44 protein-coding genes, 2 pseudogenes and 1 riboswitch (1 of these 47 cut by a window edge) are annotated in these 57671 nt (G+C 44.8%); of the genes and pseudogenes, 30 read left to right on the forward strand and 16 right to left on the reverse strand.

The window, feature by feature from the left end; all coding sequences use genetic code 11:
• Positions 1-440, reverse strand: a pseudogene (locus tag H509_RS28020) (hypothetical protein); the annotation flags it as partial.
• Positions 441-680: 240 nt separating this feature from the next.
• Here H509_RS28020 and H509_RS0116870 point away from each other — a divergent pair.
• The 3 genes from H509_RS0116870 to H509_RS0116880 are packed head-to-tail and all read left to right on the forward strand — an operon-like array spanning position 681 to position 3912.
• On the forward strand, positions 681-1652 hold the full coding sequence (locus H509_RS0116870; protein ID WP_028546117.1) for a sugar phosphate nucleotidyltransferase: 972 nt from the start codon (positions 681-683) through the stop codon (positions 1650-1652).
• A gap of 2 nt (positions 1653-1654) precedes the next feature.
• The gene (locus H509_RS0116875) at positions 1655-2947 is read left to right on the forward strand and encodes a UDP-glucose dehydrogenase family protein (RefSeq protein ID WP_028546118.1); all 1293 of its coding nucleotides are present in this window, start codon (positions 1655-1657) and stop codon (positions 2945-2947) included.
• 5 nt (positions 2948-2952) lie between these two features.
• Complete coding sequence (locus H509_RS0116880) at positions 2953-3912, forward strand: NAD-dependent epimerase/dehydratase family protein (protein ID WP_036697668.1); 960 nt, start codon at positions 2953-2955, stop codon at positions 3910-3912.
• Positions 3913-4031: 119 nt separating this feature from the next.
• On the opposite strand, the gene H509_RS0116885 is transcribed toward H509_RS0116880, so the two are convergent.
• The 3 genes from H509_RS0116885 to H509_RS0116895 form a co-directional block, all read right to left on the reverse strand.
• Complete coding sequence (locus tag H509_RS0116885; protein ID WP_028546120.1) at positions 4032-5168, reverse strand: glycosyltransferase family 4 protein; 1137 nt, start codon at positions 5166-5168, stop codon at positions 4032-4034.
• 21 nt (positions 5169-5189) lie between these two features.
• The gene (locus H509_RS27280; RefSeq protein WP_028546121.1) at positions 5190-6938 is read right to left on the reverse strand and encodes a CotS family spore coat protein; all 1749 of its coding nucleotides are present in this window, start codon (positions 6936-6938) and stop codon (positions 5190-5192) included.
• A gap of 587 nt (positions 6939-7525) precedes the next feature.
• Positions 7526-8974: a SpoVR family protein gene (locus tag H509_RS0116895; RefSeq protein ID WP_028546122.1), complete on the reverse strand. Its 1449-nt coding sequence runs from the start codon at positions 8972-8974 to the stop codon at positions 7526-7528.
• Positions 8975-9097: 123 nt separating this feature from the next.
• On the opposite strand from H509_RS0116895, the gene H509_RS27750 reads away from it, so the two are divergent.
• On the forward strand, positions 9098-9253 hold the full coding sequence (locus H509_RS27750) for a hypothetical protein (protein ID WP_157277767.1): 156 nt from the start codon (positions 9098-9100) through the stop codon (positions 9251-9253).
• Between the two features lie 13 nt (positions 9254-9266).
• Entirely contained in the window at positions 9267-9590 is a 324-nt protein-coding gene (locus H509_RS0116905; protein WP_157277769.1) for a hypothetical protein, read from the forward strand.
• Positions 9591-11012: 1422 nt separating this feature from the next.
• On the opposite strand, the gene H509_RS25710 is transcribed toward H509_RS0116905, so the two are convergent.
• From H509_RS25710 to yhbH, 3 genes are all read right to left on the reverse strand, one after another.
• Positions 11013-11699 (reverse strand): DNA-binding response regulator, encoded by a 687-nt coding sequence (locus H509_RS25710; RefSeq protein ID WP_245596121.1) that lies wholly within the window; start codon positions 11697-11699, stop codon positions 11013-11015.
• A 462-nt stretch (positions 11700-12161) separates the two neighbouring features.
• Entirely contained in the window at positions 12162-14222 is a 2061-nt protein-coding gene (locus tag H509_RS0116915) for a S9 family peptidase (protein WP_028546124.1), read from the reverse strand.
• A gap of 317 nt (positions 14223-14539) precedes the next feature.
• Positions 14540-15688 (reverse strand): sporulation protein YhbH, encoded by a 1149-nt coding sequence (yhbH, locus tag H509_RS0116920; protein ID WP_028546125.1) that lies wholly within the window; start codon positions 15686-15688, stop codon positions 14540-14542.
• Between the two features lie 190 nt (positions 15689-15878).
• On the opposite strand from yhbH, the gene H509_RS0116925 reads away from it, so the two are divergent.
• From H509_RS0116925 to H509_RS25715, 10 genes are all read left to right on the forward strand, one after another.
• Positions 15879-16859 (forward strand): phosphotransferase family protein, encoded by a 981-nt coding sequence (locus tag H509_RS0116925; protein ID WP_028546126.1) that lies wholly within the window; start codon positions 15879-15881, stop codon positions 16857-16859.
• A 127-nt stretch (positions 16860-16986) separates the two neighbouring features.
• Positions 16987-17115, forward strand: a riboswitch (cyclic di-AMP (ydaO/yuaA leader).
• Positions 17116-17119: 4 nt separating this feature from the next.
• Positions 17120-17857 carry a CAP domain-containing protein gene (locus H509_RS0116930; RefSeq protein ID WP_028546127.1) on the forward strand — a complete coding sequence of 246 codons (738 nt, stop codon included), beginning with the start codon at positions 17120-17122 and terminating at the stop codon, positions 17855-17857.
• A gap of 294 nt (positions 17858-18151) precedes the next feature.
• Positions 18152-19720, forward strand: coding sequence for a DNA-binding protein (locus H509_RS0116935; protein WP_425414239.1), 1569 nt, complete (start codon positions 18152-18154; stop codon positions 19718-19720).
• 149 nt (positions 19721-19869) lie between these two features.
• Positions 19870-21474: a bifunctional metallophosphatase/5'-nucleotidase gene (locus tag H509_RS0116940; RefSeq protein WP_028546129.1), complete on the forward strand. Its 1605-nt coding sequence runs from the start codon at positions 19870-19872 to the stop codon at positions 21472-21474.
• Positions 21475-21656: 182 nt separating this feature from the next.
• Positions 21657-22226, forward strand: a complete 570-nt coding sequence (locus H509_RS0116945; protein WP_211234344.1) for a TetR/AcrR family transcriptional regulator — start codon at positions 21657-21659, stop codon at positions 22224-22226.
• Positions 22227-22346: 120 nt separating this feature from the next.
• Positions 22347-25004: a phosphoenolpyruvate synthase gene (locus tag H509_RS0116950; protein ID WP_028546131.1), complete on the forward strand. Its 2658-nt coding sequence runs from the start codon at positions 22347-22349 to the stop codon at positions 25002-25004.
• A gap of 186 nt (positions 25005-25190) precedes the next feature.
• Entirely contained in the window at positions 25191-26780 is a 1590-nt protein-coding gene (locus tag H509_RS0116955; RefSeq protein WP_028546132.1) for an ATP-binding protein, read from the forward strand.
• 18 nt (positions 26781-26798) lie between these two features.
• Positions 26799-27485, forward strand: coding sequence for a response regulator (locus H509_RS0116960; RefSeq protein ID WP_028546133.1), 687 nt, complete (start codon positions 26799-26801; stop codon positions 27483-27485).
• A 214-nt stretch (positions 27486-27699) separates the two neighbouring features.
• Positions 27700-28074 (forward strand): DUF423 domain-containing protein, encoded by a 375-nt coding sequence (locus tag H509_RS0116965; RefSeq protein WP_028546134.1) that lies wholly within the window; start codon positions 27700-27702, stop codon positions 28072-28074.
• A 41-nt stretch (positions 28075-28115) separates the two neighbouring features.
• Positions 28116-30083 carry a putative bifunctional diguanylate cyclase/phosphodiesterase gene (locus H509_RS25715; protein ID WP_245596122.1) on the forward strand — a complete coding sequence of 656 codons (1968 nt, stop codon included), beginning with the start codon at positions 28116-28118 and terminating at the stop codon, positions 30081-30083.
• Positions 30084-30209: 126 nt separating this feature from the next.
• On the opposite strand, the gene H509_RS0116975 is transcribed toward H509_RS25715, so the two are convergent.
• Complete coding sequence (locus H509_RS0116975; protein ID WP_051287297.1) at positions 30210-30809, reverse strand: hypothetical protein; 600 nt, start codon at positions 30807-30809, stop codon at positions 30210-30212.
• A gap of 182 nt (positions 30810-30991) precedes the next feature.
• Here H509_RS0116975 and H509_RS0116980 point away from each other — a divergent pair, with 182 nt between their 5' ends.
• On the forward strand, positions 30992-31294 hold the full coding sequence (locus H509_RS0116980) for a YunC family protein (RefSeq protein ID WP_028546136.1): 303 nt from the start codon (positions 30992-30994) through the stop codon (positions 31292-31294).
• Between the two features lie 38 nt (positions 31295-31332).
• Here H509_RS0116980 and mtnA read toward each other — a convergent pair whose 3' ends face one another.
• Positions 31333-32454 (reverse strand): S-methyl-5-thioribose-1-phosphate isomerase, encoded by a 1122-nt coding sequence (gene mtnA / locus H509_RS25720; protein WP_036697672.1) that lies wholly within the window; start codon positions 32452-32454, stop codon positions 31333-31335.
• The gene (mtnK, locus tag H509_RS0116990; protein ID WP_028546137.1) at positions 32451-33692 is read right to left on the reverse strand and encodes an S-methyl-5-thioribose kinase; all 1242 of its coding nucleotides are present in this window, start codon (positions 33690-33692) and stop codon (positions 32451-32453) included. The genes mtnA and mtnK overlap by 4 nt, the downstream gene beginning before the upstream one ends.
• A gap of 348 nt (positions 33693-34040) precedes the next feature.
• On the opposite strand from mtnK, the gene H509_RS0116995 reads away from it, so the two are divergent.
• From H509_RS0116995 to H509_RS0117030, 8 genes are all read left to right on the forward strand, one after another.
• The gene (locus H509_RS0116995; RefSeq protein ID WP_028546138.1) at positions 34041-34481 is read left to right on the forward strand and encodes a Dps family protein; all 441 of its coding nucleotides are present in this window, start codon (positions 34041-34043) and stop codon (positions 34479-34481) included.
• A gap of 428 nt (positions 34482-34909) precedes the next feature.
• Positions 34910-35692 carry a Fe-S cluster assembly ATPase SufC gene (sufC, locus tag H509_RS0117000; RefSeq protein WP_028546139.1) on the forward strand — a complete coding sequence of 261 codons (783 nt, stop codon included), beginning with the start codon at positions 34910-34912 and terminating at the stop codon, positions 35690-35692.
• A 36-nt stretch (positions 35693-35728) separates the two neighbouring features.
• Positions 35729-37042 carry a Fe-S cluster assembly protein SufD gene (gene sufD, locus H509_RS0117005; RefSeq protein WP_028546140.1) on the forward strand — a complete coding sequence of 438 codons (1314 nt, stop codon included), beginning with the start codon at positions 35729-35731 and terminating at the stop codon, positions 37040-37042.
• A complete protein-coding gene (locus H509_RS0117010) occupies positions 37039-38265 on the forward strand; it encodes a cysteine desulfurase (RefSeq protein WP_028546141.1) in 1227 nt (408 codons plus the stop codon). Before sufD ends, H509_RS0117010 begins: the two co-directional genes overlap by 4 nt.
• Positions 38252-38674, forward strand: coding sequence for a Fe-S cluster assembly sulfur transfer protein SufU (sufU, locus tag H509_RS0117015; protein ID WP_028546142.1), 423 nt, complete (start codon positions 38252-38254; stop codon positions 38672-38674). Before H509_RS0117010 ends, sufU begins: the two co-directional genes overlap by 14 nt.
• A 51-nt stretch (positions 38675-38725) precedes the next feature.
• A complete protein-coding gene (gene sufB, locus H509_RS0117020) occupies positions 38726-40123 on the forward strand; it encodes a Fe-S cluster assembly protein SufB (RefSeq protein ID WP_028546143.1) in 1398 nt (465 codons plus the stop codon).
• Positions 40124-40526: 403 nt separating this feature from the next.
• Positions 40527-40985: a hypothetical protein gene (locus H509_RS0117025; protein WP_028546144.1), complete on the forward strand. Its 459-nt coding sequence runs from the start codon at positions 40527-40529 to the stop codon at positions 40983-40985.
• A 278-nt stretch (positions 40986-41263) separates the two neighbouring features.
• Positions 41264-41719, forward strand: a complete 456-nt coding sequence (locus H509_RS0117030) for a hypothetical protein (protein ID WP_028546145.1) — start codon at positions 41264-41266, stop codon at positions 41717-41719.
• 293 nt (positions 41720-42012) lie between these two features.
• On the opposite strand, the gene H509_RS0117040 is transcribed toward H509_RS0117030, so the two are convergent.
• A complete protein-coding gene (locus H509_RS0117040) occupies positions 42013-43149 on the reverse strand; it encodes an HD-GYP domain-containing protein (protein ID WP_245596124.1) in 1137 nt (378 codons plus the stop codon).
• A 239-nt stretch (positions 43150-43388) separates the two neighbouring features.
• Between H509_RS0117040 and H509_RS0117045 the strand changes: the two genes are divergently transcribed.
• From H509_RS0117045 to H509_RS0117065, 5 genes are all read left to right on the forward strand, one after another.
• Positions 43389-44213 carry an undecaprenyl-diphosphate phosphatase gene (locus H509_RS0117045; protein ID WP_028546147.1) on the forward strand — a complete coding sequence of 275 codons (825 nt, stop codon included), beginning with the start codon at positions 43389-43391 and terminating at the stop codon, positions 44211-44213.
• Positions 44214-44345: 132 nt separating this feature from the next.
• On the forward strand, positions 44346-45443 hold the full coding sequence (locus H509_RS0117050; RefSeq protein ID WP_028546148.1) for an HD-GYP domain-containing protein: 1098 nt from the start codon (positions 44346-44348) through the stop codon (positions 45441-45443).
• Between the two features lie 31 nt (positions 45444-45474).
• Entirely contained in the window at positions 45475-47739 is a 2265-nt protein-coding gene (locus tag H509_RS0117055) for an MMPL family transporter (RefSeq protein WP_028546149.1), read from the forward strand.
• Positions 47740-47829: 90 nt separating this feature from the next.
• A complete protein-coding gene (yfkAB, locus tag H509_RS0117060) occupies positions 47830-48993 on the forward strand; it encodes a radical SAM/CxCxxxxC motif protein YfkAB (protein ID WP_084159244.1) in 1164 nt (387 codons plus the stop codon).
• A 426-nt stretch (positions 48994-49419) separates the two neighbouring features.
• Positions 49420-49737 carry a hypothetical protein gene (locus H509_RS0117065; protein WP_028546151.1) on the forward strand — a complete coding sequence of 106 codons (318 nt, stop codon included), beginning with the start codon at positions 49420-49422 and terminating at the stop codon, positions 49735-49737.
• Between the two features lie 812 nt (positions 49738-50549).
• Here the strand turns inward: H509_RS0117065 and H509_RS0117075 are convergent.
• Entirely contained in the window at positions 50550-51542 is a 993-nt protein-coding gene (locus tag H509_RS0117075) for a YpdA family putative bacillithiol disulfide reductase (protein ID WP_028546153.1), read from the reverse strand.
• A 193-nt stretch (positions 51543-51735) separates the two neighbouring features.
• Between H509_RS0117075 and H509_RS0117080 the strand changes: the two genes are divergently transcribed.
• Positions 51736-52437: an HAD family hydrolase gene (locus H509_RS0117080; RefSeq protein ID WP_157277773.1), complete on the forward strand. Its 702-nt coding sequence runs from the start codon at positions 51736-51738 to the stop codon at positions 52435-52437.
• A gap of 419 nt (positions 52438-52856) precedes the next feature.
• On the opposite strand, the pseudogene H509_RS25725 reads toward H509_RS0117080, so the two are convergent.
• The 4 genes and pseudogenes from H509_RS25725 to H509_RS0117100 form a co-directional block, all read right to left on the reverse strand.
• Positions 52857-54035: pseudogene (locus tag H509_RS25725) on the reverse strand (YheC/YheD family endospore coat-associated protein); the annotation flags it as partial.
• A gap of 25 nt (positions 54036-54060) precedes the next feature.
• Positions 54061-55161, reverse strand: coding sequence for a YheC/YheD family endospore coat-associated protein (locus H509_RS0117090; RefSeq protein ID WP_425414246.1), 1101 nt, complete (start codon positions 55159-55161; stop codon positions 54061-54063).
• A 5-nt stretch (positions 55162-55166) separates the two neighbouring features.
• Positions 55167-56543 carry a YheC/YheD family endospore coat-associated protein gene (locus tag H509_RS0117095; RefSeq protein WP_028546156.1) on the reverse strand — a complete coding sequence of 459 codons (1377 nt, stop codon included), beginning with the start codon at positions 56541-56543 and terminating at the stop codon, positions 55167-55169.
• Positions 56540-57671 carry the 3' portion of a YheC/YheD family endospore coat-associated protein gene (locus tag H509_RS0117100; RefSeq protein WP_028546157.1) on the reverse strand. The gene runs 26 nt beyond the window's last position, so the window shows 1132 of its 1158 coding nt (coding positions 27-1158); the start codon falls outside the window, past its right edge; its stop codon occupies positions 56540-56542. Before H509_RS0117100 ends, H509_RS0117095 begins: the two co-directional genes overlap by 4 nt.

Below are 57671 nucleotides of genomic sequence, written 5' to 3' on the forward strand. Positions count from 1 at the left end.
TCATCCTCGTCATCAGAATAGGAGCCGTCTTCGTCATCATCCTCATCGTCAGAATCGGAATCATCGTCGTCATCCTCATCGTCAGAGTCGGAATCATCGTCGTCGTCATCCTCATCATCAGAATCGGAATCCTCCTCGTCATCATCCTCATCGTCAGAATCGGAATCCTCCTCGTCGTCATCTTCATCTTGTTCTTCCAAATCAAGTTCATACTTTTCGCCATTATGAAGCTCAAGCTCAACTTCCTCAACATCGTCCCAATCTACACCGTCGATCCATTCCTGAAGTGATGTTTGTTTGTCGGCATTTACGCCGCTGTCAAGCAAGTCTTCATAGCTGTATTTGGAAGTGCTGCCATCCGCATACTCGACTTCAATTTCATCAATGTCGTCTAACTCATATTTGGACAGCTCAGCTTCGAATTTATCTAAGTTTGCCAATTCCATCAGTTCCCCTCTGCTAGAAGATCGAAACTTTGTAAGTTTCATTCTTATAGTATGTTTTTCATCCTAATATGATTGGGTTCGTGTATGAAGATAAGCGTGGATGTTGCAGCTTTTTTGAAGAAGCAGGAGAAGTACAGAAGTATATTTTCCCTATTGATTCACAATCGCCCTTCCTAATAGTGATCCAAAATCATATTTTAATGCATATCGACGAAAGACAAGGAGCGAACTTCTATGAAGGGATTGATTCTTTGTGCAGGCAAAGGCACTAGGCTCCAGCCTTTTTCGAATGTGACTTCCAAGGTGTTGATTCCGATCGCGAACAAACCGCTTCTATTCTATAATATAGAAAAGTTGCTGGAGATTGGTATTCAAGAGATCGGGATCGTGATCCAACAGGCGCATGAACCGTTGTTCAAAAGCATAATAGGAGATGGCGAACGGTGGGGAGTATCTATTACTTATCTCTATCAAGCCAAAGCACTAGGAATAGCAGATGCAGTGAAGCAAGCGGAAGGTTTTATTCGATTGGACCCTTTTATTCTCCTTCTAGGTGATAATTTAATTGACCAGACGCTTACAGACTTGCGCGATTCGATTTTGTTAGGGCAGCATGACGGAGCATTGTTGTTAGGAGAGGTTGAAGAGCCGCAACATTATGGTGTCGCTGAAATTAAGGAGCAGCATATTGTCCGCTTGGAGGAGAAACCTATTCACCCCAAATCCAACCTAGCGATTATGGGGGCGTACGCATTCACCTCTAAAATTTTTGAAGCTGTACATGCGATTACACCCTCCAAACGAGGGGAATATGAGATCACTGATGCGATTCAAAGGTTAATTGAAGCTCATTTTGCGATTTCCTATACAATTACTTATGAATCGCATACAGATGTAGGTACGATAGATAGATGGCTTGAAGCAAATCGATGGGTTTTACAGAAGTTTGCAAGTGAAAATGCACCGTTGTCGGAGCAAACGATCGACAGTACAAATCCACAAAGCCCGTTAGTGCTGATTGATCCATCAAGTCACTTGGTGGCAAGTGAGATCGGCCCCTTTACTACGATTGGCCCCCACGTATATTTGGAAAATTGCCACATAGAAGATTGCATCATACTCGAAGGCGTATCCTTAAAAAATGTGAGCTTGAAAGGCACTATCGTCAGTCGAGATTACTGGGCACAGTCCGCTCGGGAGGCGTAACCATGAACATATTAGTAGTAGGCGTTGGTTATGTCGGCACGACTACCGCCTTGTTGCTGGCTGAGTTGGGATGGAAAGTGACAGGTTTTGATACGGATAAGTCCAAGGTGTCCGCCCTTGCTCGTGGAACGCTTCCCTTTTATGAACCTGGCTTGGACCAATTACTCCATGCGCAGCTTCAAAAAGGCAATATCCGATTTATTTCAGACCCTTTACAAGCGATTCAACACTCTCAAGTCATTTTTATATGCGTAGGTACGCCTTCACAGGACGATGGGAGTGCCGATTTACAATATATCCGCAACGCGGTTACGATGATCGGCAGCCATATGCAGGAGTATAAACTGCTAGTTATGAAGAGCACGGTGCCTGTAGGCACTCAGAAATTAGTAACCAAATGGATTGCAGAGGCCCAAAAAAGTTTGCTTCCTTTTGACGTGGTGTCCAATCCTGAATTTCTGAGGGAGGGAAATGCTGTATATGATGCATTTCATCCTGATCGAATTGTAATTGGCACTAATTCCAGTGCAGCTGCTCAGCAAGTTAGAATGCTGTATCGGGATATTGATAGCCCCTATCTTGTGACCACACCAGCAACAGCAGAGTTGATCAAATATGCAGCAAATGCTTTTCTCGCAACTAAAATTTCATATATGAACGAATTAGCTCGGCTCTGTGATCAAATCCATGTATCGATAACGGATGTTGCAGCAGGTATCGGATACGACGCAAGGATCGGAAAATCGTTTTTACAGGCAGGTATTGGTTATGGTGGTTCTTGTTTTCCTAAAGATGTAAATTCGCTCTTGCACATCGCTACTCATCATGGCAGCAATCTGGGGCTGTTGCAGCAAGTTGTTCACGTCAATGAGACGCAGCATCAGTATTTTTTGGAGCAAATAAAGGAACATCTTGGCAGCATCGACAAAAAGGTCATTGCGGTGCTCGGCTTGGCCTTTAAGCCAGGTACAGATGATTTGAGGGAAGCGAAGTCGCTGAAGCTTATTTCACAGTTATTAAAAGAAGGGGCGCTCATTCGGGTACATGATCCAGTAGCCCGATTACCGGACAGTTCACGTCAAGCTGATGTGCAGCAAGTCAAGTCGGTGAAGGACGCAATTGCAGGAGCAGATGCGGTTATCATTTGTACAGAGTGGCCTGAATATGCCGCAGAAGCTTGGCAGCACTTCGTGCAGGAGATGAGGCATGCGGCTGTATTTGACGGCAGAAACTTGTTAGATGGCACTCAAATGAGAGCCTGGGGCTATCATTATTATGGCATCGGGAACGGGTGAGAAGCATGGCGAAGATCATCGTGACGGGAGCAGCCGGTTTCATCGGCTCTTATTTATGCGAGGAACTGCTCCAAAATCATCAGCACGACGTGGTGGGGATAGATGCGTTTATTGACTTGTCAACGCCAACGTGGATACGCAAACGCAATCTGCACCGTTTACTTGGTAATCCGCGTTTTACTTTCTATGAAGGTAATTTGCTTCATGTACCTTGGGATATATTATTGAAAGAGGCAGATATTGTGTATCACTTGGCTGGGATGCCAGGTGTTAGAAGCAGTTTTGGACCTGATTTTGTCCACTATACGACTCATAATATTACGGCTACGCAGCGGCTGTTGGAAGGCTGCAAACAATACGGCGTGAAGCGATTGCTGTTCGCTTCAACCTCATCCATTTACGGAGAAAAGAACGGCAAGGTGGACGAAAGCGCAGCAACTTTGCCTTTGTCGCCTTATGGCATTACGAAGCTAACGTCTGAACATCTGTGCCGCGTTTATTATGAGAATGACGGGCTGCCTGTCGTTATCTTGCGTTTCTTTACGGTTTATGGGCCAAGGCAGCGTCCGGATATGGCCTTCCATCGATTCATTAAGCAAATGCTTGATCGAGAAGCGATTACGTTGTATGGAGACGGTACACAGAGCAGAGACTTCACCTATATATCCGATTGTGTGAGAGCGGTTGCTGCGGCAGGCTTTGCGGCTGAAATTGTCGGGGAAACGATTAATATCGGGGGAAAAGAACGCGCTTCTATTAATGAATGTATTACGTTACTCGAACAGCTTTTTCAATATAAGGCATCGATTAAAGTGGTGGGTGACATTTACGGAGAGCCGACCAGCACTTGGGCGGATATTACCAAAGCAACACGTATGCTTGGATATTCTCCTGCTGTAGATTTAAAGACGGGGCTTCAATTTGAAATAGAGTATGTAAAACAATTGTATGGATATGTAAATTAAAAATACACTTTTAAATTTGTGGAGAGAAAGCCCCTGTAACTCCGCCGGAGGTGCAAGGGCTTCCATGCTGATTGGTCCTGTCGCTAGTCGGTAGGCTCATTATTTGCGGTGCTAGTCAGCTATCCCCATACAGATAATATTTCTTGAGCTACTCGATCCCAATGGAACCGTTGCTCGGTAAGCCTTCTGCCTCGAAGGCCCATCTGCCGTGCTTGGTCCATGTTGGATAGCAGGTGATTTAACTTCTCTGCGTATTCCAGTGGGCTATCAGGGTTTGTAATTAACAAGCCATTATCATTGATGATCACTTCCGGATTGCCTCCGCGAGCAGTTGTGAGAAAAGGGAGACCTGCTGCCATTGCTTCATAGTGCACGCGTGCCAGAGGTTCATCCCAGATGGAGGTACATACGAACACATCTGCAGCGCAGAACCAGCGGTGCACTTCGTGTGCTTCTACATATCCCGTTGTTACGACAGGCAAGGATGCCCGCTCCGCTAAAGAGCGAATGTAGGCGATGTAGTCGCTGACACGATGATCGCTGTACCAGGCTCCACCGACAACGACGAGTACAGCGTCGGAGTGCTTTAACTGTGACATGGCACGTACAAGTACATGTGGTCCTTTATTTCGCGACAATCTGCCTACGAACAGAATCACTTTCTTGTTTTCGAGCTGATGTTGAGCGCGTAATGCTTGACGCTCGTGGAGGGATGTTTGTGATTCCATCCAAGGGGCAAAACGATTCAAGTCTACTCCTGAATAGATCGTTCTTAGCTTAGGTTGTGCTTGCGGATAATAGCGCAAAATTTCATTGCCGATAAAATTACTGATCGTTATAATTCGCTCCAGTGTCGAGATCACTGCATGGGCTTCATCGGGGTGAATTTTGGCAGGATTAAACATATCATTGTGCATACTGAGTACGATGCGGGAATGGGGAGAGGTGTTACGAACCGGAAGTACCAATCGAGGCCGATTAAAAATGTGAATGAGGTCGTAATGCTCGGTACGTTGATTCAAAAACTGAACGACACCTTCAGCATACTTATCAAATATTCCATCTGACGGTATACGTACGTAGCGGATGCCATTGACAATCTCATCTGGCAGCAGCTCTGGATCTGATCTGCCAAGAATCGTTAAGCGGTGATGCACGCTTATTTTGTGAGCGACACCGCCAATATAAGTTTGAATGGCACCGCCCCTAATGTTCGGGACAGGGAGCTTCTCGGTGCATATGATCAGCACGTTCATGCGGGCTGTTTCCTCCTTTCATTAAGCGGTCTTTCGTGTGCTGCGTTTCGTTTTTTGAAGTGGAGTCCTATAGGGAGCGGTAAGAATTTTAGAGGGGGCAGACTTCCTTTGTTTTTGTATACGCTCGCCACGTTTTTTTGACAGGGGTACTTTAGCTGCTTTGCGCCGCTTGATGATAAGGTTCAGTGCCGATTTTTTTCGAGAAGATTTCTTTTTCTTTGATCCGGAGCGCCGAAAAGACGAATTTGCATGTTGTGAAGCTTTACGCCGCCTTTTTTTGGAACGAACGAGTATTTTAGTAGGGGCAGTAAGAATAGTCCTGATCGGCGCTTGGGCAGCGTTACCTCTGGCAGCTGGTGCGCCTAGAAGTGCGACAGAGGACGCTTCCATTGCCTCATTGCCTGCGGCGGTAAGCGCTGTGACCACCGAAGGTTCGTTAATGGTTTCATCGACAGACAATTGCAGTGGATTTGGATGTTGTTCATATGGCGGAGTGTCGGCAGGCTGTGCATCAAAGACAGCAGATGGCTGCAATTCGGGAGGGCTGCTAACGTCAGTAATTCCAAAGAAAGGCGATTGATCTGTGGCGACGAAGCTATCGCCAACTCCAGGAAGTGCAAGGCTCCATTGCTCCGGTACATATTGCGGCTCGTACGTCCCTAACGGATACTTTTCCTTGTCCGCGTACAGCTCTTGCAGCACTTGCCACTTAGTGGATTCTGTTGCTAATACTCGTTGTAAAATGGGCGTCAATTCCGTATTGAGGAATTGGACCGGATCAAATACCATTTCCTTGACGTGTTTATAAAATTCGTTCGGAAAGGCCATATCGATCCACAAAATTTCGAACATTTGCTGATCAAATGGATTGCCGCGATGATAGGCCTCGATCATTCCGCGAATCCAAGTCATATCCCAAACGCCCATATCATCCATTGTACTCGTAATAATTTTACGAAGGTCACGGAATGGAAGATCATAAGAAACCCCGTCGAGGTCAATCACCCAAATGCCGCCAGGGCCCATTTGGCCATTTGACCAGCCGTAATCCTGATGGGCAAGTCCCCAGTGTGGTTCGCCCATAGCGACCATATTCGCATATTCGGAGTTGTTCAGTCGCTCTAACGCTTCTACAGCTTGTCGTTCGAAGTCATCAATGACTTGCAGCAGTGGTCCACTTCCAGCTGTTTCGTTGTAAGCCTCCGCAATATGCCGAAACCAGCCGATTTTGGCTATTATTTTCTGATAATATTTGATCCATCCATGTAATCTTGAGGATTTAGAGGCACCAGCAGGCGGTTTATATCCTTTTGTCCAAGTATGGAATTCACCGAGTCCTTGGCAAAGCTGAGCTGCACCTTCCAGATCAATTTTGGATGCGGGTATGAGCGTTTCAATCCAGTCGGTTACAATCCAACTTTTGCCCCCTGCCTCAACATACAGCCGTCCATCTATCGTCGGAATGAGTGCAGGTACTCTAGCTCCTATCTGAACCAGATAATCTTGAGCACCTATACTAAACAAGCTCCGTTGCGGATGGCGGTGGAGCACTTTGATGCTGCGAGGCCCTTTATCTGTTTCAATTTTCCAGATTGCGCCACCCTTATCTGGTTTAGAAGTGATCAGCACCATACTGGATACTTTCATCTCGTATTGTTCCATTACCTGTCTGCCTAGTGCTTCTAGTTCAGGGGGCACATACTGCTCTAACACGGTGCCTGGCGAGACGGTAGTCAAGTGATCCCAAGGTTCAATTTGATACGGTTCCAACAATTTACCTCCTGTCCCGACATCGTTAATCGGAAAGAGCTTTTAAAGCTGTCGATCATCAAATTTAAATGATTTTCTAAATTACTCAATTAGATGAACATGTTTTTGGTTTTAATAAATGTGAGGTGGATTTAGCATGAACCGATCATTGTTTGTTCACTAAGATGTTCCATTTTTTAGTGTTTCCCCGACAAACCAAGAAACGGAACGTGATGCTGAAAAGTACTGTTTTCACCCCATTCAACCTAAGTTTGAGTTTGATGCTGGATACCAGATGCCAGATGAAAAGAAGTTCTTATCCTTTTCTCGGGCGTAAAGCTTTATTTATATACATATGACCATTTGATAAGCGTTGAAATGTACATTCGTGGAATTATAGCGGCAGCGGACACATTTTTTAAAATTACTGTTGCAGGCTTGGTTAACGTTATACAGCGGGAGTTACTATGAAACTAAAGGTATCGCTGAAATTGGGTTTGTACAGTCGGGTACATGGAATGTGATTGCCCTCTTTTTCGACTATATACGCAAAAGAAAACCCCGCATCCGTAAGTCAGATGGGGGCAGGGGAAACGAGCGAGCTTATTTTAGGGTACAAATTTGCGGGATACTTTTTTGCCGTCGTAAGTAAATAACACCGTTTTTTCCTCCACTTTAGTCTCGATATGGACGGACTTACCCCATAACGTATAAACGTAAGGTAGCGTTCGTTCTAAGTATTTGAGATCAAGCTCTACAGTTTCGTATTGATGCTTGATATATAATTCGCCTGTTCGCTGGTAGTCTCCGTCTTGTACGACTAAGTAAGGAAACCCGCCATTTACACGTGAATAAACTAATTGATCACGAATGTTTTCCCATGATTTATCGGTAATTTTCCACTCAGGTCCTTTTTTTTCAAATACATATAAATCCAGATCGTCTGTCAGTTTTTTGGTTAAATAGTTGCGCACAAAAGATTGATCGGAATCGACCTCGCGCACTTCGAATATTTTGGCACGTCCTTGGCCAGGTTGTCGACCGAGCTTTTCTTGTTCGATGGCTGTAGGATGATCCCAGCGTCGTTCGATATCCTCGAAAATTTTAAGACCCAAATAATAAGGGTTCAAGCTGTGTTTGGAGGGCTGCACGACAGATGAGTTCAGCTTGGCATATTCAAATGATTGCTCCGTTGTCAGATCCAGCTCACGTAAAATACGTTGATGCCAGTAGGACGCCCAACCTTCATTCATGATCTTTGTTTCCATCTGCGGCCAGAAATAAAGCATTTCATCGCGCAACATGGACATAATATCACGCTGCCAATATTCCAACACCGGTGAGAACTCTTGAATAAACCAGACGATGTCCTTCTCAGGCTCAGGCGGGAAGGTTTGTTCTAAAATGTCTGTACGCCCGTTTGGTTTTATTCCATTCGCTTTGTCTTCGAGGGACCAAAGATCGTCATATCGCCCGGGCTGCTTCGGTGGCTCCTTGTCTTTTTGCTCTTTCATTTTAAGCTCCATGTAGCGCTGTTTGTCGAGTTTCTGTGGGCGAATAATTTGTGGATCAACGTGTTCTTGAATAGCCAAGACGGCGTCAATAAAGCTCTCTACAGCTTGTGTGCCGAATTCTAGCTCGTAATTTGAAACGCGTTCAGCGGTAGCGGACATACTTTCCACCATATTACGATTGGAGGTGGAGAAGCGTGCATTGTTTTTGAAAAAGTCGCAGTGGGCGAGCACGTGGGCGACGATAAGTTGGTTCTGGATGAGGGAGTTGCCGTCCAGAAGGAACGCATAACAGGGATTGGAATTAATAACGAGCTCGTAAATTTTGCTTAGACCGAAGTCATATTGCATCTTCATTTTGTTGAAAGTTTTACCGAAGCTCCAGTGATGAAAGCGGGTAGGCATCCCGTAAGCGCCGAATGTGTAAATAATATCAGCCGGGCATATCTCGTACCGCATCGGATAGAAGTCCAGTCCAAAGCCGGTGGCGATTTCTGTTATTTCAGCAATCGCCCGCTCTAGCTGGCGAGTATCGTCTTGGTTCATGTCGCGATCCCTCCGAGCTTTAAATTACGTTTCATACCATATGTATGGCGGAAGTTGGGGGTATATGTGCAGGAGGGGCTTATCTTTTAGTGTTTTAGCCATCGAGATGGCGGAATAACCGGATTGGTCATAATTGGTCGTTGTGGATTGGGCAATGGTGCGCGAGCCGCTTGGATACGAACGGAAGTTTCTGTAAGTGAAGCGCTAACTGATATTGCAGTGCTGGGTGATAATGATCAGCTAACTAAAAATGAGGAGCTACCTGACATTGAAATGTAAGCAAATAATTAAGATGCCGACTAATGTAGAGACGTTAATTCATAATGACTCGTCGACTAATGTTGAAGTGTCAGCTGAAAATGAACTGGTGACCGATAAAGTCGTGCTAACTGATTATGTGGTACAGACCGATAAAGATGTATTAACTGATAATGTGGAGACCGATAAAGATGTGCTAACTTATGGTGTAGTGCTAACCCAGAGTGATGCGCTAACTTATGGTGTAGTGCTAACCCAGAATGATGCGCTAACTGATAATGTGATGCTAACCGATAAAGATATGCTAACTATAGTTGTGGGTGCGGCATTTTCAAAATGCAGGATAGTAGATGAGTAAAGATAAGCTGGTGCAATCGGAAAATAGGCATTACGCTCTAAAGTCACACCACGGTCCAAATGCGCTAAACGTTCCAATGTTAGACAGCGATTGATCACATACGTGGGAAATTAAGATGAGTCATTAAGTCACAAAGTCGACTGGTGCCAAATAAGACGTAAAATCAGTCTTAAGTATCGCTTAAAGCGGCGAAAAGAGCAGAATAAGAAGGAAAAGCCGCCTTAAGCGAGAAGAGAGAGAGTAGGAAGCAGGAAGTGAGCTTCCAAGACTCGCTAGAGCTGGCTAGAGCAGGCAAGAGTGCTCAATCGGGGGTAAGAGTAGACGAGAGTAAGAGCACGCAAGAGCGTGTAAGAGCGTGTAAGAGTGTGTAAGAGTGTGTAAGAGCGTGTAAGAGCGTGCCACAAAGCAGTTGAAAGAGCTGCAAGGAGTTAGTTGCTAAGCGCTACAAGGCGGCGCAAGATTTCTCAAGAGCTCCAAATCGCTACAATGTGGTGTTTAGATCAACAATTCGACATAGAGCTCCAAAGCCAGTAGGTGCCAAATAAGATGTAAAACCAGTCTTAAGTATCGCTTAAAGCGGCGAAAAGAGCAGAATAAGAAGGAAAAGCCGCCTTAAGCGAGAAGAGAGAGAGAGTAGGAAGCAGGAAGTGAGCTGCCAAGACTCGCTAGAGCTGGCTAGAAACAGGCAAGAGTGCTCAATCGGGGGTAAGAGTAGACGAGAGTAAGAGCACGCAAGAGCACACAAGAGCACACAAGAGCACACAAGAGCACGCAAGAGCACGCAAGGCGTTCAAGAGCGTGCTACAAAGCGGTTTAAAGAGCTGCAAGGAGTTGCTAGTCGCTACAAGGCGGCGCAAGATTTCTCAAGAGCTCCAAATCGCTACAATGTGGTGTTTAGCTCAACAATTCGACATAGAGCTCCAAAGCCAGTAGGTGCCAAATAAGACGTATAACCAGTCTTAAGTACAGCTTAAAGCGGCGAAAAGAGCAGAATAAGAAGGAAAAGCCGCCTTAAGCAAGAGGAGAGAGCAGAAAGCAGGAAGTGAGCAGCCAAGGCCCATTAGAGTTGGCTAGTGCAGGTATGAGTGCTCATTCGCGCGTAAGAGTAAACGAGAGCAAAAGAACACAAGAGCACACAAGAGCACACAAGAGCACACAAGAGCACACAAGAGCACACAAGAGCACACAAGAGCACACAAGAGCACACAAGAGCACACAAGAGAAGAGCAAAAGCACACAGGAGCGTTCAAGAGTGTGTAAGAGCGCACAAGAGTGTGCAAGAGTATACTTAAGTAGCAAGAGTATGCATGAGTGTGTGAGAGCTTGCTACCAAGCGATAAAATGAGCTGCAAGGAGTTACTAAGCGCTAGACAGCGGTACATAGAGTCTTAAAGAGCTACATATCACTACAATGCGAGGCAGTTAAAGGAATAAGTCACGTCGCTTCTCCATATAAGTTCGATTCACTGCATAGGAGCGAATTCGCAATTTTCCACCTTTATGAGGCAGGAGCATTTGCTTTACTACCATCCTTTTTAGGAGGGAGCGGGCTTTTTCTTTTCCGACATTTAGAAAATGGCATACGTCCTGTGGCAGCAAATCTCGATCCAAATGAGCCGCGTAATGCAAAATTTCATGTTCCAGAACTTCGTGCGAACTAGCATGACCAGCATCATATCCCCGATACCAAGTCCCCATAAATTGTTGCAGCAGTTGCTCGCACATGCGAGGTTTATCGTGGATATCATCATAGGAAAACCTTAAAATGCGCCATCCATCAATGATCAGATGGTTTTGCCTAATTAGTGAATCGGAAAACTGCCACCGTGTTAATTTAGCGTGATGAGTACCATAACCATCAATTTCAATCGCTAATCGCAGTGGAAAACGTATGTACGCAAAGTCGAGGAACCTGCTTCCATCCCGATAATCTTCAACCTCATATTCAGGGTATAAATAGTCTAGGTTTTTAAAGGCAGGATACCACACTTTTTCAAGAAATAACTGTTCTGCGTATCCATGTCCTTGCTTTAGCCTATGCATTCGATTTCCACTGCTTTTTTCGAGCGCTTGAGCGAACCAGTTTTTATAATTCATTTCATAGGACATAGATTTCACTTCTCCTTATCTAAAATGAAAAACACCGTTCTCCTATTAGAATGGAAATTAATCCACAACAGGGAACGGTGTGTGCTCCACAACCAATAATTAATTTTGAGTAAGGTGCATTATGCCAGTTTATCAACTCGATGTTCATGCCGGGTATTAGTCGTGATAAGCGGACTTTGGAAACCACCTATATAATTGAAGAAACGGACGTCAATCTATATCCTAGGAACGGTTGTAGATTTGAGTTGTCGTACTGAGCAGCGGATATCCAGGTAGCAGGCCCTAAACTGTATACCTTGGCTGTACATCTAAGCAGTACATCTAAGCTGTGCATCAAGCTGTACAACTAAACCTTAACACTGTTTAACGACCAAAACAAACATAACAAACAAGCGACACAAAATAAAACGCCATATCAATCACAGGCGAATCGCACCTTTCATCCACGTTGGAGCAATTCACTTACTTTTCAATGTGCTCATTGAACCAACGCACAATGTGGTCAAGGCGCTGTACCCTTAAGCCAGGGTTGCCACCACGTGATAACTCGTGATTGGAAGCAGGGAAGCGAATAAACTGAGTTTGTTTGCCGAGTCGTTTGAGTGCAATAAACAACTGTTCAGCTTGCTCGATCGGACAGCGCAAATCATTCTCACCATGTAAAATCAACAGCGGAGTCTGAACTTGTTCCACATAAGCAAGCGGAGAGTGCTTCCATAACTTCTCCAAATCGTTCCACGGATTGCCACCAATCTGGTCTTCTGTGAAAAAGTAACCGATGTCACTTACACCATAGAACGAGATCCAGTTCGATATAGAACGCTGCGTGACCGCAGCTTGAAAACGATTCGTATGACCAACGACCCAGTTGGTCATAAACCCGCCGTAACTGCCACCGGTCACTCCTAATCTTGACGCGTCAATAAAGTCATACGTGGATATCGCGTAATCCAACGCTTCCATTAAGTCAGAATAATCCTTGCCGCCATAGTCGCCGCGGCATGCGTTTACAAAAGTTTGCCCATAACCGTGCCCGCCACGCGGATTTGTGTACACTACAGCATATCCATTTGCGGCGAGTAGTTGGAATTCGTGCATAAAAGTGTTGGCGTACATAGCATGTGGACCACCGTGAATTTCTAGCACGGTTGGTACTTTAGTACCTGCCGAGTATCCAATTGGCTTCAAAACCCACCCTTGGACGTCCCATCCGTCACTAGCTTTAAACCAGAAAGACTCAGGCAAACTAAGCTCGACTTCGGTAAACAGCGCTTCATTGCAGTTTGTTAATCGCGTTTCCATTCGTGCCTCAACATCCCAAACAAATAAATCACCCGGATGAGTGAGATCGGCTGAGGCAACAATCAGCTTACCGTTGCGCGCATCGGCAAATTGGTAAATTTCGCGATCCCCGCTTGTAATGACTTCATAGCCGGATGCATCAGCAGCGAAGCGGGCAATATGTACATTACCTTCGGATGTAAATAGCGAATAAATGATAGAACCATCCGCGCTAAAAATAGGGCCTGTAGTTGCGATGCTGGACCTCATGTCGCTGATCGCGCCGTGACCCAGCGGACGATCCAAATCCCGACTGAGGCAACTTATAGAGCCGCCTGCGGCAGGCATCAAGTATAGACGCGCAATCGTAGCGTTATAGTAAGAGCGATCGCTAGCAAAGAACGCGATAGAGCTTCCATCTGGCGAATAGGCCAGATCATAGATCCCCCATTCACATGTGGTAAGCTTGCGCCGATTGTGCCCTGTCGCATCGATAACGTATAGATCGTTAGTTAGGACGAGATCGGGATCTACATCGTGCTCATCCCTTATATTAGCGGTAAATGCGATCTCCTTTCCATCAGGAGACCAAACATATTCCCCAACGTCGAAATGACCAGAAGTAAGCTGGAGCGGATTGGTGCCGTTTGAGCCTATCTCTATGTTGTACATAAACAGATGCGATCGCTTATTGTTCCATAATCCGCCAGCATCGGATTTGTAATTCAGTCGGTTAAATATAGCTGCCTGCAAGCCAGCTTTACCGTCATCGTCAGCTGACTGCTCTTCCTTTCCGCTTGCTGACGAGTTGTCTGCACGGACAGCCTTAGAAAGGGCTGTTTCCTCTGTATGTTCTACGGAAGAACGAATAAGTATACGTTGTCCATCAGGAGACCAAGCAAAGGAGCTCACACCTTGGGCAAAATCCGTCAAACGTTGCGCCTCACCACCTAATGCGGCAATAATCCAAATTTGCGGCTTGTCCTCGTATTGGCGCAAAAATGCCAACTGTGTGCCGTCAGGAGACCACGCCGGAGAATGATCCTTTTCCCCAGCAGTAAAAGGTATGTCGCCGCTACCATCCTGCTCCATGAGGCGTATATGCGAGCGATAACCGCTTTTCTCTTCATTTACAGACTTCGACACGTAGGCTATACGTCCATTTGAAGAGCTAATAACTGGATCGCTTAACCATGTTAATCGATATAAATCTTCTGAAAGCATACCTCGCTTGCTCTGCATTGACATCTCTCCTTTGATCTTGTTTTGTAAAATGAAGTAATAGAATTATCCATAGGTAGAATAGTACTCTCTAACCATAGTATCCCAAGAGTCAGCGAGCAGCAAGGCACCGTGGAGGTGAACGTGTGTTTCATTTCCATACTGGCTGTAGCATGAATTGCGAGGTGAATAGAATGAGGCGCTTCAGATCGGAAGCGGTTTCTACCGTAACAGACTAAAATTATCGTGCCAAAACATGATATGAATGGAGCGATCCAACGGTCATCAGAGCGCAGATGCCCCGTTCATATCCAGTTTGTCTTGTCAGAAAGGACGATTTATCGGACGGCCGCAGGCTGTTTTTTGAAAAAGTGCTTCAAAGCTTTGTATACCTCTGTTTTTTCTTTAATCACATAGTACATAAAACTGGGCATGTTGATGTTCCGATAGGCAGACATGAGTGTACTGCTGCGGTTGTATTGGTTTACCTCGCCATAGCCGAACATATTCGTTCGCTTTAACAGTTCCCCGATCAGCTTGACACAGCGTTCGTTGTCACTTGTCAAGTTATCTCCATCTGAGAAATGAAAAGGATAAATGTTGTAGCTGGCAGGGGGGTAACGGCGATCGATAATATCAAGTGCTTTGATGTATGCGGACGAACAGATTGTACCGCCACTTTCGCCGCGAGTAAAAAATTCCTCCTCGGTAACCTCTTTTGCTTCTGTATGATGCGCTATAAAGACGATGTCTACCTTTTCATACTGTTTACGCAGAAAGCGGGTCATCCAAAAGAAGAAGCTGCGCGCACAGTATTTTTCGAAGGAGCCCATACTTCCTGACGTATCCATCATCGCGATGATCACGGCATTTGATTGGGGCTTAACAATTTCTTCCCACGTTTTGAACCGGAGGTCATCTGGATTAATGCCGTGTATGCCAGGCTGACCGGATAAGGCATTACGCCGCATATTTTCAAGAATCGTACGTTTCTTGTCGATGTTGGACATAATCCCTTTTTTACGAATATCGTTAAAACGAATCTCTTTTACTTCAATTTGCTCTTTGTCCTTTGGATGCAAATTGGGTAGTTCCAGCTCATCAAATAGCATACCCTCAAGCTCCGCAATACTAATCTCTGCTTCCACTACATCTGCTCCAGGCTGATCACCTGCTTGCTGACCTTTGCCTGGGCTTTGTTCTTTATCAGTGCCAAGCACGTCGCCTACTTTGCTATCTCCGTCTCCTTGGCCTACATGTTTTTTCTTATTAAAATTGTACATAAAACGAAACTCATCCAGACTGCGGATAGGTACTTTAATGATCTGCTTGCCATCCGACAATATAATATTTTCCTCTGTGACTAAATCGGGTAAATTTTGTTTTATCGCTTCACGCACCTTCTGTTGATGGCGCGCTTGATCTTGGTATCCTTTCCGATGGAGCGACCAGTCTTCACGGGACACGATAAATAACGGCTCAGTCATGATGCTCCCCCTTCCTAAGTAGCAGGATAACTTCCTGCTGAAAAGTTCTTGTTACCCAATATATTCACAAATGGGGGAGTTATGAAGGGCGGCAAGAGAAAGTGTGATGTATAGAGGAGTCACACCAATTAATAAGTGCTAGGATTAAGATTAGGTACAGCATTATTATATAGTTCAAAGGAGCACACAGATGAATCCAACTTCGCGGATATATGAAGAGCTCACATCAGAGCAGATTACAAAAATAATGACGGAAACTTTCGACCTCCACACGAAGGTGTCATCTTGTTCATTGCTAAGTGGAGGATTGTTTAATACGACTTATTTAATTCAAACGATACGGCCAGAAGCTGCAGTCGTGCTGCGTGTAGCCCCAATTCACCATGAGCTGCTCCTAGACTTTGAGAAGACGATGATGGGCGCAGAGACACATATTTATAACCTACTGGCGACGAAGGGGGTTCCCGTTCCTAAAGTAATAATCTGCGATGAGTCTTGTAAAGTGATACCACGAGTGTACATGGTCATGGAATATATTCCGAGTGTACCTATGAATGACCCAACTGTTCCTGAGCATGTAAAAGTAGCGTTACGTCGCAGCTTGGGTCAGTACACGTCACGAATTCATGAACTCACAGGGGAAAAATTCGGTTGGCCAACTTCAAGACAAGGGGTTAGAGGCAGTGAGAGCTGGTCACAAGTCATCTTACAGTTTGTAGATGAATTAGCAGCAAAGTCAGTTGTTCATGGGGTATTTGAACAGCAGGAGATGGATGTGCTATTGGACCTTTTTCAATCTAATGAGCGTATTTTTGATGAGATCACAACTCCTGTGCTTGTTCATAATGACCTATGGGGGCCCAATGTTCTGGTGGCTGAACGAAATAATGTGTGGGAAATTGCCGCGATTATTGACGCGGATCGATCCATGTATGCCGATCCTGAATATGAATTTGTATTATGGGACAATAATGCTGACTTTATGGAGGGATACGGTAAACCATTGGATATGTCAATCGCTGCACAAACACGAAGAGAAAGCTACAAGCTGCTGCTTGCTGTTATGAATGCCTATGTATTTAAGATTGAATACAACAATAGCCTAGCTTATATAGATGCTAGAGAGGATGTGCTTTGCCGTCTTGAAGCATGGTCTTCATCTCAGAAATAATCAGGATCGTACTCGGCACTGTGCGGGTACGTTTTTTTAATTATGACGAATTTGTAATAATATTCATCTGTTTACATTAAGTTTTAAATGAAATTGGGGGATGAACATGTTACGATTTGTAAGAATTAAAAAACGAAAGCCGAAGCTCATAGATGAGCACGGGGGATCCAACATTGGGGTGAAATCGCACATGCGATAGGGGAATCTCTTAACCCGAACCCGTCAGCTAACCTCGCAGGCTACAAAGGGAGATGACATCTTTGAAGAAGCAGATGCAGAAAGTCGTAATCGTGGGTGCACTTGCACTTGCTCCAGTATTATCCGCAGGATCCGTAATGGCAGCACCAGCTACCCCTACAGATTGCAACGTCAGCCATATGAAGGTGAATAGCAATTCGCCGCAGGTTACACAGAACACAGTAAAATGGAACATGAACGGACAAGATTGGTCTGCACTACTGTCCAAATGGTTCCCACAGTTCAAGCAAGGTGAGCAGCAGCAAGAGAACAAAAACAATTCCGGCCAAGTGAAGGTTGAACAACCTAAGCAAGGGGGAACTGAAAATAAAGGCCAGCAGCAACCATCTAACGGTAACAAAGATCAGAACAAGCAGGAGCAGCCTGCAAATGTATCTGATTTTGCCAAGCAGGTAGCGGAGCTTGTGAATAAAGAACGTGCTACTGCAGGACTAGCCCCATTGAAGCTAGACACCAAGTTGTCTGAAGTTGCGATGAAAAAAGCAAAGGATATGTATGATAACAATTACTTTGATCATCAATCGCCGACATATGGTTCGCCATTCGACATGATGAAAGCTAACGGTATTCAATATAGCACAGCGGGCGAAAATATCGCTAAAGGGCAACGCACCCCTGCTGAGGTCATGAACGCTTGGATGAACAGCGACGGACATCGTAAAAACATTATGAACGCAAGCTTCACGACAATTGGTGTTGCCTACTACAATGGTGAATGGGTACAACAATTTATCGGCTAAGCGAACTAACTTTTTGGACACATGATTTATTCTCTTGATTGTTATATGAAAGGCTGCATCTACTGTGATTTTTCGCAGATAGAGCAGTCTTTTTTTTATTTACACCATTTAAATGAGGGCTTCACATAATCTTTTCATAATGATGCGGTTCTATTAACAAATGTTTTTCATAATAAAATAGTCAGAGAACACATGTGAGGCTGCTGCATGCAGGAGCTGGCCCAGGTTATCTTCTATCATGAATGAAATGTTCTGCATATGGAATGATTGATAATTGATGAGGAGGCATGAATCATGAATGTACAGATGAAATGGAAACGTCAGTGGTTTAAGTTAGTATTGGCAGTCGCAATTACATTACCTGTATTCTCCTTTGGTACAACACCACAAGTACATGCAGAGGGACCGTCAGATCCAGCACCTTACATTAATGCAAAAGGCACGCCAAATGGCAAAAAAGTGTTGTTTGACAATGCACATGCGCAAACGGCTGGGGCTGCGGATTGGGTTATTGATGGTGGGTTTTCTGATTTTGCAAACGGCATTGCGAATAAAGGTTATGATGTAAAAGAACTGCGCAAGTCAACCGCGATTACATACAACGACATCAAGGATTATGATGTATTTGTCATTCCTGAAGCGAACGTTCCATTTAAAACGTCTGAACAAGCCGCGCTGCTGCAATATGTGCAAGGTGGAGGCAGCATTTTCTTTGTATCCGATCATTACAATGCAGATCGTAACAAAAACAGATGGGATGCTTCTGAAGTGTTTAACGGCTATCGTCGTGGCGCATGGAACAACCCCGCTCAAGGGATGAGCGCAGAAGAAGCAAACTCTGCTGCGATGCAAGGTGTCGCCAGCTCCGATTGGCTCTCCGACAACTTTGGTGTTCGCCTTCGTTACAATGCACTTGGCGATGTGAATGCAACTCAAATCGTACCTTCCAGTCAATCGTTTGGCATTACAAACCAAGTGTCAAGTGTGGCGATGCATGCAGGATCTACGATTGCCATCACGAACCCGAACATTGCGAAAGGACTCGTATATTTACCAAGCCTTTCAAATAGTCAAAAATGGCCAAATGCAGTTGATCAAGGTGTGTACAATGGCGGTGGGGTGGCAGAAGGTGCATATGTTACCATTTCCAAAGTCGGACAAGGCAAAGCGGCTGTCATTGGAGATTCCTCGCCAGTAGAAGATGCTTCACCTAAGTACAAAAGAGAAGAAAACGGACAAACTAAAAAAACGTATGATGGATATAAAGAGCAAGACGATGCTGTATTGTTGATGAATGTCATTGACTGGTTAGCAAATAAGGAGACTTACACTAGCTTTACGCAAGTTCCAGGCTTCCAGTTGGATACTGCAACAAGCTTGCATGCCTTTGAGACACCTGCTAACAGCACGGAGCCTCAAGCTGAACCTTGGTCTGCCCCAGCAGCAGGCTACAAGTGGTGGGATGCTACAACCTTCAAAACGGGTTCATATGGCGCGACAGGCAATAATGGAGGCGAAGTGCCAGTAGGAACACCTTCGATGACACATCCTGCAACAGTGCAAGCAGGTGTGCCGTTTGATGTGACAATTACGGTAACAGGTCTTGCTCCAAATAGTTCAATCACACTTCAGACAGGTGTATATTTGGTTGGTGGTGTTCAAGTTGGTCAGGTGCAAAATGCGGATGGGTCTTGGCCGAGTGGTTATGGCTATACGGCAAGAACTTTTACGGCTGATAGCAGTGGAAACGTATCTCAAATCATTAAAGTACGGACGCAAAGTGGTAAAACGGGAGCAGCGAGCATTCGTTTACGCAAGGACAGCAGTAAAGTATATCAAACAGATGCGATTACGATTAACTAATTAATAGAGAGAAGCCTCTGAAAGTCCTTATCGCTGCGGCCATAAGGGCTTTCAGCTGTCTTCGTTGGAGCTTGGAGCTGTGCTGTCATCATACTTTGAAGCTTCTTCGGAATAAGAAGAAGTTATTTTATTTAGTAAGGAGTTATTACATGTCTAAGGACCAGCAGCATGAGTCAAATACGATTGCCATTTTACATACTAGCGATATTCATGGAACGGTTTTACCTTACCGTTATGCGGATCAAATGCCGATCGAAGCAGGGTTATCCAACATTTCTACTGTAATTAAGGAACTAAGACGACAATATAAAGACTCGATATACGTTGACAATGGGGATTTGCTGCAAGGTACACCTTTAACGTACTATCACGCGCGCATCAACCCAGACCTACCCAATCCATTAACCGCATGTATGAATTTGTTGCAGCCTGACGCAGTTGTAGTAGGTAATCACGAGTTTAACTATGGTCTTTCTTATTTGAGACAAGCAGTAAAGGAATCTAAGTTCCCGTGGTTAAGTGCCAATTTACTTGAGGAATCCAATAGGGAGCCGATATTTGGTGTCCCCTATATAACGAAGGAATTGCCGGTTGGGATTAAGATTGGTGTACTGGGGCTAACCACTTCCTATATTCCGAATTGGGAACTGCCGCAGCATATTGCCGGTATTCATTTTGAGTGTGTTGTTCAGGCTGCTAAACGGTGGGTTAAAGTGTTGCGTGAGGAAGAGCATGTTGATTTGGTTGTTGTGTCGTATCACGGGGGATTGGAGCGTGATGCGAGCAGCGGAGAGCTGACTGAAGCGGATACGGGTGAAAATGAAGGTTACAGGCTGGCTGCCGAAGTGCAGGGCATTGATATATTGCTGACTGGACATCAGCATCGAGTCATTGTAAATGAACGCATTGACGGAGTAGTAATCGCACAGCCGGGGTCGCATGGACAAGGTGTTGGCTGCATCGAAGTGCAGATGGATTGTGTGGAGGAGAACTGGAAAGTCGGGGCGATTCGTTCAACATGGATGGATTGTGCGGGTACAGCCCCAGACAGGCAAATCATCGATCAAGTTGCGGCAATTGAGGCCGAAGTGCAGATATGGTTAGACAAACCAATCGGTCAAGTGGAAGGTGACATGACGGTTACAGATGCGAGCCAAGTCAGATTAGCCGATCATCCGCTCATTGAATTTATTAATCGGGTGCAGATGGAGTATGGTCAGACAACGATATCCAACACAGCGCTGTTTGACGATACGGCCCCAGGCTTTGTCGGTTATATTACGATGCGTCAAGTATTGGCAAACTATATTTATGCGAATACGTTAAAGGTGATTCGGGTGACAGGACAAGACATACGCGATGCGCTTGAGCAGACTGCATCTTACTTTGAGCGTGCGGAACAAGGCAGTGGACAGTATTGTATTCATAAAGCGTACTTGTATCCGAAGCCGCAGCACTATAATTATGACATGTGGGAAGGCATTGAGTATGAAATCGACATTTCGCGTGCCGTTGGAGAACGGATTACGAAGCTGCTTGTAAGTAGTAGTGGACAACCAATCGATATGCATAATACGTATGACGTCGCTATGAACCATTATCGTGCTGCTGGCGGAGGGAATTACGTCATGTTTGCTAATAAACCTACCGTGTTGGATGTGCCTACAGATATTGCGGAACTGATAGCCAATTATATTATACAGCGAGGAACTATACACTCAACATTGAATCATAATTGGCGGGTAGTGACCTGATATGAAAATGTGCATTTGCTAAACGACCGCCCCTAAGTTGTAGCAAGAGCATCGTAGCAGGTTGGAACTACGATGTTGTTGACAATGCCAAATAAAAACAATATGATAATGGAAACTTATAATTAATATTATAGTTTCCTTGGTTTCTCGATTTTAGAATGGGGTGTGCACGTACCATGTGTTTGGATAATGGGAATTACTCACGAATATTAAAGGTTGCCAAAGAATCATTTAATACGAGAGGTTACCGCAGTGTGACGATTCAAGAGATCGCGGAGCAGCTCGGGATGAGCAAGAAAACAATCTATCAGTATTTTTCCAGTAAGGAGGAAATGGCAGAAGCAGTCGTTCTGGCGTCAATGGAACGGTTAGAGGAATCGACCAAGAAATTTGATCATGTGGGCCAGGAAGATCCGCTGCGTGTCGTTAAAGAGGTGCTGATCACTGTCAGAGAGGAAACGATACAATTCGGACCCTTATTCCTGATGGACATGGAGAAGTATCTCCCTGATCTGGCGGCGCGTTTTAAGGAATTCAGGCAGGAACGCAAAGAGAAGGGGATACAGCTGCTTCAAAAGTTGCAGGATGAGGGTGTGATTGCACATATTCCAGTACCGCTGTTGGCACATATTTTATCCACTTGTATGCATGCACTGGCTACAAGAGATGCCGAACAGGAGCTTCATTATTCCAGGCTTCATGTGCTGGATACGTTTATGGACATTTTTTGCAAGGGGATTTCAACCAACTGATCGTAGTGGTGCAGAACGAATTTTTAAAAAGGAGGATACCCTCCTATACGGAAACTTGAAAATATATAATGGTTTCTTTATTGTCTGACTGGATCCATCATCAGAAAAGGAGCATGTCCAATGGAGAAGTTCGTGATGTCCTTCGCCGAAATTGATAAGTTTAGTTTGCCTTACGTAGGGGGGAAGGGGGCAAACCTGGGTGAGATGTGCCGAGCGGGATTTCCGGTACCCAACGGTTTTTGTGTGACGACGCTTGCGTACCAATTGCTGCTGCAAGGAAGCGAGAAGATGGATCAGATGCTCAAGGAACTGAGTATGCTGAAACAAGAAGACACGGAATCAATCAGGCTCTGGGGGGAGAGGATTAGGGATCACATTTTCTCTATGCCCATGCCAGTTCTGATTGAAGATGCGATTGTGAGTTTATGGAAAATGTTAGGGAGTGATAAGGCGTATGCGGTTCGCTCCAGCGCGACTGCCGAAGATTTGCCAAACGCCTCTTTCGCGGGTCAGCAGGATACGTATTTGAACGTGCGGGGATGCGAACAGCTACTACACGCTGTGAAGCGATGCTGGGCTTCTCTGTTTACGGATAGGGCCATTTTGTATCGGATCAAAAATCGATTTGACCATCGTCAAGTATTATTATCTGTTGTCGTACAGCAGATGGTTTTTCCAGAGGTGTCCGGTATTATGTTTACGGCCGATCCTCTGTCGGGTCGTCGCGGTACCGTATCAATCGACGCTAGCTTTGGGTTGGGAGAAGCGCTTGTATCTGGTGTCGTCAGCGCCGATCTTTATCAGGTCAGGTCCGGCAAACTGATCAAAAAACAGGTTTCGAACAAAAAAACGGCTATTTATGCGCTGCCTGAAGGAGGCACGGTGACAACCGAGCTTCCAATAGATAGGCAAGAGTGCCAGGCAATGGATGACCGAAAAATAATAGAGCTTGCGAACCTTGGACAATCAATTGAAGCCCATTATGGTTCAGAGCAAGACATTGAATGGGGGATGGAAGGAGATAAGCTGTATATTTTGCAAAGTCGCCCGATTACAACACTGTATCCGATTCCAAAGCTACCGGATCAAAAGTGGCGCGTCTTGCTCTCCTTCGGTCATATTCAGATGATGACTGATTGTATGAGACCGCTTGCAATATCCGTTATTAGTGCATTAACTGCATTTTTGAAGGAGGAACCGGACAAGGAGAGCGACTTCTTTTTCTATCCATCAGGCGGGCGGATGTTCATCGATTTTACGGCTCCGCTAAAAATAAAACCAGTGCGCAAAGTCGTGCTGAATGTATTGGGAAGTATGGATGCCAAGTTGGCCGCAGCGAGTGCAGAGGCTGTATTACATGAAGGGTTTCGTTCCAGAAGGTTGTCTGGTAAGGATGTATTCAGAGTAGCGCGTGTGATCTTGCCGCTTGCGATCAAAAGAATAACGCAAGTGCGCCGATGTTTGACTACAGATCCAAAGAAGACAGCAGCTTGGGGCACTTCTTTCATCGAAGAAGTCGTTCGTCAGAATGAAAGGGCGTTGGCGGAAACAACGGGAGCCGAGCGTCTGGTGCGAATTCGGCAGCAGTTGGGGAGAATGATACCGGATATCGTGACCAGAGTGGCAACGGGATTTGTGGCCGGTGTGTTAACGGCGGGTGCACTAAAAAGGCAGCTGACAAAATCGTTCGGCGAGGAGCAAGCGCAAGCTTATATGAGTCACTTAAACAAGTCACTACCTGGCAACGTGACCTCCGATATGGGGCTTGATCTTGGCGATCTTGCCGATAGTGTACGAGATTACCCCGAGGTTATAAATTTCTTGCAGCAGGCAAACTATGAGGATTATCAAACGAAGCTACAAAGCTGCCAAGGTGGAAGCTTGTTTTTGGAGTTACTGCATGCGTTTATCGAGAAGCATGGCATGCGCTGCTCTGGAGAAATCGATATAACGAAGTCCAGATGGAGCGAGGATCCAACGCTTATTCTGCCTTCGCTGCTCAGTCTTCTGCGAACTTCTTCTGCGGGAGATCATCGCCGCAAATTCCAGCAAGGCTTGGAGGAAGCGAAACAGGCAGAGCAGCAGATTTTGGATCAGGTGGGGGGAATCAAACGGAGGAAGCTGCAAAAACAAATCAATCGTTACCGTTATTTGATGGGGATGCGGGAGCATCACAAGTTTGTGGTCGTCAAGCATTTTGCAATTTATAAAAAAATATGGATGGAAGAAGCGCACAAACTGGTTAAGCAGGGTGTACTTATCCATGAAACGGATATTTTTTTCTTGAGCATCGAACAAGTAATAGCTTTGATTGATGGAAGTAACGATCTGGATGTCCGCACTACGGTTGCAGAGAGAAAGCGCCTAAACGAAATAGACCACGAGCGGTTTGTACCACGTGTCATAACGAGCGAAGGGGAAGTGTTAACAGGCAAGGTGAAAGGCGGACGTGCGCCAGAAGGGGCTCTAGCAGGAACGGCCGTATCTGCCGGTGTCGTCGAAGGGATAGCCAGAATCGTCTTGAAGCCGGAGAAAGCACAGCTGAATCCCGGAGAAATATTGGTCGCTCCATTCACCGATCCTGGCTGGACACCGCTGTTTGCTGCTGCCGTCGGGCTCGTGATCGAGGTTGGTGGACTGATGTCGCACGGCTCAGTTATCGCGCGTGAGTATGGGATTCCGGCTGTGGCGGGTATTGACAATGCAACGGTAGTTATCAAGGATGGGGTCCGTCTCCGGCTAAATGGAACAGAAGGGTATGTGGAGGTATTGGAGTAGAATTCACAAGAAGTTTAACCTGTATACAGGGGGAACTTCTTTTTTTTGTGTAATCGGAATGAGAGCAAATCGCAAATAAATAAAGTTCACACAATTAACTGATTCACAAAAAAGTCACAAATGATATAGTAATAGTAGAGCACGCCGAAATTTGTAGCTTGCTTGGTTTACGGAAGGAAGATTAGAATGCGCTTACAAACAAAGTTGATGCTGCTTATTTGCTCCTTGCTTATTATCGTCATCGTTGCTCTCACGGGAACCTTTCATCATTTATGGACTACCTCACTTAAAAATAAGATCGGAACAGAAGCTATTCATTTGGCGAAGACGATAGCGAGTCTGCATGACATTCGCCAAGCTTTTGATTCCGACAATCCTACCGCAATCGTACTTCCAATAGTCGAACGTATACGAATGGAGACAGGGGCACAATTTATCGTCGTTGGGGATCGGCAAGGGATACGCGTCGCGCACCCTCTTGCGGACCGGATTGGGAAACCTATGGTTGGTGGTGATAATGAAGCCGTGTTTCAAGGGAAATCCATAATATCGGATGCTTGGGGGAGCATGGGGCGATCATTACGCGGCAAAGTTCCGATATACGATATGGATCATAAGCTTGTTGGTGTAGTATCCGTCGGTTTCCTTATGGAGGAAATATCGCAAGAAGCCGTAGCCTATCAAACTTACATGGTTATTTTAGCGCTGCTTGCTATTTTTCTTGGCGGTTTAGGCTCTATTTACATAACGAGAAATGTGAAGAGGTCTATTCATGGCTTGGAGCCTGCTGCGATTGGACGACTTTACCGCGAGAAAGAAACGTTAATCGAATCTATTAAAGAAGGCATTATTGCGGTAAATGAGACAGGGCAAATTACGACAATTAATCAGGCCGCTTTTGAGCTTATGGGGCTGCGTGAACGGCAATTGATCGGTGCACATATATACGAGTTGTTTCCACAGACTTGCTTAATGCAAGTTATCCAATCGGGACATGCGCAGTACAACGTGGATATGAAGATTGCCGACAAGGTGCTAGTTGCCAATCGTGTGCCAATTGTAGATGAACATAATCAAGTAATAGGAGCCGTATCCAGCTTCAGAAGCAAATCAGATCTGTATGCTCTTACAGAGCAATTATCTCAACTGCGTAATTATGCAGACGGTTTAAGAGCGCAGACACATGAATATTCAAACAAGCTGCATCTCATTGCGGGCCTTATTCAGCTGGAATCTTATCAAGAGGCGCTGGATGTCATTTCGAAGGAGTCAGATATTCATGAAAGCTTTACACAATTTATGATGAGAGAACTGCCAGATCCGATAATTGGAGGATTATTAATTGGCAAATTTAATCGCGCACATGAAATGGGTGTAAATCTGGTTATGGACCCTGCAAGCTGTTTTAAGGATGTTCCGGCGCAGATTGATCGTTTTAAACTGGTGACCATTATAGGCAACTTGTTAGATAACGCACTTGAAGCGGTGCTTCAGAACGAGTGTGAGGATAAGCTCGTACATGTGATGATTACCGATTGGGGCCAGGAAGTTATGATTGAAATCGAAGATAACGGGGTAGGGATTCCGAACGACGTAGGAGAACACATATATCGATTAGGTTTTACGACAAAGGCAGGAGAACATCGAGGGTTTGGCCTAATATTGGTAAAGCAGGCGGTGGAAGAGTTACGGGGGATACTTATGTATCATGCGAGAGAAGATGCACAAGGCACAGTGTTTACTGTTATTATTCCGAAAATGAACGATACTGGCTAATGATGCGGGGGGATCTGCTTGATTCGAGTGTTGATTATTGAAGACGATGTTCGAATTGCTGAAATTAATCGGCGATTGGTGGAAAAAGTAGCTGGTTACACTGTGGTCGGTATTGCTACGGATGAGAAGCAGGCGAAGGAGCAGCTTCACTTTTTGAGGCCTGATCTTGTGCTGCTTGACATTTATTTTCCCGACATGTCGGGACTTGACTTTCTTCGCTACTTGAAGCAAAGCGAACGTAGTATTGACGTCATTATGATTACAGCAGCTAAAGATATGAAATCTGTACGTGCATCCATTCAAAATGGTGTATTTGACTTTATTATGAAACCGGTCATTTATGAACGAATGCTTGAAACGCTTCAGAAGTATAAGCAATTTCAGCACGATATGCAGATGCTGAGTCAATGCAATAGCAATGTGAGCCAACAGCAGATTGATGCTTTGATGCGCGGCAGAATAGAGCTGACGATGAAAGAGTCTTATTATCCAAAAGGAATCGACAAGCTTACTTTGGATAAGGTATTAACATATGTGCGAATTTTAGACGAAGGCTTGTCTGCCGAGCGATTGGGGCAAAACATTGGCATTAGTCGATCTACGGCTAGGAGGTATTTGGAATATTTGGTGTCAGAAGGGGCGTTGCGGGCTGATGTGCAATATGGATCGGTGGGACGTCCCGAAAGAATGTATCACATCATTTAATAGGAAACAGTGGGAAACGCAACCTAAAATTATGCGGTTATTTACTGTATTGACGTAATATAGCAGCATTTGTAAATTGAATGTTGAGTTATTATGAATTAAGGACGGAAATCAGGAATAACATATGGTAAAGCGAAGTCAGTTCATAGTAAGATAGAATCGTAAAAACAGGATACAAAATGTAGTCGAAATAGATGCTGGAGGAGCTAACATCATGTTACGACGCTATGTTGTGTTGGGCAGTATAAATGCTGGATTATCCGTAGCATTGGGGGCTTTTGGTGCACATATGCTGAAATCCTTATTGACCCCCGAAAGAATGGCAACATGGGAGACCGCTGTTCAGTATCACATGTTTCATGCGCTTGCCCTGCTATTGATTGCCATATTGGCTGATCGTTTGAATAGTCCGACGAAGTTATTATGGGCTGCAAGACTTATCTGGATTGGAATGATTGTGTTCTCGGGGAGTTTGTACATTCTTTGTTTATCAGGTGTAGGGGTTTTAGGTGCGATCACACCGATTGGTGGAGTAGCATTTATTGCCGGCTGGGTGATGCTCGCATTAGCTGCGCGACGTTCTTCCTAATGGATTAGAAGAACGATTACGATGCCGGAAGGAAGATGAGTTTGATAGCCAAGGATGGACAGCGTACTCAGAAGCCGCAACGGAATGCGGCTATACATAAATCAAATGCGTGGTCGATAGCACTCACAGGTATCGTAGCCATACTTTGCCTCGTAATATGGCAGTTGACGGGAATGTTATCAGTTTTAATGGTTGGAGTATTGACCCTGTCAGTAGTATTTTGCCTGATTCAGTTCATACGCGGCAGAACTTGGAATACGACAGCAGAAGCTAATGCGGAGCAGGATCATATTTCATCCGAAAGAAGATATTCGTCTGCGCACACGGCTTCTTATGATTATTTATCGTGGAACCTTTTATATGAACAATTGCCGATGTCGGCTGTTTTGACACGTGCTGATGGTGTTATTGTGACGATAAACAAAGCGTTTCGGGACCATATTGGATTATCCTTTAATTATAACGGTTTAACTTGGGCCGAGCTGCTGGAGGATCGGTATCTCTCGCCTTTGATGGATGCGATTAACAACGTATCTTCTGAGCGCATAGATATGCAATTGGAGCTGACTGCTTATCATAAGGAGGGTGTTCGTCAAGATTGGCTGGCGAGACTCGTACCTTGTCCCGTTGGATTCAGCACTCAGAATGATTATGTAATCGTTTATTTGCAGGACACGAATTCGAATCGCCATATGGCAGAAAAGATTCATTATATGTCTTATTACGACGATATGACAGGTTTGCCGAACCGACGTATGTTTATGCAGCGTCTGGAAGAGTCAGCCCGCATGAATACAACCGTACCTACGTCACTGGCTGTTGTATATATGGATTTGGATCGTTTCAAGCGTATAAATGATACTTTTGGTTCTGATTTTGGCGACATGCTGCTTATGCTGATTGCGGAACGGCTGTTACGAGTAATGACTGAGAACGATATGCTTGCTCGAATGGAAGGCGATGAATTTGCTTGCTTTATGACGCATGTCGCGTCCCCAGCAGAAGCAGCTGAGCGTGTAGAGGCGCTAATGAGTGCGATGGAGGAGCCGTTTGTCCTGAATGAAGTTCCTGTGCATGTGACAATGAGTGTCGGCGTGTTCCTAAGCGGTGCAAATGGAGCAACGCTGGATAGTGCGGTCATGATGGTAAAGCAAGCAGATACAGCCTTGTCCAGAGTGAAAGAGAAGGGGAAAAATGGTTATTTGTTCTATGCGCCCGAGATGAACAATCGCCCGCTTGAGCGGCTGACGTTAGAACACGAAATGAGAAAAGCGTTGTCTGAAGGTCAGTTTCAGCTTTACTATCAGCCACAAGTAGATATGCGATCGAAGCGGATTGTAGGGGTAGAGGCACTTGTTCGCTGGATGCACCCTGAACGTGGCGTAATATCCCCAGGAGAATTTATTCCGTTGGCTGAGGAAAATGGGTTTATTGTTGCACTCGGTGAATGGGTATTGGCTGAGGCTTGTTATCAGAATAAACGATGGCAGACTGAAGGATTGCCGCATATCCCAGTGTCTGTGAACTTGTCTGTGCGTCAGTTCGAGCAGCACAACTTGACCAAAACAGTAGAGAAAGTGTTAGCCTTTACCGGCTTGTTGCCGCGATATCTTGATCTGGAAATTACGGAAAGTATGACGCTTGATGTGTCCCGAGCTACTCATGTGCTTAACGAATTAAAGGAAATGGGAGTAGGCATTAGCATTGATGACTTTGGAACGGGTTATAGCTCGCTCCACTATTTAAAAAATTTCCCTATTCAGCGACTGAAAATAGATCGCTCATTCGTACGAGACTTGCAGCAGGACCCGAATGATGCGGCAATCGTATCCGCAATTATTGCATTAGGACATACGATGAATATGCAGGTCATTGCTGAGGGCGTGGAAAATTCAGATCAACTGCAATTTTTACAAGACCATGCTTGTGACGAAATTCAAGGTTATTTCTTTAGTCCGCCGTTGCCAGTTGAATCTTTTGAAGTTATGCTGCGCAAACAAATTGCATAATAGTACCTGAAACGATAAAATGACTCCTATACGTACCAAACAAACAAATAAAGCCGTAGTTCAGCAATGCGCTGAGCTGCGGCTTTGTTCATATCCAGCATACAAGTAGGGTAATCGCGAGGCAGGTTATGTTGTCATTTCTTCAATTTCGTACAAATGAAATGCATAAACCTGCTTCTCATCAACGTGGTATACATTGAGCAACTGAGAAGAAGAATCGTAATTTAAAATACGACAAGGTAAGCTCATTTTGATTCCTTTGCCTTTGTTAATCGATAAACGGGTTAACGTCTGATGCTGAATATATTGTTCGATCTGCTTCTCGATGACCAAAGTTGGACCGGTTGACGATGGTGCAGATGTATTGGATTTATTCGTGGCAGCCTGTCCTTGTTGTGATGCTGCGTTAGCTGCTACAGTACTTGGCTGAGCAGTGGGCTGCTGCTTGTTGCCGTTGACGTTAGCTTGGGCGGATTGACGCGACGCTAATACGGAACCAAAGGGGGTTGTTGCAGTATGTGCTTGCTTCTGCATAGCTTCCAAGAGTTGCAGCATGGAGCCTAGCTGGGAGCCGGATTGTACACGCAGATCCAATACATCAGGATCATGTTGCAACAACCGAAGAATCTTTTCTAACGCTGCAGCGTTGGAATTGCTTTCAATTAGGATATCGAGACTGAATTTGTATGCAGACCGATTCATGTTGTTATTGTTAAGCATAGTCATTTAATCCCCCACCTAGTCATTATACCTATTTAAGTATCATTATATTATGACTCATCGCGCAATAATAGTAGTTCTAAAGGACTATTTATTAAAAATAGAAATAAATGCTTAAAAACGGCGTGCACTCTACATACGAGGCGGCATAAAATGATACGGCAATCTTATGTGAGGGGGGATGACACTTGGTTCATATCGTTCCTATTCAGATCGGAAATTATACGGTCACTGGAGTGGAAGTTCAGTTGCCCAAAACGACGCTGCTCTCCATTTCAACTAGTCGTGGTTATATTATGTGCGGTGCTTTGGACGTAACGTTGTTAAATGAGCGTTTGAAGGATCGTCAAATTATAGCGGGTAGGGCAGTTGGTGTGCGCACACTTGAACAATTGCTAGAAGCACCACTTGAATCCGTCACATTAGAAGCTGAGCAGTTGGGTATACATGCTGGAATGCGCGGGAAAGAAGCACTGCTTCGCATGATGTAGCAACAGGCTGCCCGATCGGGCAGCCTGCAAAGTTTACATCAATCGGCATGTGGTAAAGAGGATCGCTTCATAATGTCGTGAAGCGAGGTTATATAATCAGGTTTTACGATACCGTGCTCCGTAATAATCGCGGTCACATACTCATTTGGTGTTACATCAAATGCCGGATTGTACACCTTAATGTTCTCAGGCGCAGTGCGTGAGCCAAATGCTTCAGTAATTTCGCGTTCATGCCGCTCCTCAATCGGAATTAGCTCACCAGAAGCGGTACCGAGATCGATTGTAGAGGTCGGACAAGCAACGTAGAAAGGAATTCCGTGAGCCTTGGCCAGAACAGCGAGGCCGTAAGTGCCGATTTTATTTGCTACATCGCCGTTAGCTGCAACACGATCCGTACCGACGATTACGGCCTGAACCCAGCCTTTCTGCATAATCATGGCGGCCATATTGTCACAGATCAAAGTGACATCGATGCCGGCCTGCTGGAGTTCAAATGCCGTCAGGCGTGCACCTTGTAGTACCGGCCTAGTCTCGTCTGCAAACACTTTTAATTGGATGCCACGCTCCTGAGCCAAGTACATCGGTGCTAGTGCGGTACCATACTTGGCAGTTGCAAGTCCACCCGCATTACAGTGCGTAAGCACGCCCATGCCGTCATGAAATAAAGTAAGAGCATGCTCGCCGATTCGACGGCATACTTCCTCATCCTCCTGATGGATCGATATCGCTTCTTGGAGCAATTTTTTATTTAGCTCATCCACATCTGTAATGCCGGACGCCCTTAATTGTGAGGCATGGTTACGCATGCGGTCCAATGCCCAAAACAAATTTACGGCTGTAGGCCGCGATGTGGCCAAGTAGTCTGCATGTGTTTTCACGCTTGTCAACCACTCAAGTGGGCTTGCTGCCTTGTCATGAAGCGCGCCGAGTACAACGCCATACGCTGCTGCGATGCCAATCGCAGGTGCACCACGAACGACCATATCATGGATAGCATGCCACACCTGACTTACTTCGGTTAGCTGTTCCATCACAATTTGAGTTGGCAGAAGCCGTTGATCAAGTAGTTCTAACACTCCATCTTCTGTCCAGCGGACAGATACAAGTGGTTCATAACGTTGCTTGGTTTGGTTGACTGTAAGATCCTGTTGGCTGCTCATGATACATGTACTCCTTTAAATGCTTGATACGCAACATCAATGAATTCATCGATGGAAGTGATGCTGCGGTTAGCTGTAACCAATGCCTTGCCGATAGAAAGTGCGATACGCTGAGCGCGTTCTTTTGTAGCTGGATCCGCAATTGTGTCAATGTCAGCTACATGTGCCAAGCCAACAATTCGGCGAATCATTTTACAGCCGGAATATCCTGCTGTGTCTCGTAATACTTCAAGTAAGTAGTGATCTTGATACCCAGCTACCTTGGACAGGCGATCAACGCCATGTTGGTTCCAAAGCGAGCGGAACTTAACATCAAATAAATTCCAAATGTCACGAATCGTCGTCAGCAAATATTCCCGATAATGCTCGCGCTTCATTTCATCTTGAATCCAGAATTGCTGCCCAGCTGCGTTTAATAACAGATTGCCGATAACGGCGCCGATATCAAAGCCCATTGGACCGTAGTAAGCAAACTCAGGATCAATTACTTTAGTGGATTGCGGCGTAATAAAGATGCTGCCCGTATGTAAATCGCCATGTAGCAACGCTTGTGCTTGTGACAAAAACTTTTGTCGTAACAGCATGACCTCGAACTGAAGCGCTTGGTCGCTGCATAATGCGGCATGCTCGTCCAATATAGCTGTATCTATATTATTATTACTTGAATTTGTAAAGGGATCATCAAAAATAAGATCTTCGGTAATTTTACATAACTCTGGGTTAATAAATTGTTCAACTTGCCTTTTCTTCAACTGCTGATTCATACCAAGATCGGAGGTGTAAAACAGCGTGTGTGCAAGAAACTCCGAAATATGCTCTGCAAACAACGGATATTGTGTGCCAGCGATAAGACCTTGACGCATAATGACATGATCACTTAGGTCTTCCATCACAGTCATCGCCATATCAGCATGAAATAAATAGACTTGCGGCACAAGATGTGGGACCAACTTTCCTTGCAAGAGTAGCGCTTCGCTTTCAATCCGTGCACGATCTATCGTCAGCGGCCAAGATTCCCCTACAACCTTTGCATAAGGAAGAGCTTGCTTGATAATAATACTTTTGTTAAGGTCTTCGGTTGCATGTATGGCTTGAATTCGAAACACTAGATTTAAATTGCCGTCACCGATCTCTTCGCATTGCAGTTCAGTATCAGGGGTGAAAAATCCCTCAAGGCTCCGCGCCACTTCGATTGCGTCTTCAATGGACAAGGGATGGTAAGTTGTAGCTTTTATCATAGGCGGAAAGACACCTCCCGAGTTACAATATTCCTTCAATAGAAGGTTTTACATGTTATATGCTTGCGGAATAGTATAAAGTATTTTTTTGCCTATTTAAATACTAAATTTGCAAGTTGTGTTTCATGGGACGCGGGCAGGGTAAGTATGGATAGGAGCTAACTGGCGAAATAAGCTGTAACGGTGCCAGCGGCGACCTATCAGGTGAATTTGGAAGTGTAAAATATTACTACATAATGAGGCTCTGGAATCACTTGATTAAAATTAATTATTAGATTAGAATAATTATCAACAAGAAGTTATTAAATTTAATTTCACTACCCATTTTATCTATAGGAGGCTATTCACATGGCTAAAGAAAATGTTCAGAAATTGTTAAATCAAGAGGTAGCAAATTTGAATGTGTTGTACGTAAAGCTTCACAATTATCACTGGTTTGTTAAAGGACATTTGTTCTTTACTCTGCATGAGAAGTTTGAAGAACTCTATAACGATGTTACGTTGAAGATGGATGAAGTAGCAGAACGTCTGTTGACCATTGGCGGCAAGCCTTATGCAACAATGAAACAATATTTGGAGCATACAACGTTGGAAGAAGGAGATAGTACTATTCCGGCTGACAAGATGGTTAAGCAGCTGATTGCTGATTTTAATCAATTAAATAAAGAGTTTGAAGAAGCGATGGCTGCTGCGGAAGAAGCAGGGGACGAGGCGACAAGTGATATGTTCTTGGGCATGAAGTCCGACTTTGAAAAGCATGTGTGGATGCTGAATGCTTACATGGGTTAATTTTGTTCACAGCTTTTGCTCGCAGCACACTAGTACAACTTGCTTTGGAAGTAATAAATAAGGCCGATCCATATACTCGAAAAAGAGACGACATTAGCAAGCGCATCCGCTCCAGGATGCGCTTTTGTTTCGAGAAGTTAAAATTTTAACGTTTTCGAAATAAATAATATTTATTTTGGAAAGAGATTGGAAATGCCGAAAACGTGATAATACTGGTGTTATACGGGCTATTATAGGGGAGTGTGGTTGAAATGGTAAGTTGAAACCATTAAAATCATATTGAGAATCATTGAGAATCACTTTATAATAACTATAATGTGATAAATTTTATAGAAATCACGTAGGGCTGTTTTTTTAGAACTGCATATTCACTTCAAGTTATTTATAAGCACCTATTAAAACGATGAACATTTGGAGGTACAGCACACATGGCAACTCAATTCGTCATTGATGGTCTGAAGGCGACCATTGAAGGAAAAGAAATTTTAAAAGGAATCAACTTGGAAATGAAGGGTGGCGAGGTTCACGCGATCATGGGACCAAACGGTACTGGTAAAAGTACACTTGCGTCTGCATTGATGGGCCATCCTAAGTATGAAGTGACAGATGGTGCTGTTTCCCTTGACGGGGAAGACGTACTTGAAATGGAAGTAGACGAGCGCGCACGTGCAGGTCTGTTCCTTGCTATGCAATATCCAAGTGAAATTGCGGGTGTTACGAACTCTGATTTCTTGCGTAGTGCGATTAATGCACGTCGTGGTGAAGGTAACGAGATTTCCCTTATCAAGTTTATTCGCCAAATGGAAAGCAAGATGAAAGAATTGGACATGAACGATGAGTTTGCACATCGTTACCTGAATGAAGGCTTCTCCGGTGGTGAGAAGAAGCGTAATGAGATTTTGCAAATGATGATGATTGAGCCTAAAATTGTTATTCTCGATGAGATCGACTCCGGTCTGGACATTGATGCGTTGAAAATTGTAGCAAATGGCGTAAATGCAATGCGCAGCGAAGATCGTGGCTTCTTGATTATTACGCACTACCAACGTCTGTTGAACTACATTAAACCAGATTTCGTCCATGTGATGATGCAGGGTCGTATCGTTAAATCCGGCGGACCAGAGCTTGCACAGCGTCTGGAAGCAGAGGGTTACGATTGGGTAAAAGAAGAGCTTGGCATTACAGACGAAACTGTTGGTCATGACGAGTAGTCGTAACGATCGATAGACAGGAGGAGCGATAGACCGATGAGTACCGAAACTGTAGTACCTGTAGACCGCGAAGCGGTCGCTGCTCTTTCCCGCAGCAAACAAGAACCTGCTTGGTTAGCGGAGCAGCGTTTGCAAGCACTGGACAAAGCAGCTACACTTGACAATCCTAAGCTAGAGAAAACAAAAATAGATCGCTGGAACATTTCTGAATACGGCAAAGCTGCTAATGTGCAAGTAGTAGCCAATCTTTCAGAAGTACCTGCTGCGGCACGTACGATTTTGCAGGGCGAGCATAATGCTGACCCAAGCAGTGTGCTGGTTCAGGTCAATTCCGGTGTTATATATACAACTTTGCAAGAGGAGTTAAAGCAGCAAGGGGTTATTTTCACAGATCTGGAGACAGCTGCTCGTGAGCATGAAGAGCTTGTTAAGCCTTATTTGATGCAAGCTGTTCAAGCAGATGAGCACCGTGTTGCTGCTTTGCATGCGGCTGTGTGGAATGGCGGAGCTTTCTTGTATGTACCAAAAAACGTTGAGGTTGATATTCCACTGCAAGCGTTGTTCTATCATCAGGATGCAAATACGACATTTGCACCGCATGTATTGATTGTTGCTGATACGAATAGCCGTGTGAACTACGTAGATAACTATATTTCAGATGAGCATAATACACCGTCCATTCATAATGGTGTTGTCGAAATATTTGTTAAAGCTGGAGCGAAAGTAACGTATGCTTCCATCCATCATCTGTCTGAAGCGACAGCCGATATTTCTTTCCGTCGTGCTATCGTGGAAAATGACGGGGAGATCGAGTGGATTGTTGGTGAAATGCACAACGGCAATGCCGTATCGGAAACGACTTCAATCTTGAAGGGGAATGGCGCAAATTCGGATGCGAAGCTGATTTGCATCGGTAATGGCGAGCAGAAGCTGAACATTACTACGAAAGCTGTTCACTTTGGCAAAAGTACAAACAGCCAGATGATCACTCGCGCAGTGATGCGTGAAGCGGCTACGTCGATCATTAACGGCATTACGAAGATCGAGAAAGGTGCGACTAAGGCGGACGGTCAACAGACAGAGCGTGTATTGATGCTTAGCCCTAAAGCACGTGGAGATGCGAACCCGATTCTCTTGATCGATGAAGATGATGTCACAGCAGGACACGCAGCTTCTGCGGGTCAAGTTAATCAGGAACAAGTTTACTACATGATGTCACGCGGAATCTCCCGTTCCGATGCTGAGAACTTGATCATTCGCGGCTTCTTGGCGCCAGTCGTATCAGATATTCCTAACGAGCAGCTACAGCAGCTACTCAAGCGTTACATTGAAAGGAAGTTAGGACAATGATTGGACGCGAACTTCGTGAGCAGTTTCCGATTTTAAATCAGAACGTCAACGGATACCCGCTAGTATATCTGGATAGCGCAGCTACATCACAGAAGCCACACCGTGTGATTGAGGCGGTTAAGAAATATTACGAATGGGACAATTCTAACGTACATCGCGGCGTGCATACCCTTGGTTCACGTGCGACGGACGCTTACGAAGGTGCGCGTGAGAAAGTTGCGCGCTTCCTCCATGCGAAGAGCCCAGAGGAAATCGTTTTTACACGCGGCACAACTACGGCGTTAAATCTGGTAGCTAGCTCTTATGCACGCGCAGTGTGCAAAGAGGGAGACGAGATCGTAATTACGCCAATGGAGCATCACAGCAATTTGATCCCTTGGCAGCAAGCGGCTAAAGCAACTGGTGCGACACTTAAATATATTCCGCTGCAAGACGACGGAACGATTTCACTCGCAGATGTAGAGGCAACGATTACGGATCGTACGAAGGTCGTATCCGTGATGTACGTCTCCAATGTGCTTGGCTTAGTCAATCCAATTAAGGAAATTGGCGAGATTGCACACCGTCACGGTGCCGTTATGGTCGTAGACGGGGCACAAAGCTCACCGCATATGAAAGTGGATGTACAGGATTTGAACTGCGACTTTTATACTTTGTCCGGTCATAAGATGTGTGGTCCTACTGGAATTGGCGCTTTGTACGGCAAGAAAGCTCTGCTGAATCAGATGGAGCCCATCGAATACGGCGGCGAGATGATCGACTTTGTTGATTTGTATGAATCAACATGGAAGGATGCTCCATGGCGCTTTGAAGGTGGAACGCCTATCATTGCAGGTGCAGTTGGCCTCGGCGCAGCAATTGATTTTCTGCTGGAAATCGGAATGGACACGATTCATGAACATGAGCGTAAGTTGGCAGCATATGCATATGATAAGTTATCGATGATAGATGGCATCACGATCTTTGGTCCTGAGCAGGACCGTGTAGGGTTGGTGACGTTTAATCTGGATGATATCCATCCGCATGATGTAGCTACTGTTCTGGATGCTAAAGGTATCGCTATTCGAGCAGGGCATCATTGCTGCCAGCCGTTGATGAGATGGCTGGAAGTGAGCGCAACAGCTAGAGCGAGCTTCTATTTATACAACACAGAGCATGACATTGACCAGCTTGTGAAGGCGTTGCTGGAGACAAAGGAGTATTTTAGCGATGCAATTGGATGATTTGTACCGCCGTGTTATTATGGATCACTATAAGAAGCCGCGGAATCGGGGTACATTTGAAGCCGATGCGGTGACGATAGACCTGAATAATCCAACCTGTGGAGATCGTATCTCGTTGCAGCTAAAGGTTGAAGACGGCATTGTACAAGATGCTCGCTATACTGGAGAGGGCTGCTCGATCAGCATGTCCAGTGCTTCGATGATGACGGACGCAGTGAAGGGTATGAAGCTGGAGCAGGCGTTGGAGTTTGCAGATCGATTCTCTGCAATGGTTAAGGGTGAAGATGTAACATTTGATGAATATGAAGATATTGAGGCGTTGTCGGGCGTATGCAAGTTTCCGGCACGTATCAAGTGTGCGACGTTGGCTTGGAATGCGTTGCGAAAAGGAATTGAAGAGCCTAAATAGGCTTTGAGTGAGTAGTAAGTACGTAACCCGTACAAAAGGAGGTACACGGCTATGGCTAAGCAAATGCCTGAAATGGAAGAGTACAAATATGGCTTCCGCGACAATCACCAAGCGGTGTTCCAATCCGGTAAAGGTTTGACACCGGAAATCGTCAAGGAAATTTCTAAAATTAAAGGCGAGTCCGAATGGATGTTGAACTTCCGTTTGAAGTCGCTAGATCAGTTTAACAAGATGGAAACACCAAAGTGGGGTGGAGATCTCGATGGTCTCGACTTTAACGATATTCAGTATTATGTTCGACCTTCCGAGAAGCAGGGCAAGACGTGGGAAGAGGTCCCTCAGGAAATTAAAGAAACGTTTGATAAGCTAGGTATTCCTGAAGCAGAGCAAAAGTTCTTGGCAGGGGTATCTGCTCAGTACGAATCTGAGGTTGTATACCACAGCATGCAGAAGGAGCTTGAAGATCAGGGTGTTATCTTTACGGATACGGACACTGCGCTTCGTGAGCATCCAGAACTGTTCAAAGAGTACTTTGGAACCGTTGTTCCCATTGCTGATAACAAATTTGCAGCATTAAACAGCGCGGTATGGTCTGGAGGAAGCTTCATTTATGTGCCGAAAGGTGTTAAATGTGAAATTCCTTTACAAGCGTATTTCCGTATCAACTCGGAAAATATGGGTCAATTCGAGCGCACGCTTATTATTGCGGACGAAGATAGCTTTGTGCACTACGTAGAAGGCTGTACGGCTCCAATTTACAGCACAAACTCTTTGCATAGTGCGGTCGTTGAAATTATCGTTAAGAAAAATGCTCGTGTTCGTTATACGACAATTCAGAACTGGGCACCTAACATTTACAACCTAGTGACGAAGCGCGCTGTATGTGAAGAAAATGCAAACATGGAGTGGGTTGACGGCAACATCGGCTCCAAGTTGACGATGAAGTACCCGGCAGTTGTATTAAAAGGCCGTGGCGCTAAAGGCTCTGTATTATCCATTGCAGTAGCAGGCAAAGGTCAGCACCAAGACGCTGGAGCAAAAATGATCCACCTTGCACCAGATACAACTTCGACGATTATTTCGAAGTCGATCTCGAAACATGGTGGTAAGGTGACATATCGTGGTCTGGCATCGTTTGGTCGTAATTCGGAAGGTTCCAAGTCTAACGTTAAGTGTGATACGTTGATTTTGGACAATGAATCCACTTCGGATACGATTCCATACAATGAAATTATGAATGATAACATTCAACTAGAACATGAAGCTACGGTATCCAAAGTGTCCGAAGACCAGCTCTTCTACTTGATGAGCCGCGGTCTGACCGAGAATGAAGCTACACAAATGATCGTTATGGGCTTTATCGAGCCGTTTACAAAAGAACTGCCGATGGAGTATGCGGTTGAGATGAATCGATTAATCAAGTTCGAGATGGAAGGCTCCATCGGTTAATATAAATGCAAATGTATTTAAGGGCTAAGCGGTATTTGTGAGAGTGGTTAATACCGTTAAAATACCGCTTAGTCAAATACATTCGTTACATATTGTTCTTTTTCTATGTATCAAATGAAAATTCTGCTTATATGATTTTGTAATAAGGTGAATAGTGTGATATACACTAGTCAATCAAACACATAAGTTATGAACGAATCCGTATATACTTTGTACGGGTTCTTTTTGTTTATTCTTATGGAGCGTGTGTTTCATCCTTCCTCTAGTATTACTTGGATACAATCCTGCTCTTTTAGTTATTGTTCATATTACTTTTTATTATTTTATTTTCCTAAAGTATTCCATATTGGATGGATTAATAGTATAATAACCTTTGAAATCCATATATTAGGAGGTTTTGCTTATGAAATTGAAAAAAATATTGCTCACCTTTGTGGCTGCAACATCAGTATTCGCATTTTCCCAGTCTGCTTTTGCCAAAGCAGGATTGGCGGACAAGTTCACAGAGGCGATACCATTGAGCCTTAGTTCTACCTTCAATATGTATCTTGACACAGATATCGGCGATGGAGATTGGTACTCCTATACTAATACATCAGGACAGACTCAGAATATTGTGTATGGAGCGTATCCCGTATCGCCCTCTTCGGGATTAAATGTGGACATAACTATTCTGGTACAATTATTTGATGGTACTATTATTCCAGTGGGGACACAAGGCGATACGGGGCCTGGAAATGTTCAAACCTCTGTTGCAAGTATTGTACCAGGTACAAAAGTTCTTTGGAGAGTCTTTGGACATAATCCGTATACGGATGGTGGTTCAGATAAGCCTTATACCGCGTTTGTTTATCAACAATAGAAAATTATTGTGGATCATATGCTATCAAATAAAAATCTTTAATGGCTGACAAAAGAACGGTTTCATTTTTGATGTCACATACCAATTAATAGTGTAGTAATTTTGCCATAATCAGATTTTACGCCCCAAAAGGTCATCCCCATATCGTGCTACTTAATAATACTCCCATTTAACAGAACTAAAGGTGTACTCGGTATCTTCTGTAACATTTTTATTTGTTAAAACTTAAAATATTTAGCTAATAGTAGTTTTAGAACTAACTCATTCGGAGGAAAAAAATGAAAATAAAGCAAATTTTAATTACACTGATTACTGCCGTCAGTTTGTTATCATATTCTCAGCCAGCACAGGCGATACAAGGGTTTTATGACAAGAAAGCAGATGCAAAGGTATTAAGTGATAGTGAGCATATTGGATTTGCATTAACAAGTGCAGACGATGCTGATTGGTTTAAATGGACAAATAATACAACAACAACAAAATATGCAAATGCAGTATTAAATATTATCGATCCAGATTCGGTTACTAATTATGATTTAGCTTTTGACATGCATTATTCTCAACACATCAACACGGGATTATTGTATACGCATGATACTGGACCAAATGGGCTTGATGCATTAAATTTTTTTCAAATACCCCCTGGCGCAACGATCTACCTTAAAGTACTTTCTAAACAAGGGACATTTTCACCAAAGAGTTATTCTGTAAGGTGGAGTGTTCAAAATGTATAGTGATGAGGATTTGCCACTGACAGTTAAATTGGCCATTAATTCTACCAAATGTGCTTTGCTTCATATTCATCTTTAAACAACGTGTTTATAATGTAATAATACATCGTATTAGGACTATTGATCGTATTGCTGTCAAACTGTTGAATCACATAAGTGTTGGTTCTGTTGAGTATGGATTGCCTCATTTGGTTGAACTAAATCTTCACTCATAAAGTCATAATTGACAAACTAGGATATATATAAAGAAATGTAAAAAATAGGCCTGTCCATTAAGGACAAGCCTATTGCTAATGCTACTCGTGCAGCACACGTTCGATCTCCAGCTTACGATTCTGGGAGAGATCGATAAATTGCTGGTCCACACGGACAAGCGGTCTGAAAAATTCAGTGTTATGATTCATCACGATAATTCCAGTACGGCCATCTGTCAGGATGACTTGCTTATGTAAAAAATTAGGAAGCATATAACGGATAAAGGTATGTGTAATGATAGGATCGAGCTGATCGAAGCTCATCTGATACAGTTCCTTTAATACGCTGAATAAATCTTGCTTCTCGCGGTACGCACGCTTGGAAATCATGGCGCTGTATACATCAGCCACAGCTACAATCTTGGCAACTTTATGAATCTGATCGCCTGTTAATGCTAACGGGTATCCGCTGCCATTCATTCGCTCATGATGCTGCAAGGCGGCAAATGAAAGCCAGTCGTCGTTATAACTAGCATTGATGATCTCATGTCCAGCGATTGTGTGTTTCTTCATCTGTTCGAATTCGTCAGGTGTAAGCGGAGACGGCTTGTTCAGAATAGCATGATCAATACGACATTTGCCAATGTCGTGTAAGTATCCTGCTTTGCCGATTCGAAGTGCTTCGCTTGGGCTATAGCCGAGCCATGTCGCCAAGTAGTATGATAACATACTGACTTTAATGGACTGCTGGCACGTATAGTCATCCTCTGAATTCAATTGCAGCAATAAGGAGACGACATCACGTTCTTTCTTGAATTCTTCTAACAACGGAGTAATCGTATTCTCCACAACTTCCTGGATGATTACACCATTCGTCTGCGCATGATGAAACAACAAATTAGTGTCTTTAAGCGCTTCCTCATACCTCGGGACAAAGCGATCATGAACGGAGGCTGGTGTAGCTTCCTTCAATTCTGCCGCGGCAGCCGTCAGTTTCATGGTATCGATATTGGATTGCGGGCTTACTCTTTCCATAATATCTAGCATGTCGATATTGTGGCGTTTAAGAATGTCTATATCTCGCGCTCTAATAATGGTGCCGGCGGAGATAATGTTAACTCCATTCTCATTAAAAATATCCTTGATGATAATATCTCCATCATGTACTTCAGTAACATGAACGCGCATGGTGCGATTCACCGATCCCCAACTGTATTTGACTTCATGTAAAGTTATCATAACAACATTATTCCAGCCATACAATAACATTAGCTAAAAAAACAGCTATATTGACGAATAATCATGAATTATATTGTAATTTGTATATTTCTCAGTTGTTAAAATGGAAACTTTTGTGTGTGAAGGGGCGTACTTGCCCAAGATAGTCATTCTTTATCGTTTCTGATATGCTTATAGTTGGCTTCTAGGACATACATATAAGAAAAGCTTTCTTACGAATGAAAGGAGTGTATTTTTGTATGTTAACTGTTTTAGTTGCCATCTTACTAGGGGTTGTAGAAGGTCTAACCGAATTTATTCCTGTATCCTCCACGGGACATATGATTTTGACGGCCAAGCTGATGGGAATTAATGACCAGAGCGAGCTGTTGAAATCGTTTGAAATCGCTATTCAACTTGGAGCTATATTGGCGATCATGATCGTATACTGGAATCGCCTATTAACCATGTTCGGACTCAAACAGCGCTCTGTCTCCAAAGGCGGCGTACCGCAGAAACAGCTTAATTTGCTGCACGTAGCATTAGGTATCTCACCTGCATTGCTGACGGCTTATTTCGCCAAAGATTTTATCAAAAGCTTGTTTAGCGCCAGTACGGTGCTGTGGGCGCTAGTTGCAGGAGCTATATTTATGATAGCAGCCGAAAGGATCGGTTCACGACGACGTCCTTCGGCGGAAACGTTGGATGATATTAGTTATGGGCAGGCGTTCATGATTGGCATTTATCAAATCATTTCCGTATTATGGCCTGGGTTTTCTCGTTCCGGTTCGACGATGGCGGGAGGCATGCTGAGTAGGGTAAGTTACCGTGCAGCGGCGGATTTTTCCTTCCTGATGGCGATCCCTATTATGGTAGTAGTTTGTGGATATGAATTAATGAGCAGCTATAAGCTGTTTACACCGGGCGTGCTTGGTTTTTTTGCGCTTGGATTTATCGTGTCGTTTGCTGTTGCTTACATCGTGGTGGTAGCCTTTTTAAAACACATTCAAAATATTAAGTTATGGCATTTTGCCGTATATCGACTTGTACTGGCGGGAATGTTCTGGTTTTTTGTTATGCGCTAGCCTAAATCGACAAATAACTGCAAAATATGACCGTTTAATAATCGTCATGGACGCAAAGAAATGTTATGATATGGACAAGTGCTCCATGCAATATGTGTAGCAAAGATAGTCTACAGCAGGGGTTGACAATGTTTGCGTTATGTTCCGATAACAGCATGCCAAAGTGGCATGCGTCTCGCCAAAAAAGTTTATAATGAAGAAGGAATGGTTCTGCTAAGTGAGAACGTCGAGCTAAGCGATAGCTTCATTAAACGTCTCAGAGATATGGGGGTGTCGTATGTATATGTGGAAGATATGCATACGGAAGGTATTAATGCACCGAACATACTAAGTGAAGAGACGAGAAAAGAAGCGAATCGTACGATTCGAGGCGAGTTCAAGCGCCTGATGACAGGGTCCGTGCTGCGAAAGCAAAGCGGTCCAAGTGACATGAACGGAGCTTTTTCCCGATTGCTAGACAATATTATTGATGACATATCCAGTCATGAAGATGCGATGGTTATGCTCGGAGATATACAGACGGCGGATTTATACGTATTTAAGCATTCGTTAAATGTATGTGTGTACACAACGATGTTTGGCATACATCATGGATACGCCAAGGAAGAACTGAAGATGTTAGCGATGGGTGCTCTGCTCCATGACATCGGGAAGACACAATTGGATCTTCAAATTTTGAATAAACCTGGAAGACTGTCTGACTACGAATTTTCCCATATTAAAAGTCATGCCGAGCTTGGATTTCGAATTCTTAAAAATGAACCTAACATTCCATTAATTGTAGCCCATTGCGCCTATCAACATCATGAGAGGTTAAATGGAAGCGGATATCCAAGAGGAATCGTATCAGAGCATATCCATGAATATGCAAAGTGGATTGCGATTGCCGATTCCTTTGATGCGATGACATCACACCGAGTTTATCGGTCAGCGATGCAGCCTCATGAGGCGTTGGAAATTCTGTATACAGGCTCAGGCACGTTATATGATCAATCTATGCTTGCCTTGTTCCGCGATCGGATTGCGGTGTATCCGCTTGGCATGACGGTGGAATTAAGCACGGGCGAAGTTGGCATCATATCGAAGATCAACTCGAAGATTCCTCAGCGTCCGATTGTGCGGTTGTTACTTGATCCAGAGGGGAAACCGTACCCGGACATGCGGGACATCGATCTATCACTTAAGCTAAATGTTGTAATTACGGGATACCGAACGGATATTATGGTTTAGAGCGAGGTGTCCACTAACGGAGGGGCTTTCAGTGCGGGAAACGGATAAGCAGGGCGTGTTCTGGAGATGGGGGACGCTCATACACCGGCATCGTAAGCTAGTAATTAGTCTATGGCTTGTATTGTTTACAGCTATGGGTATATTTGCGATTCAGGTCCCCTCTTTATTAAAGGACAACGGCTTTACTCCAACGGGAAGTGAATCAGACCAAGGATTACAACTTCTTCGTGAACAGATGCACCTCTCATCCAATGCGCTTGATATCGTATACAAGAGTAAAGATGGTTCATCCTTACTCTCAGAGCCCGCCAAGGCACGTATAATGGAGTCGTTATTTGAACTTCGGCAGCAACCGTATGTCACGGACATTGTGTTTGCACAATATACACGTGTTTCAGAACGTAATGACATTATTGCCGTCGGTGTAAAGCTTGATCTTGATACCAACGATGCTTTGGAGAGGTATCCTTCTATACGTAATTTGATTCCATCGCTAGTGGATATGGAAACCTATGTTAGCGGTGCGACACCTGTGTACTATGATATGCAGGTGGCAAGCAAGAACGATATTATAAAATCAGAGCTGATCGGGTTACCAATTGCCCTCCTTGTGCTGCTGCTCGTATTTGGGACGTGGCTCGCCGGTGTGCTGCCGCTTGTAGTTGGTTTATTAAGTGTAACAACTACGCTTGGTCTTGTTTATTTTATTTCTTTGGTGTCGAGCCCGCTTAGTAATTTCTTGCCTAATTTGGTGTCCATGCTTGGCCTTGCAGTTGGGATCGATTACGCCTTATTTATGGTGAGTCGTTTTAGGGAAGAGCTTTGTCATCAGGATACGGTCGCAGGTGCTGTAGCTATGACAGCTCAGAAAGCAGGCCAATCGATCTTTTTCTCAGGTGTTGCGGTGCTTATTGGGTTAGTCGCGATGGCTTTTATTGATTTGTCCTTATTCCGTTCGTTGGCGCTTGGTGGTGTAATTGTAGTGACAACATCTGTCGTTGTCGGCAATACATTGCTATTGGCGCTATTTGGCTTGATTGGAGAGCGAATCAATCGATATCCAGTCATTCCATTACGTTGGCGTCGGCAGAAACGTGAAATGACAAAGCAAAGCCAAGACGAAGGGAAGCAAATGGAAGGGTTCTGGGGCAAGGTTGCTTATGGAGTGATGTCGCGCCCTCTCTCCATCGTAGTGCTGCTTATGATTGGCTTGATCATATGCGCTTGGCCAGTGGGCAGTATGAAGATCGGCATTCCCAATGCTGAAGTGTTGCCTCCTACCTATGAATCACGCTATGGCGCCGACTTGATGCAGCAAGTGTATGACAAGCGAGAGCTCAACGCCTTGCAAGTGTTAGTTAAAATGGAGCAGCCTTATAAGGAAGCACGCTCGATTGAGCAAACAGAGCAGTTGGAGCGAGATATCGCATCACTGCCTGGTGTATTGCATGTGCAGAGCTACGTGTCGTTAGTTCGGAATTTGCCATCTACTGAAGCGAAGTTGGCTGCAATTGGACAACCTGTTGTCCAAAGTCAAGTGGAGTACCAACATTTGGCAAAGGATCGTTACGTGCTGCTCCATATTGTGCCACGGGTCCATACAGATGGGGACGAGGCATTTACCCTTGTTCGAGATGTAAGAGACATCCAGTTACAGGGGGCTGAGCTTTACGTGACTGGGGGCCCCGCTTATCGGTATGATATTGTGGAACGAATTACAACGGCTTTGCCCTATGTCGTGCTTTTTATACTAACCGTAACGTATGTGGTTCTATTTTTAGCCTTTCGATCTGTGCTGCTCCCACTGAAAGCTGTATTAATGAACGTGCTTAGTCTGGGTGCGAGCCTTGGTATCGTGGTGCTTGTGTTCCAGTATGGGTACTTGGCAGACTTTTTTCAGGTTACCTCCACGGGAATTGTAGTGGCGATGCTGCCGGTCATCATTTTTTGTGTTGTATTTGGCATATCTATGGACTATGAAGTGTTTTTGCTGTCTCGTATTGCGGAAGAGTATGAGGCTAGTGGGGATAATGAGCGCAGCACTGCCGAAGGGCTAAAGAAGACGGGTGGAATTATTACGAGTGCGGCGTTTATTTTAATTGCAGTAGTGGGCGCCTTTATTTTTACAGATAACGAAATGATGAAGGCGATCGGACTAGGTTTAGCGACAGCGGTGTTGTTGGATGCAACCTTAATTCGAATATTCCTTGTGCCTGCATTAATGAAGCTGATGGGACGCGCCAACTGGTGGTCACCTTGGCATAAGCGCTCTAATTCTTCGCGTGACGCTGCATAAATGAAGTGATCGGTCATGTTACTATATAAGTCATCTAACTATATAATAGATAGCTAGTTTAGAGGCAATAAGAAAGTATGGTGAGCTACAATGAAAATGATACAAGAACAGCAACCACAAACAGATATGAGCGCGGAACAAGTGCTGACACCGTTGTCACCCGCATATGATCCGTGGGATCCGATCCGGTCGTTACATCAGCATAATCAACACAAGCTGACAAGCGTAGAGATGACAGTTGCTCAAGTATGCAACATGCGATGTGAGCATTGTGCTGTTGGACATACGTTAATTATGCGGGAACCAAACATGCTGCCATTGGATTTGATGCTAAAACGGCTGGATGAAGTGGAGCATTTAGAAACCATTAGTATTACCGGAGGCGAGCCGACGTTTCATTTATCAACAGTCACCGATTATATTGTACCGATATTAAAGTATGCACGTGATCGAGGTATCCGCTCACAGCTTAATTCGAACGTGACCTTGGATTATCGGCGTTATGAACTTATTGCTCCTTATTTGGATGTTATGCATATTTCCTTTAACTATACAAATGCAGAAGATTTTCATGAAGTAGGATTCGTTCATACCAATCATCATATATCGCCTAAAGTATCGGCAAAATGGTATGAGCAAATGATGGAAAATACACGTAAATTAACAGCAGGCGGCTTACTTGTCTCTGCGGAAACGATGATTAATTATCGGACGCACGAAAAGTTGGGGGAAATGCATCGCCTTATACAAGAGATGGGATGTCAGCGTCACGAGGTGCATCCGATGTACCCGAGTTCGTTTGCCCAGCATTTACCGATGCTGCCTATCGATACATTGAGACAGTCTATTCATAAGCTGCTTGATGTTCGCAATCCAGACATGTGGATGCTGTTTGGCACACTGCCGTTTTATGCTTGCAACAGCAATGAAGCAGATCAAAAGCTCATTCGTCGTCTCCACACAGAGCCTAACGTTACCGTTAGGAATGATCCAGACGGACGCAACCGTTTAAACGTAAACATGTTTAATGGCGAAGTGTACGTTACTGATTTTGCGGATATCCCTTCTTTTGGCAGCATCCATGCCTCGAAGCTGGATGATATTTTTAATGAATGGCTAACCACACATCCGCTTGCGGAGTCTGTCAATTGCCATTGTCCGGCGGCACGCTGCTGTGGGCCAAACTTGCTTGTGGCTGAAATGTACTATCAAGGAATTGATTTTAGAAAGCGGACCTCAACATTATCTATTTAGTGCAGTGCGATTGAATGTGATACTTGGGCATGACAAGAGACGTGTGTTCTAACATTTAATTGAAGAGAATCTAAAGCAAGCACGGGGCTGTCCAGATAGTCAGTTTAAACTGACTTGACTACGGACGCCCCGTTTTGTTGAATGTTAAAATTAAGCACAACCCCCATCCTTTGTGAAATGGAAGTTACGACATTAACATTTCAAAAAGGACGGTTTTTATGCGTAATCAAATGATTACTACAGAACCGCATACTATGGAGTGGACACTTCCTCAAGGAGCAGTGGAAGAACAGTCTGTTAACACCTGCTCGCACCTACCTTTAAGCCCTATGAAAATAAACAAGCTTAGATGATTGCGGATTTGGATCGCTAGGTTTACGCGGATATGCGGATTTATGCGGATTTATGCGGATGAAGGAAGATCACATGAAAAACGGTCAATTGAAACCGATCTACAATGTGCAGATGGCGACCGAAAAGCAGTTCATTCTGTTGTACAACCTGCACCAACGCCTTAACGATACACGCTGCTTCATTGTTCATATGCAGCGCCTGGCTGCTCTGCTTTGCCGATGGATGCCCAAGACGGTGATAGCCGACGTAGGCTATGGCAGTGAGGAGATATTTTTATGCGATAGGGGAAGACAAAGAATCGCAGATGTGCTCCTGCCTTACGGCAGCTACTATGAAGGAGAAAACACGTCGTTACAAAAAGGCCATTCGGCAGGCCTGGACTGGACGTAGGAAGGGCACGATGATCGGTTTGTGTGCCGGATGGCCGCTACAGTCGCTTTAAGAAATACAAAACGATAGCGGTGAGCATAGAGAGCGATGATATCTGGTTGAATAGGCTGGCTTTGGTGGACAGACGATCCTTTATGGAAGGTAAAAACACGCTTTTGGTATAGTTACCGGACAGGATATCCGCTATTGCCTCCGAACTACCGACAAACGGGGAAGAAATACGCAAATAGCGTACCTCCTGTCCGCTAAGCGGCCTAATAATCCTTACATTCACTCCATAACGGATCTCTCGTCCGGTCACGTTTTCCAGGCCACTACCACACCATCATACCGATGATCCGCGCGCTCTGCACCTAAGTTGTAACGGGGTCTTTTAATTTACGCATATCAGCTACTGTTAAAAGGAATCAAGGGAGGAAGATGCTCTGCACTTCGACATTTTGTTTGGTTTGAAAATGAGTAGTTGAGATGTGACCGGATCGCTCTAGCTCATTACAGATAGGCAGACGATGGATAGCGTGTGTTGCTAATAGAAACTTAACGAATGGGTACGTAGAAACCCTACTCCTGCAAGATGGAAGTTACGACACCAACATTTCATAAAAGGACGGCAATTGAAACTGGGCTACGATGTGCAGATGACGACCGAAAACCGGTTGAAGGTGACGGGCATCCGTTTCTCCATTTTCCAGCAGAAGCAAAAGAACCAAAAAGTTGGACGAAAAACATTACGTTTCTCCGCCCAACTTTTTAGCTTAGACACTTATTGGACTGTCCCATGCTTGTTGTATATGCTGGATATTGGAACCCGCTTATAAGTTGCGCTGTTCCTGGATATGCTTTGCAATCTGTTTTCCATGACCGCGTCCTGTTTCAATAAAGATCTCGTTGGCGTTTCTGCCAGAGGCAATGACACCTGCTATGTAAAGACCTTTAATATTGGTTTGCATAGTAGCTGGATCAAATACAGGCTTTTCTCTATCTTCTTGCAGTTGAACACCAGCCTGCTCCAACATACGACGATCCGGTCTAAATCCCGTCAGTGCGAGCACGAAACGACAAGAAAGCTGCGTAATGCTTTGATCTTCCGCAGTAGCAATGGTAACATGATCGGGATTAATCACTGTGACTTGTGAACTTAAATGAATTGTAATCAGTCCCTTGGCAACCATACTGTCAAAGATAGGACGCACCCACGGCTTAATATGATCCGATATGGCAGCGCCACGATGTACGATCGTCACTCTTGCACCAACTCGAAGCAGTTCCAAAGAGGCGTCAACTGCGGAATTGTTGCAGCCGATGATAACAACGTCCATTCCTGCGTATGGATGTGCTTCCTGAAAATAATGGGATACATGTGGTAAATCCTCCCCAGGAATGCCGAGCATATTAGGGTGGTCAAAATAACCAGTCGCATCAATAACATAGGGGGCGGAGTAGATCATCGTCTCACCTGAGGTTTTTCTTGTTGTTACAAGAAAAGTATCGTCTGACTGCTTCGTAATGGCGATTGCTTCCTCATAAGCGTTCAGCTTTAATTCGTAACGTTCCGCCACCTTGAGGTAGTAGACAAGCGCTTCCTGTCGATAGGGCTTTTCATTTGGTGTAGTAAAGGGAATGTTGCCGATCTCCAACATTTCTGGTGTACTAAAAAATTGAAGGTTTGTCGGGTAACGATAAATCGAATTCACCAGATTATACTTTTCAATAATTAACGGCTCTATGCCGACATTTTTCAGTTCAATCGCGGCTGACAATCCGCATGGACCGGCGCCGATGATGATGGCATCTGCATAATTCATAAATACGCCTCCAAGGTCTAACATAATAAAAGATTCACCTTTTATGGTAGCAGGTTGGCTATAGGAAATCCAATGGCTGGCTTACAAAAACTTTATTAAAATTCGGACAATCAGAGAGGTATGCACATCAGTTATATGATATATTGAACACATTCCTTTAAGGAAGACATACATTTGATCACTTATACAAAGGATGGGATCGTGGAAAATGAATAAGCCGCAAGCAATTATATTTGATATGGATGGCACGTTGTTTCAAACGGAAACTTTGCTGCTGCCAGCCTACTATAGGTTGTTTGATCGTCTTCGCGAGGAAGGTCTGTTCGAAGGTCCAACACCGCCTGAGGAGTACATATTGAGCTCTTTAGGTATGCTGCTGGAGGCGATCTGGCAGCGTGTAATGCCAGATGCCAGTGAAGAAGCTCGTCTGCGTGCCGATGTATTGTTATTGGAAGAAGAGTTGGCAGGATTGAAGGGCGGAGGCTCCACGTTATACCCTGAGGTAGAAGAGGTGCTTCGTAAGTTGCATCAACAGGGGGTAAAGCTGTTTGTAGCAAGTAATGGCTTGGAACCTTATGTGAAGGGGGTTGCAGAAGCACATCACATTCACGAGTTGTTTGATGGGTTGTACAGCGCGGGAGGCTACCGTACGTCCTCCAAGGTGGATCTAGTTCGGATTCTGCTGAAGGAACACGGGATCACATCTGCCTGGATGGTTGGTGACCGTTCATCGGACGTGGAGGCAGGCAAGGAAAATGAGCTGACAGTCATTGGCTGTACGTATGCAGGCTTTGGAGGCCAAGAAGAATTGATAGGCGCTGACTTCTATATTAACCATTTTAGCGAGCTATTGTCGCTGTATGAACAGTGTATGGAGCAGTCATCAGAAATGTAAAGCGTACTGTGCCATAAGTTTGATATATGACACAAAGAGGAGCAGCCTCGGTTATGGACAGGCTGCTCCTCTTGTATTTGCTCGGATGATACGTTCTATACTTAATGGAAGTCTTTATATTTCGTCTGTTGGATAATATCCAAAATGGTTTGGGTCTCATCAGAATTGAGGTCATCACAGGTGTGACTTTCTGTTCGAGTCGTTGATTTATGTTCATCTGTAGCCCCCTGCCAATGTCTCCGAGTGGTTCTTTTACGGCCAAATGGTTGTAACGCATAATAGGGATAGTAGGGCCGGAAGCGACGAGAGGCTGGCTTAGAATGCTGTGTCTTTCTTGTACGGCTTGTTCGGGATGGCGTTCGTGTGCTCACGAACGGTTCCGATGATGGAGGCATGCCGGACAGCTTTAACGTCGAGGTTGCATCTTCTTTCGATAGAGGCTCTTTTGCGACCGTTTCTTTACTTGTTTGTTTAGGTTCGCGTGTACGTGCATCAGGATTCTCTTTATTGTTGTACAACCAGATCGCATATTCCAACGGACGGGTTAACGCCGTACGATAAGTGTCACGATCTCCTATGCGGGCAAACACTTCACGAGCTGGCTTTGGATTAACTTCTAAAAGCCATATTTTACCGCTTCTTTCGATGGCGAGATCTAACGCTAACTCACATAATGCACCATATTTTTGTTCCAGAAAACGAGCTACAGCAACTCCTAATTGTTCAGCGCCTGCTTTCACTTCGTTAATTCGCAACTCATCTCGGATCCATTGTTTGAGCAATGTATCCATTCTGACTGCTGCTCCGCCGCCGTGCAGGTTAGAGGTGATGCTTTTGGCGGCGCCGATGCGGGCAGCGCATCCTGTCACCGTCCACTGTCCACTGCCATCCTTCTGAACGAGCATCCGATAATCGTGCACACGTCCGTTCGGTAAATTAAGCGATATTCCTTGCTGCACCAAGTAACGTTCTTTGGCGTGCCAGGAGGCAAGCTTTAATGTAAGTTGAGACCAAGTCATTTTTTGCGGCTTGATAATACGTCTCTGATGGTCTCTGCCTTGCACGTATACAGTTTGACTGGACGATTTTAGACGTTCGATTCTTAAAATTCCACGTCCGCCTGTGCCATTAATCGGCTTCAAGTATACGACGGGGTCTCGCTTGATCATTTGTTGGACATCCGCTACTGAAGAATAGAGCTTTGTTCTAGGCAAAGATAACTGAATTTCAGCGTCCTCCCCAAGCACCTGATAGATGGTCCATTTATTACGGAGTGGGCGATTCATAAAATGAAGATGATGATATTTCGCACGAAATTTTCGCAATTGCTCGAAGCGATAACTGCTTTGCAAACGGCAGCGATCAAATATAAGATGGGGGAACTTTACCCACTTGCGTGACCAACGGTTGTTGTCTGGATTGTAGACCAAAGCATGAATTTTTCGCATTTGCTCATTGACATCTTGCGGCGTAAATACAAAGACTTCGATGCCAAGCTTCTTTCCTGCTGCTATCATCTTCTGATATACAGGACGTTCCTCTAATTGCTTCTGTTCATTCATATATAACGTGAGTATGCCAAGTATAGGCTGAGTCAAAATGCATTCACCTTCTTTTTGTCCGTTATCCGCTGTTCTTGGCAAGGTATGTGCTGTATTGGAAAATTCGTTCTAAAGATCGTCTGCGAATGTGCGGCTCGTCAAACTTCATGGGCTTAGCATTCGCCTCAAAAAACCAGATTCCTCCGCTCGCATCCACGCCGAGATCCATCGACATTTCACCAAGCGTGTGACCAGACCCACGCTCCACTTGACGGGCAATGACTAACGACGCATTTCTCGCACGGTTCATAATTTGCGGGGCTTGCTCCTCACCAAAAATGGAAGTCAGCAATTTCTCTGGGTCATCTATGCTCCCGCCACGCGGCACATGCGTCGTAATGCTGAGTACACCGGCTATACGAGCACCTACACCAGTGATGTCCCACACGCCCATCTGATTTTTTTGGACGAGCACACGCAGATCAAATGGTCGACGATTAACCGCTGCCAAGGAAATTCCTTGTTGAATAATGTAATGGCTTTGCCCTGCTTGCTTGCGGATTCGGGACCATAACTTGTTAATATGCGCACTTTTATACGAGGTGCTCCCTTTTTTATCCTGTATTTTCAAGCGAAACTTTAACGTTTTCGTTTGGTTGACGCGCAGTGTCATAATGCCCATTCCCGCTTTACCGGTCTCTGGTTTGAGATACACGTAGGGATGGCGGTTCAGCATTTTCCCAAGGCTGGCAGAGGTTGTGAGCTTTCGTGTGCTAGGAATGTATGGCTTTGTTGTTTTGGACTTTTTAAGCCATTCGAACAAGTTCCACTTATTAAAAAAGTACGGATTAAACATCCGAATGGTAGGATGGGCAAGAATCGACTTGATTTTGTTGCTGACACTTGGTTGCATCTCATCTTCCCGCAACGGAATGCGATTATAGATAACGTGAGGCAGAGGAAACCAGCCCTGCTGCCACACGTTGCTTTCTGGGACGTAATTGTAACCGATAACACGTTTTGCATTTAACTTCAGGTCTTTAACGGTTACGATGTAGACGTTAAAGCCGAGCTCTTTACCAGTCAGGAGCAGATCGGTAAAATTTTCGCGATTCCCTCTAAAATATTCATTGTCGTCATCTATGGTGAGAATGGCCACAATCGGCAATTGCTCTTGTTCCATTCCATTCACTGCTCATCCCTCCTGCGAAATTTACTTAGGAATAGGCAGTGCTCCAATATATGCTCGATGGAAGACCTACCCTCGATCCTTAGCGAAGGGTGCTTAAAGATCGAGCGCCCAGGCTTGGCGTTAGCTTCGAACATCCATACATGCTCATCACGGTCGATACCCAGATCGAAGCCCAATTCCCCGATAAGATGCGGGTGATTTCGTTCTATCGCTTCCGCCAGCTCAATAGCTACTTCTTTGGCTCGATCCAGCACTTCATCGGCACGCTCGCCAAATGTACGCTCTAGCGCCTGCTTTGGAGCCATCAACTGCCCTCCATTTTTAACATGGGTAGTGACACTGCCTTTACCTGCCTTTTTGGCCCCGATGCCGACAACGACCCATTGATCGTCCCCGTTTTTGTGCATATGGAAACGGAAATCGATAGGGCAGCCATCAATTTCGGCTAGGCGTACCCCTTGCTGAACGACATACCCCCGTAGCTGTCGTCCGTGTCGACCTTCGAGCATTCGCATCAAGCTGCTGAAATGTTTAAACCGCAGCAGCACGTTTTTGCCATTATTCGTGTAACGGGCAAAGTAACCTTTCTTGGTGAGATAGGTTAAGCGGTAAATACCGATGCCAAGACTGCCGGCAGTAGGTTTATAATAGACGAACTGATGCCGCTCCAGCATTTCCTTAATCGTATCCGAGTTCGGATTCATGACAGACTCAGGCACATATCTGTTCGCATCTTGTTCCCCTTCGAGTAGAGCATACACATCTGATTTGTTAAAAAAGCTCCAATTGAAAAAAGGAATCTTCTTGCGAATAAACCGTTCGCGCAAATTGTTGATGCCAGTAGAGGTCTCCGCTCTTCTGCTTGGAAGGCGATTGTATACAACATCTGGCAGGGGTACCGTCTTTCGGACCCACCCGCCGTACTCATTTAAGAAGTAAGCAAATACAGTTTCGTTAGACCAATTAATATCACGTGGGGCAAAAGCAAAAACGTAAGCTTTGTTGTGTCCAGCACGAAGTATTTGTTTAATAAACCCAGTACGGCTGCCAAAAGGGCTAGTCGCTGTACGTATGGAAGCATCGGATAAGATGCCAATTAACGGACCGAGCTGAATGTGACCGTCTGTTTCATTTAATAAAAACACGCTGCCTGCTTTGGGAACTTTTACAGTTGTGCGTATCCCTGAAGAAATATACAAGTGCTTACCAGCTTTTTTAATCGGCTTTAAGGTGACTGGAATACTGGCTCTGCCAAGGCGCAAACGAATCGATCTTTTGTTGGATAGCTTCAGTTGTTTTAACAGGGTATGGGATACATAGATCATTTTTTCGGAATTTGGCGTCAGATGGACGTTGCATACCGTCAAACTCATGGACAGACCCTCCTAAGATGTCGAACCAAGACATGGCGAGCGTACAAAATGGGACGTTCTACCGCATGCATCTCGGCTTCGCGTTCACCAGTGTGTTCAAATACGGCCCGACCCGGCTTTGAATTAACCTCAAGCAGCCAAATTCGCGAATTTCTGTCAATGCCAAAGTCAATGCCTAACTCCGCCAGACGCCCGTGGCGTGCTTCCAATGCTTCTGGGATGCATGCACTGTATTGCATAATATCGCGTATCAACTGCTGAGACACGCTAGTGCCGTAATGAGTCTTCAAATATTGAGCCGCATTTGCAGCGTGGCCTCCGCCATGTAGATTGGACGTAATGCCATTTTCAAGACCGATGCGCACGGCCATACCGGTGAGCGCCCAACGGCCAGTGTCGTCTTTTTGCATCAGCGTCCGAATATCAAAGGGTTCTTCCTCTCTACTATTTAAGGTCAAGTAGGGCTGGAGTACATATTTTCGACCGTGGATGAAGCTATGAATCCAATGTAGGCCCGATTGCAGGCGATCAAAGCTGTGCTCAAAAGGTTGATTGTTGTCATCGCGTCCTTTAACGACGATGGCATATCCTCTGATGGAGGAGGAATCGGCATGAGCCGATGAATCAGGGCGCTGAATAAACAACGCGGACCTGCCCTTGCTTCCACTGTGAGGCTTAAGAAAGGCTTTGCCTTGATGATTATGGAGGAAGTCGTTTAAGGCTTTTATGCCGCTGTATAGTAATGTTTCGGGAAGTAGATGGTTAATGCTGTCAATGCGCGACAGGGAACGATACATATCCCATTTTCCGCCTAGTCCGACACTGAGCCATGCTGTACCTGACAGCCTCATGCGGGCGACAGCAGCTCGGGTTTTACGGTATTGCACCTCGTTAGTAAAAGTTAAGCGATCATAGACGAGTTTGGGTATCGGAGCGATTACACTTTTCCATTCTTGATCTTCGAACGTATAACCCCTCACTAGTCGCTTGCTCCAGTCGATCCAGTGAGGAGAGAAGATAAGGACGGGAACCCCTTGTTTTTGCCCAGATAGACACAATTTTCGGCAGAAAGCAGTTTCTGCGAACGGAGGAGAGCCGACTTTTTCATTTTGTAGTACGCCTAACGTG

This window comes from Paenibacillus taiwanensis DSM 18679 (genome assembly GCF_000425125.1).
GTDB classification, from domain to species: domain Bacteria; phylum Bacillota; class Bacilli; order Paenibacillales; family Paenibacillaceae; genus Paenibacillus_B; species Paenibacillus_B taiwanensis.

Coding starts and splice junctions, on each gene's coding strand:
- H509_RS0116870 (WP_028546117.1), top strand. CDS start 681: ATGAAGGGATTGATTCTTTGTGCAGGCAAAGGCACTAGGCTCCAGCCT.
- H509_RS0116875 (WP_028546118.1), top strand. CDS start 1,655: ATGAACATATTAGTAGTAGGCGTTGGTTATGTCGGCACGACTACCGCC.
- H509_RS0116880 (WP_036697668.1), top strand. CDS start 2,953: ATGGCGAAGATCATCGTGACGGGAGCAGCCGGTTTCATCGGCTCTTAT.
- H509_RS0116885 (WP_028546120.1), bottom strand. CDS start 5,168: ATGAACGTGCTGATCATATGCACCGAGAAGCTCCCTGTCCCGAACATT.
- H509_RS0116895 (WP_028546122.1), bottom strand. CDS start 8,974: ATGAACCAAGACGATACTCGCCAGCTAGAGCGGGCGATTGCTGAAATA.
- H509_RS0116905 (WP_157277769.1), top strand. CDS start 9,267: ATGCCGACTAATGTAGAGACGTTAATTCATAATGACTCGTCGACTAAT.
- H509_RS25710 (WP_245596121.1), bottom strand. CDS start 11,699: ATGTCCTATGAAATGAATTATAAAAACTGGTTCGCTCAAGCGCTCGAA.
- H509_RS0116915 (WP_028546124.1), bottom strand. CDS start 14,222: ATGCAGAGCAAGCGAGGTATGCTTTCAGAAGATTTATATCGATTAACA.
- yhbH (WP_028546125.1), bottom strand. CDS start 15,688: ATGACTGAGCCGTTATTTATCGTGTCCCGTGAAGACTGGTCGCTCCAT.
- H509_RS0116925 (WP_028546126.1), top strand. CDS start 15,879: ATGAATCCAACTTCGCGGATATATGAAGAGCTCACATCAGAGCAGATT.
- H509_RS0116935 (WP_425414239.1), top strand. CDS start 18,152: ATGAATGTACAGATGAAATGGAAACGTCAGTGGTTTAAGTTAGTATTG.
- H509_RS0116940 (WP_028546129.1), top strand. CDS start 19,870: ATGTCTAAGGACCAGCAGCATGAGTCAAATACGATTGCCATTTTACAT.
- H509_RS0116950 (WP_028546131.1), top strand. CDS start 22,347: ATGGAGAAGTTCGTGATGTCCTTCGCCGAAATTGATAAGTTTAGTTTG.
- H509_RS0116955 (WP_028546132.1), top strand. CDS start 25,191: ATGCGCTTACAAACAAAGTTGATGCTGCTTATTTGCTCCTTGCTTATT.
- H509_RS0116965 (WP_028546134.1), top strand. CDS start 27,700: ATGTTACGACGCTATGTTGTGTTGGGCAGTATAAATGCTGGATTATCC.
- H509_RS0116975 (WP_051287297.1), bottom strand. CDS start 30,809: ATGACTATGCTTAACAATAACAACATGAATCGGTCTGCATACAAATTC.
- mtnA (WP_036697672.1), bottom strand. CDS start 32,454: ATGAGCAGCCAACAGGATCTTACAGTCAACCAAACCAAGCAACGTTAT.
- mtnK (WP_028546137.1), bottom strand. CDS start 33,692: ATGATAAAAGCTACAACTTACCATCCCTTGTCCATTGAAGACGCAATC.
- H509_RS0116995 (WP_028546138.1), top strand. CDS start 34,041: ATGGCTAAAGAAAATGTTCAGAAATTGTTAAATCAAGAGGTAGCAAAT.
- sufC (WP_028546139.1), top strand. CDS start 34,910: ATGGCAACTCAATTCGTCATTGATGGTCTGAAGGCGACCATTGAAGGA.
- sufD (WP_028546140.1), top strand. CDS start 35,729: ATGAGTACCGAAACTGTAGTACCTGTAGACCGCGAAGCGGTCGCTGCT.
- H509_RS0117010 (WP_028546141.1), top strand. CDS start 37,039: ATGATTGGACGCGAACTTCGTGAGCAGTTTCCGATTTTAAATCAGAAC.
- sufU (WP_028546142.1), top strand. CDS start 38,252: ATGCAATTGGATGATTTGTACCGCCGTGTTATTATGGATCACTATAAG.
- sufB (WP_028546143.1), top strand. CDS start 38,726: ATGGCTAAGCAAATGCCTGAAATGGAAGAGTACAAATATGGCTTCCGC.
- H509_RS0117025 (WP_028546144.1), top strand. CDS start 40,527: ATGAAATTGAAAAAAATATTGCTCACCTTTGTGGCTGCAACATCAGTA.
- H509_RS0117030 (WP_028546145.1), top strand. CDS start 41,264: ATGAAAATAAAGCAAATTTTAATTACACTGATTACTGCCGTCAGTTTG.
- H509_RS0117040 (WP_245596124.1), bottom strand. CDS start 43,149: ATGATAACTTTACATGAAGTCAAATACAGTTGGGGATCGGTGAATCGC.
- H509_RS0117045 (WP_028546147.1), top strand. CDS start 43,389: ATGTTAACTGTTTTAGTTGCCATCTTACTAGGGGTTGTAGAAGGTCTA.
- yfkAB (WP_084159244.1), top strand. CDS start 47,830: ATGAAAATGATACAAGAACAGCAACCACAAACAGATATGAGCGCGGAA.
- H509_RS0117065 (WP_028546151.1), top strand. CDS start 49,420: ATGAAAAACGGTCAATTGAAACCGATCTACAATGTGCAGATGGCGACC.
- H509_RS0117075 (WP_028546153.1), bottom strand. CDS start 51,542: ATGAATTATGCAGATGCCATCATCATCGGCGCCGGTCCATGCGGATTG.
- H509_RS0117080 (WP_157277773.1), top strand. CDS start 51,736: ATGGGATCGTGGAAAATGAATAAGCCGCAAGCAATTATATTTGATATG.
- H509_RS0117090 (WP_425414246.1), bottom strand. CDS start 55,161: ATGGAACAAGAGCAATTGCCGATTGTGGCCATTCTCACCATAGATGAC.
- H509_RS0117095 (WP_028546156.1), bottom strand. CDS start 56,543: ATGAGTTTGACGGTATGCAACGTCCATCTGACGCCAAATTCCGAAAAA.